This is a genomic window from Roseibium sp. AS2, from assembly GCF_038900065.1.
Lineage (GTDB): Bacteria > Pseudomonadota > Alphaproteobacteria > Rhizobiales > Stappiaceae > Roseibium.
Window position 1 is genome coordinate 1 of the sequence record NZ_JBBMQN010000010.1, and the last position, 57,671, is coordinate 57,671.

General features: G+C 62.6%; 38 protein-coding genes (1 of these 38 running past the window's edge). 19 read left to right on the plus strand and 19 right to left on the minus strand.

Annotation, left to right across the window (positions count from 1 at the left end; all coding sequences use genetic code 11):
- Positions 1-160: 160 nt before the first annotated feature.
- The 7 genes from WNZ15_RS23750 to WNZ15_RS23780 form a co-directional block, all read right to left on the minus strand.
- Entirely contained in the window at positions 161-928 is a 768-nt protein-coding gene (locus tag WNZ15_RS23750) for an SDR family oxidoreductase (protein ID WP_342895522.1), read from the minus strand.
- 34 nt (positions 929-962) lie between these two features.
- The gene (locus WNZ15_RS23755; protein ID WP_342895523.1) at positions 963-1,847 is read right to left on the minus strand and encodes a dihydropteroate synthase; all 885 of its coding nucleotides are present in this window, start codon (positions 1,845-1,847) and stop codon (positions 963-965) included.
- 124 nt (positions 1,848-1,971) lie between these two features.
- Positions 1,972-2,418, minus strand: coding sequence for a dihydroneopterin aldolase (locus tag WNZ15_RS23760; protein ID WP_342895524.1), 447 nt, complete (start codon positions 2,416-2,418; stop codon positions 1,972-1,974).
- Positions 2,419-2,516: 98 nt separating this feature from the next.
- On the minus strand, positions 2,517-3,692 hold the full coding sequence (uxuA, locus tag WNZ15_RS23765) for a mannonate dehydratase (protein WP_342895525.1): 1,176 nt from the start codon (positions 3,690-3,692) through the stop codon (positions 2,517-2,519).
- Positions 3,693-3,982: 290 nt separating this feature from the next.
- Positions 3,983-4,723, minus strand: a complete 741-nt coding sequence (locus tag WNZ15_RS23770) for an FCD domain-containing protein (RefSeq protein WP_342895526.1) — start codon at positions 4,721-4,723, stop codon at positions 3,983-3,985.
- Positions 4,720-6,540 (minus strand): glycoside hydrolase family 2 TIM barrel-domain containing protein, encoded by a 1,821-nt coding sequence (locus WNZ15_RS23775; RefSeq protein ID WP_342895527.1) that lies wholly within the window; start codon positions 6,538-6,540, stop codon positions 4,720-4,722. The genes WNZ15_RS23770 and WNZ15_RS23775 overlap by 4 nt, the downstream gene beginning before the upstream one ends.
- Positions 6,541-6,580: 40 nt before the next feature.
- Positions 6,581-7,561: a TRAP transporter substrate-binding protein gene (locus tag WNZ15_RS23780; RefSeq protein ID WP_342895528.1), complete on the minus strand. Its 981-nt coding sequence runs from the start codon at positions 7,559-7,561 to the stop codon at positions 6,581-6,583.
- 292 nt (positions 7,562-7,853) lie between these two features.
- Between WNZ15_RS23780 and WNZ15_RS23785 the strand changes: the two genes are divergently transcribed.
- Genes WNZ15_RS23785 through WNZ15_RS23795 form a run of 3 tightly spaced genes read left to right on the plus strand, consistent with a single transcriptional unit; the run spans position 7,854 to position 12,100 of the window.
- The gene (locus WNZ15_RS23785; protein WP_342895529.1) at positions 7,854-8,378 is read left to right on the plus strand and encodes a TRAP transporter small permease; all 525 of its coding nucleotides are present in this window, start codon (positions 7,854-7,856) and stop codon (positions 8,376-8,378) included.
- 18 nt (positions 8,379-8,396) lie between these two features.
- Positions 8,397-9,698 carry a TRAP transporter large permease subunit gene (locus WNZ15_RS23790; protein WP_342895530.1) on the plus strand — a complete coding sequence of 434 codons (1,302 nt, stop codon included), beginning with the start codon at positions 8,397-8,399 and terminating at the stop codon, positions 9,696-9,698.
- Positions 9,699-9,706: 8 nt separating this feature from the next.
- Positions 9,707-12,100, plus strand: a complete 2,394-nt coding sequence (locus WNZ15_RS23795; RefSeq protein WP_342895531.1) for a glycoside hydrolase family 31 protein — start codon at positions 9,707-9,709, stop codon at positions 12,098-12,100.
- Between the two features lie 113 nt (positions 12,101-12,213).
- Here the strand turns inward: WNZ15_RS23795 and WNZ15_RS23800 are convergent, their stop codons facing one another.
- From WNZ15_RS23800 to WNZ15_RS23845, 10 genes are all read right to left on the minus strand, one after another.
- Positions 12,214-13,020 (minus strand): pyrroline-5-carboxylate reductase dimerization domain-containing protein, encoded by an 807-nt coding sequence (locus WNZ15_RS23800; protein WP_342895532.1) that lies wholly within the window; start codon positions 13,018-13,020, stop codon positions 12,214-12,216.
- A gap of 308 nt (positions 13,021-13,328) precedes the next feature.
- Positions 13,329-14,354, minus strand: coding sequence for a proline racemase family protein (locus WNZ15_RS23805; RefSeq protein WP_342895533.1), 1,026 nt, complete (start codon positions 14,352-14,354; stop codon positions 13,329-13,331).
- Positions 14,355-14,363: 9 nt separating this feature from the next.
- Positions 14,364-15,467, minus strand: coding sequence for a cis-3-hydroxy-L-proline dehydratase (locus tag WNZ15_RS23810; RefSeq protein ID WP_342895534.1), 1,104 nt, complete (start codon positions 15,465-15,467; stop codon positions 14,364-14,366).
- Positions 15,464-16,741 carry an FAD-binding oxidoreductase gene (locus WNZ15_RS23815; protein WP_342895535.1) on the minus strand — a complete coding sequence of 426 codons (1,278 nt, stop codon included), beginning with the start codon at positions 16,739-16,741 and terminating at the stop codon, positions 15,464-15,466. Before WNZ15_RS23815 ends, WNZ15_RS23810 begins: the two co-directional genes overlap by 4 nt.
- A gap of 67 nt (positions 16,742-16,808) precedes the next feature.
- Positions 16,809-17,756, minus strand: a complete 948-nt coding sequence (locus WNZ15_RS23820; RefSeq protein ID WP_342895536.1) for a proline racemase family protein — start codon at positions 17,754-17,756, stop codon at positions 16,809-16,811.
- A complete protein-coding gene (locus WNZ15_RS23825; RefSeq protein ID WP_342895537.1) occupies positions 17,747-18,706 on the minus strand; it encodes a dihydrodipicolinate synthase family protein in 960 nt (319 codons plus the stop codon). Before WNZ15_RS23825 ends, WNZ15_RS23820 begins: the two co-directional genes overlap by 10 nt.
- Positions 18,707-18,898: 192 nt before the next feature.
- Positions 18,899-19,621 carry an amino acid ABC transporter ATP-binding protein gene (locus WNZ15_RS23830; protein WP_342895538.1) on the minus strand — a complete coding sequence of 241 codons (723 nt, stop codon included), beginning with the start codon at positions 19,619-19,621 and terminating at the stop codon, positions 18,899-18,901.
- Complete coding sequence (locus WNZ15_RS23835) at positions 19,618-20,280, minus strand: amino acid ABC transporter permease (RefSeq protein WP_342895539.1); 663 nt, start codon at positions 20,278-20,280, stop codon at positions 19,618-19,620. The genes WNZ15_RS23830 and WNZ15_RS23835 overlap by 4 nt, the downstream gene beginning before the upstream one ends.
- Positions 20,281-20,290: 10 nt before the next feature.
- Positions 20,291-20,953: an amino acid ABC transporter permease gene (locus WNZ15_RS23840; protein ID WP_342895540.1), complete on the minus strand. Its 663-nt coding sequence runs from the start codon at positions 20,951-20,953 to the stop codon at positions 20,291-20,293.
- 249 nt (positions 20,954-21,202) lie between these two features.
- A complete protein-coding gene (locus WNZ15_RS23845; RefSeq protein WP_342895541.1) occupies positions 21,203-22,003 on the minus strand; it encodes a transporter substrate-binding domain-containing protein in 801 nt (266 codons plus the stop codon).
- A 266-nt stretch (positions 22,004-22,269) separates the two neighbouring features.
- On the opposite strand from WNZ15_RS23845, the gene WNZ15_RS23850 reads away from it, so the two are divergent.
- Both WNZ15_RS23850 and WNZ15_RS23855 read left to right on the plus strand, forming a co-directional pair.
- Positions 22,270-22,941, plus strand: a complete 672-nt coding sequence (locus WNZ15_RS23850; protein WP_342895542.1) for a GntR family transcriptional regulator — start codon at positions 22,270-22,272, stop codon at positions 22,939-22,941.
- 95 nt (positions 22,942-23,036) lie between these two features.
- Positions 23,037-23,348 carry a hypothetical protein gene (locus WNZ15_RS23855; protein WP_342895543.1) on the plus strand — a complete coding sequence of 104 codons (312 nt, stop codon included), beginning with the start codon at positions 23,037-23,039 and terminating at the stop codon, positions 23,346-23,348.
- 88 nt (positions 23,349-23,436) lie between these two features.
- Here the strand turns inward: WNZ15_RS23855 and WNZ15_RS23860 are convergent, their stop codons facing one another.
- Positions 23,437-24,930 (minus strand): aldehyde dehydrogenase family protein, encoded by a 1,494-nt coding sequence (locus WNZ15_RS23860; protein ID WP_342895544.1) that lies wholly within the window; start codon positions 24,928-24,930, stop codon positions 23,437-23,439.
- Between the two features lie 2 nt (positions 24,931-24,932).
- Complete coding sequence (locus WNZ15_RS23865; RefSeq protein WP_342895545.1) at positions 24,933-26,039, minus strand: mandelate racemase/muconate lactonizing enzyme family protein; 1,107 nt, start codon at positions 26,037-26,039, stop codon at positions 24,933-24,935.
- A 150-nt stretch (positions 26,040-26,189) separates the two neighbouring features.
- Here WNZ15_RS23865 and WNZ15_RS23870 point away from each other — a divergent pair, with 150 nt between their 5' ends.
- From WNZ15_RS23870 to WNZ15_RS23935, 14 genes are all read left to right on the plus strand, one after another.
- Positions 26,190-27,677 carry a PLP-dependent aminotransferase family protein gene (locus tag WNZ15_RS23870; protein WP_342895546.1) on the plus strand — a complete coding sequence of 496 codons (1,488 nt, stop codon included), beginning with the start codon at positions 26,190-26,192 and terminating at the stop codon, positions 27,675-27,677.
- Between the two features lie 115 nt (positions 27,678-27,792).
- Positions 27,793-28,869, plus strand: coding sequence for an extracellular solute-binding protein (locus WNZ15_RS23875; protein WP_342895547.1), 1,077 nt, complete (start codon positions 27,793-27,795; stop codon positions 28,867-28,869).
- A 170-nt stretch (positions 28,870-29,039) separates the two neighbouring features.
- On the plus strand, positions 29,040-30,161 hold the full coding sequence (locus WNZ15_RS23880) for an ABC transporter ATP-binding protein (RefSeq protein ID WP_342895548.1): 1,122 nt from the start codon (positions 29,040-29,042) through the stop codon (positions 30,159-30,161).
- On the plus strand, positions 30,161-31,030 hold the full coding sequence (locus WNZ15_RS23885) for an ABC transporter permease (RefSeq protein WP_342895549.1): 870 nt from the start codon (positions 30,161-30,163) through the stop codon (positions 31,028-31,030). The genes WNZ15_RS23880 and WNZ15_RS23885 overlap by 1 nt, the downstream gene beginning before the upstream one ends.
- A 10-nt stretch (positions 31,031-31,040) precedes the next feature.
- Positions 31,041-31,892 (plus strand): ABC transporter permease, encoded by an 852-nt coding sequence (locus WNZ15_RS23890; protein ID WP_342895550.1) that lies wholly within the window; start codon positions 31,041-31,043, stop codon positions 31,890-31,892.
- Between the two features lie 21 nt (positions 31,893-31,913).
- On the plus strand, positions 31,914-33,536 hold the full coding sequence (locus tag WNZ15_RS23895; RefSeq protein ID WP_342895551.1) for a choline dehydrogenase: 1,623 nt from the start codon (positions 31,914-31,916) through the stop codon (positions 33,534-33,536).
- Positions 33,537-33,546: 10 nt separating this feature from the next.
- Positions 33,547-34,845, plus strand: a complete 1,299-nt coding sequence (locus tag WNZ15_RS23900; RefSeq protein WP_342895552.1) for an FAD-binding oxidoreductase — start codon at positions 33,547-33,549, stop codon at positions 34,843-34,845.
- Between the two features lie 297 nt (positions 34,846-35,142).
- Positions 35,143-36,042, plus strand: a complete 900-nt coding sequence (locus WNZ15_RS23905; protein WP_342895553.1) for a hypothetical protein — start codon at positions 35,143-35,145, stop codon at positions 36,040-36,042.
- A 305-nt stretch (positions 36,043-36,347) separates the two neighbouring features.
- A complete protein-coding gene (locus WNZ15_RS23910) occupies positions 36,348-37,067 on the plus strand; it encodes a hypothetical protein (RefSeq protein ID WP_342895554.1) in 720 nt (239 codons plus the stop codon).
- Between the two features lie 106 nt (positions 37,068-37,173).
- Positions 37,174-40,836, plus strand: a complete 3,663-nt coding sequence (locus WNZ15_RS23915) for a hypothetical protein (protein WP_342895555.1) — start codon at positions 37,174-37,176, stop codon at positions 40,834-40,836.
- On the plus strand, positions 40,833-52,640 hold the full coding sequence (locus WNZ15_RS23920; protein ID WP_342895556.1) for a hypothetical protein: 11,808 nt from the start codon (positions 40,833-40,835) through the stop codon (positions 52,638-52,640). The genes WNZ15_RS23915 and WNZ15_RS23920 overlap by 4 nt, the downstream gene beginning before the upstream one ends.
- Positions 52,641-52,936: 296 nt before the next feature.
- A complete protein-coding gene (locus WNZ15_RS23925) occupies positions 52,937-54,724 on the plus strand; it encodes a serine protease (RefSeq protein WP_342895557.1) in 1,788 nt (595 codons plus the stop codon).
- Positions 54,725-54,728: 4 nt separating this feature from the next.
- A complete protein-coding gene (locus tag WNZ15_RS23930; RefSeq protein ID WP_342895558.1) occupies positions 54,729-56,009 on the plus strand; it encodes a hypothetical protein in 1,281 nt (426 codons plus the stop codon).
- An 11-nt stretch (positions 56,010-56,020) separates the two neighbouring features.
- Positions 56,021-57,671, plus strand: partial view of a virulence factor SrfB gene (locus WNZ15_RS23935; RefSeq protein ID WP_342895559.1) — the 5' portion only. It continues 1,499 nt past the right edge of the window; 1,651 of the gene's 3,150 nt are visible here — the first part of the coding sequence; it begins with the start codon at positions 56,021-56,023; the stop codon falls past the right edge of the window.

A 57,671-nucleotide genomic window follows, 5' to 3' on the forward strand; every position in this document is an offset into this window, starting at 1 on the left:
GTCACAAAACCCTGCCGCCAGCGACGTTGCCGCCGTCGATGAACGCGTTATACGCAGCACCATCATCACCGTCAACACATCTTTCGAGTTTTTTTCATGAAATTTCGTCCACCTTCCCGATCGGTGGATATTAACCATTCGGCAACCCGTTGCGGTCCGCTCAGGACCCCTCGCCGATCGGCGAATTGCCGAAGCCCATCAGTTTCTGCCCGGCATCCACCACCAGCGTATGGCCCGTGATCTGGCGCGCATCCACCAGATACCGGACCGCCGCAACGATATCCTGCGGCCCCAGGCCCGGTCCGAGCGGCGTCAGCGCCTGCCGGCTTTCGAAATTCTCCCGGGTCTGGTCGCTCGGCAGAATAAGCCCCGGCGCGATGGCATTGACCCGGATGCCCCTGGGGCCGAGATCGAGCGCTGCCAGCCGCGTGGCCCCCTCCAGCGCGTGTTTGCCGCAGAAATAGCTGAACCGTTCCGGCGAAGCGGACTGCATCTGGGTGTCCAGCATGTTGATGATCGCCCCGCCTTCCGGCAACGGGTCCTGGCTGGCAAAGGCCTGCATCAGGAAAACGGGGGCCGCCGCGTTCACATTCATCAGGAACTGCCAGGTGTCCCTGGTGAGATCGGACAGGTTGTCCGTATCGAAAGCGGAGGCGGAGTTGACCAGAACCGAAACGGGACCGCCGAGAGCCTCGGCGGTCTCCGCGATCAGTTCCCCGGCAGTCTCCGGCTTGCTCAGGTCCTTTTGCAACACGACCGCCTTGCCGCCGGCGGCGACAATCTCGTCGTGAAGCGCCTGCGCGCCCTCGGCGGAGGAATTGTAGTGAAGCCCCATGGCACAGCCCGTGTCGGCCAGCCCCCTGGCGATCGCCTTGCCCAGCCGTTTGCCGGCCCCTGTCACAAGCGCGATCCTGTCTGTGGTGGCCATGTCCGCTCCTCCCCGGATTATCCTCGATCGGTTTTCAGGCAAAATCCTGCAGGTTCAGGACCGGCTGCACCCGCGGCACTTCATGGCTGCGCACCAGATTGGCCTTTGACAGGACCGCAAGGGTCGCCGCGCTGGTCTGGGCGACGCGCACCTCGTCGCGGAACAGATAGACCGCGCCGGTCAGCTGCACCGCCACCGGCCAGCCGAGTTCGCGCAGGCGGAAGGACTGCAGGATGCTGTCGGTCTGGTAGCGGATCCGGTCCGGCCCGTCAGGCAGATGCAGGGCAAAGCCGAACCCGGGATCGACCCACAGGCGCTCGATACCGGCCTCCGTCGCCAGGCGGATCCGGTCCCGGAAAAAGCTCAGCTGATGATCGAAGATGTCTTCCGCGGGCGGCAGACTGTCCTGCGACCGGGCGTTCTCGCCGGGCGTATAGCACAGCACCACCCCGGCCTTGTGCGCCGCGATTTTTTCATAAAAGGCCGGGTCGTCGACCCGGCCAGTCAGATTGATCACGGCTGCGCCGGCCTCAAGCAGGGCCACGCCGACTTCCGGGTGGTAGGTTTCGGCCGAGACCATGATGGTCTCGTCCGCCAGTGCCCGGACCACCGGGCGCATACGGTCGATCTGTCGTTCCGCGGCCACCCTGTCCGCAGCGTCTCCCGTCGACTCCGCGCCGATATCGACCATGGCCGCGCCTTCCAGCGTCATCCGGCGCCCGCGATAGAGCGCCGCCTCGAAGGTGTGGCACACCGTTTCGCGATAGCTGCTGTCCGGTGACAGGTTCAAGACCCCCATCTGGTAGGTCCGGTCCTCGAAGCGGCGCCCGAACCTTTCGAACTCGAAGGTCCGGACCGGCGTCTCGAGCGCTTCGCGGTATTTGAGCCAGAGCGGCAACAGGCGGTCTGCGGAAATCATCGGAGAGCAACACTCGTTGGCATGAACAGTCTCCGGGCAAATAGGCACCTTGCCGGGGGCGGCAAGGCTCCAGGTCCGGGCTCGTCGGAGAAGGCCGGCCCGCCGCAGGCACTTTCGGTGTCGATCATGACGTCGCGATCCGGCCGCACCTGCGGCTGATGCGGATGCCGACACCATCGGCTTCGGCGAATATCTCCGGCTTGGTCACCTTGACCGTGACACTCTCGGCCAGCGGATTGGACAGGACGAAGTCCGCCACCGCCTCGGCCCAGTCCTCGACCAGCTCGACATGTCCGCCGGCCGCCGCCTTGTCGCAGATGAAGGTGACGGTGTCCGCATAGGAAACATAGCGGCCGGTCTCCCGCACGATCCGGCGGTAGTCCGGCACCGTCCGGATCTCCACGTCGAAGCGCACCGCTTGCCGGCGGCCTTTCTCGCTGTCGAGCACGCCGATCTCGGCGGGCACCGCCAGCCCCTCGATCACGATCGTATCCCGACCGTCTTCGACGGAAGCGCCCGGCTCCCGCAGCGGAGCATCGGAAGGAGGTGTCGTATCTGGATGTGTCGGCATGGCTTTTCCGGGAAAGTGTCTGACATGTGCGAATGACAAGCCATGTCATTCCCCTTGCCCGGCCGTCAAGGGAAACCGGATCCGCAGATCGCTGACGGCTACTGCGCGCCGGCCGTGCCCAGCGCATCGACTGCGCAGGCGACGCCGCGCAGCTCGGCCAGGCCGCGCAGCCGGCCGATGGCCGGATATCCGGGCGTGGACGTGCCTGTCAGATCGTTCAGGATACGGTGACCGTGGTCCGGCCGCATCGGCAGGACCTTGCCCGCCTGCCGTTCCAGTCGCCTCACCGCGCGGATGACGGCGACCATGTCGAGGTCGCCGGCCAGATGGGCGTCCTCGTGAAAGCTGCGCGGATCGTCTTCCCGCCGGGTTGCCCGCAGATGCAGGAAATGAATGCGGTCTGCGAGCAGATCGACAAGAGCCGGAATGTCGTTGTCCGGATGCGCGCCGAGCGACCCTGTACACAGGGTAAAGCCGTGCGCCCTTGAGGCATGCATGGCGGCGATCCGTTCCAGGTCCGCCTGCGTGCTCACGATCCTGGGCAACCCGAACAGCGACCGCGGCGGATCGTCGGGATGCAGCGCCAGCACGCCGCCGGCCGCCTCGACCTCCGGCAGCACGAAGTCCAGAAAATTCTGCAAATTCCGGAAAAGGTCCTCGCGGCCGACATCGCGATAGGAACCGAGCCGTTCGCGGAAACTGTCCGGTGTGTAGCTTTCCTCCGACCCCGGCAGGCCGGCAAGGATATTGGCCGTCAGCCGGTCCCGCTCCGCGGGCGACATGGCCTGAAACCGGGCTCTTGCCGCCGCGATCTCGTCGGCGCTGTAACAGGCTTCCGCACCTTCGCGTTGCAGGATGAAGAGATCGAAGGCGGCATAGGCGGCATATTCGAACCGGAGCGCGGTCGCGCCATCCTCGAGTTCATAGGCCAGGTCGGTCCGCGTCCAGTCCAGCACCGGCATGAAATTGTAACAGATGGTCGCGACGCCCTGCCGGGCAAGGGCCACCGCGCTCCGCGCCCAGTTGCGGGCCTTGTGTTCCCAGCCCGGCGCTCCGGTCTTGATGTCCTCGTGGACGGGAATGCTCTCGGTGACAAGCCATTTCAGGCCCGCCGCCTCGATCATGTCCCGCCGCGCGGAAATATCCGCCTCCGGCCAGACAGCTCCGTTCGGGAGATCGTGCAGGGCGGTCACAATGCCGGTTGCGCCCGTCTGGCGGATATCCGTCAGCGAGATCGGATCCCGGGGCCCGAACCAGCGCCAGCTTTCGATCATGGTTTGCAGTCTTTCCTGGTACTAGGGTCTGTGTACAATTAGGTTTGTGTCGCGTCGCGAGCCCGATTTCGGTGTCCGAACAGGAGGAAAGTCCGCAGTGGTGCCGCCCACCGCAAAGGCTTTCCGACGCGGTCGGGACCGAAATCCGCCGCGTCTCGAAGAGATTTGGCGCACAACGCCCAGCGCAGCGTCGCACTGTCTTGAAAGGGGAACACCCTTCCTGCGACCTTGCTTCTTGACCTGCGCGTTGTGCATCCAAACCTCGACCAAATCCTAATTGTCCACAGACCCTAGGGCGCCGCGGCGGCCGGTCTGTAAAGATAACCGTCGAATTCCGGGTCGCCGACGTCGGAGAGTTCCAGCAGGGTCCGGCGGACGCTTTCAAGATGCTGCCACATGGCGGCCCGCGCCTTTTCCGAATTGCGGTGACGCAACGCTTCCAGGATCGCGGCATGGTCATCCAGCCATTTGGCCCGGTAGCTGAGATCGAAGATGCGGTCATGAAGCCGGGCCCACATGGGACTGTCTTCCCGTTTGGTCCACAGGTCCTCGACCTGGTCGACCAGCACGCTGTTCTGGGTCGCTTCCGCGATCTGCCGGTGGAACAGCCTGTCCGCCGTATAGTCTTCCTGCCCGTTTTCGATGGCCTTGCGTTCCAGCTCCAGCGTTTCACGCAGTTGCACGATATCGTTCTTGGTGATGGTCGTTGCCGCGAAGCCGGCGATGCTGCTTTCCAGAAGCTGCCGGGCCTGAAGCAGCTCGAACGGACCGAAATCGGCCTTGGGAATGTTCAGCGAGATTTTCTCGCCGGCCGCCACATAGCTGCCCGACCCCTTGCGCACATCGAGATAACCCTCGATTTCCAGCATGATGAAGGCTTCCCGGACCAGCGACCGGCTGATGCCCAGTTCAAGCGAAATCTGGCGCTCGGTCGGAAACTTGTCGCCGGGCTTGTAGCCCTTCTCGGTGATGCGCCGGGCAAGCAGTTCGGCAATTTCCTGATAGCGGCGCTTTGCGGCATCGCCGGTCATGAGGCCTCCCTCGCGGTCTCGCCTCCCGCCGCGATCTCATGATAGAAGCCGGCCAGGATATGGAACGCTTTTTTCTTCGTGGTCTTGTCGGCCGCGATCAGCCCCTTGTGGTTATAGCCGTTCTGGAAGATGTTTTGGCGCCGTTCGACCCGGAAATCGTACAGTATCCACGGCGACATGCCCTTGATGTAGCTCAGGCGGCGCAAGGTCGCTATCTGTTTGCGATAGACCTCGGCCATATAGTCTTCGCTGAACAGGCCCCGCGCCGGCCCTTTTTCGCCGATCACGCCGTCGGCGCCGGTTTCCGAAATCACCACAGGCCGATCCGGATCGGAGTTTTCGCCGATCGCGGCGAGATCCTCGAAGTTTTCCTCGTACCAGCCGTAATATTCGTTCAGGCCGATGACGTCGATATGGGCCGCGAGCCGGTCTTCTATCCGGTTCCTTGCATGGTTGACCAGGCAGGCCGCCGACGTCAGCCGGGTCGGATCGAGCGTCTTGCAGGTCTGCGCCAGCCCCTTCATGAACTCAAGCCGCGCATCCGTGTCCGGGTTTTCGTTGCCGACCGACCAGATGATCACGCTGGCCCTGTTGCGGTCGCGCTTGATCAGTTCCGCCAACTGGTTGTCCGCATCCCGGTAGGTGGCCGGATTGTCGAAATCGATCGCCCAGTAGACCGGGATCTCCTCCCAGAGCAGGAAGCCGAGTTCGTCGGCGATCCGGGCCGCCTGTTCGTGGTGCGGATAATGGGCAAGACGCAGATAGTTGCAGCCGAGGTCGCGCGCATGCTCGAAACGCCGGCGCAGATCCGCATCATTGGTGACCTTGCCAAGCGCCGCGTCGTCCTCGTGCACGGAAATACCGCGCAGGAACAGCGGCTCGCCGTTCAGGAGAATATCGGTGCCGCGGCGTTCGATCTGGCGGAAACCGACCCGGTCGGTGACCCGGTCTTCGCCGCAACTGACGGTGACATCGTAGAGCACCGGCGCTTCCGGGCTCCACAGGTCCGGCCGGACAGGGATATCCGCCTGCGCCTTGCTGGCCCCGTCGACGGCCATCTCCACGTTGATGCCAAGATCCGGAATCTCCAGCCGCGCGGCGCCGGCAACCGGCCCGTCGACCGTGACCTGCGCGCGCAAGGTCCCGTAGGTCCCGTCCGGCACCAGATGGATGAAAAAGTCCCGGATCAGGCTCTTCGGCGTCTCGAAGAAACAGACCTCGCGGTAGAGTCCGCCGTAATTGAACCAGTCGGTGTTGCGCATCGGCACCCGGTCGCGGGTGCGGGTGTTGTTGACGCAGGCCATGATCCAATTGCGGCCCGGCTTCAGCTTGCCGGTCAGGTCGACGCAGAACGGCGTCGAGGCGCCGTAGTGATTGCCGAGGAATTCGCCGTTCAGGAAGACCTTGCAGTCATAACTTGCCGCACCGAAGCGCAGGAACTGGCGCTTGTCCGGATCGACCGTGTCGACATCCAGCGGCCGCGTGTACCAGGCGCTGCCCTCGAAGAAATACCACTTCTCCTTGAGCATGGCCCAGTTGGAGGGCACCGGCACGGTCTCGCCCATGTAGGGATCATAGTCCCAGGGCTCCGCGCGGTCCTCCGGGGCCTCCGGCAGCATGGCGAACCATTTCTGCCGGAGGCCGGTGTCAAGAAGATCGACGCAAAAGGTCCAGTCGCCGTCGAGGCTGGTGACAGCCCGCCCGCCCATGAAAACCAGCCCGTCATGGTTCAGGGTCTGCGTGTTGAAGGGGACGTCGTAGTCCTCGTCATGCAGCGCCTGAAGCGCATTGTCGGCGAGATGGGAACGTTCGAGCATTTATGTAAGTCTCCGGACCTGATGCTTTTCGATCAACCGCTTACTGGGCAGCGGCCTTGATGCGCTTGATCAGGTCGGCAACGACCAGCGACTTCTGCGCGGCTTCCTCGTGCATGGGCAGAACAGCTTCGATGAACGGCCCCTTTTCCACTTCGATGAATTCCACGCCGAGTTCGCTTTTCGCGGTCTCGACAGCCTCGGCGCTCATGGCGTCCCACTGGGCGCGGTGGAAGTCCATGGACTCGCCGGCGGCCGTGCGAACGGCTTCCTTGTGCGCGTCGGACAGACCGTTCCAGCTCTCGGTGGAGATCATCACCACGGACGGGATCATGGTATGGCCGTCATCGGAAAAGAACTTGGAGACTTCGCCATGGCGGGCGGAGGTCAGGGCCATCGGGTTGTTTTCCGCGCCGTCGACCACACCCTGCTGCAGGGCGCTGTAGAGCTCACCCCAGGAGATCGGGGTCGGGTTGCCGCCGAGCAGCTCGACCATGCGGATCGCGGACGGGCTCGGCTGGACGCGGATCTTCATGCCTTCGAGATCCGCCGGCGAATGGATCGGCTTGTTGGCGTAGAACGAACGGGCGCCCTCGATATAGAAGGCAAGGCCGACGAAGCCTTTGTCGGCGGAAGCGGACAGGATGTCGGCGCCGATGTCGCCCTTGAGCACATCGTAATAATGGTCGGCGCTGACGAAGATGTAAGGCAGGTTGAGCGCGCCGTAGGATTCCTCGAAGGCTTCCAGTTCGGAGGCGTTGGAGCGTGCCATGTCCAGGGCACCGTTCTGCATCAGTTCCATGGACTCACGCTGCGTGCCGAGCTGGGCATTGGCGTAGATCCGGATCTTCAGGTCGCCATCGGTCAGCGCATCCACACGCTCGGCCATGAATTCCATGGACTTGTGCAGCGGATGGTCTTCCGGATTGTTGTGATTGAGACGCAGTGTCTTGGCATTGGCCGCAGAGCCAAGCGCAACCACACCAGCGGCCAGAACGGCCGCGAGTTTCACGAATTTCGACATGTTTTCCTCCCAAGAGCGGCCTCGACCGCGAGAAACCAGGAACCTGCCGGACTTTTCCGTCCGGCCATCGGATCATCCGCGATACGGTGAACTCACCTGAGTGCGGCATGACCCTGTTTCGCGGCCTTGTATCGCCGCGGATGGCAAATTGTTCGTCCAATTCTTCAAATCAGTCAACCTTTTTTACAAAATTGGTTGACCAATTTTTATTCCTGTCGCATGTCTAGTGTGACCGGACCCTGACCACAAGGCGCCACCCTTGGCGCGGAAGACCCGGTGCGGGAGGAAAATCGTGACACTTATCACCAGGGGCGTGGACCTTGTCCTGCGCCTTGTCATAACCATCGCCTTCACGGTGCTGGTGGCCTGCGTCGTCTGGCAGGTCGTCTCGCGCTATGTGTTGCAAAGCCCGAGCACGGTGACCGACGAGATGGCCCGTTTCCTGTTCATCTGGGTCGCCCTTCTTGGCGGAGCCTATACGCTCGGCCAGCGCCGTCACCTGGCCATCGACCTGTTGCCGGTGATCACCAGGGGGCTGGCCCGCCTGCTGGTCAATTGCGGCATCATTGCCGCGATCGCCCTGTTTGCCGCCGTCGTCATGGTCTATGGCGGTCTCGACCTTGTGAGCAGAACGCTGGAAACAGGCCAGGTCTCCCCGGCCCTGCGCCTGCCGATGGGACTGATCTACACGGCAATCCCATTTTCCGGCCTCTGCATGCTCTATTACTGCCTGACATTCCTGGCCGACCTTTTCCGCGAGGGCCGCGGCCCGAACGACCAGGCGACGGCTGCAAAGGCCGGCGGCCCGCTGGACTGACAAGGACACCCCACTTTCATGGATATTCAATCGGTCCTGGTTCTGTTCGGGACATTCGCCCTGCTCATGGTCCTCGGAGTGCCGATCGCCTTTTCGATCGGTCTGGCCGCGTTTGCCACCTTCCTGCTGTTCATGTCGTTCGACCAGTCGGTCTATATCGTCGCGCAGCAGGTGGCCTCCGGCCTTGACAGTTTCACCCTGCTCGCAATCCCGTTTTTCATTCTGGCGGGCAACATCATGAACCGGGGCGGCATCGCCATGCGCCTGATCGAGTTCGCAAAGGTGCTGGGCGGCCGTCTGCCCGGCGCGCTGGCCCACTGCAACGTGCTTGCCAACATGATGTTCGGCTCCATCTCAGGATCCGCCGTGGCCTCGGCAGCGGCCGTCGGCGGTGTCATGGCCCCCCTGCAGAAGAAGGAAGGCTACGATCCGGCCTTCAGTGCGGCCGTCAACATCGCCTCCTGCCCGACCGGCCTGCTGATCCCGCCGAGCGCCACATTCATCGTCTATTCCCTGATCACCAACGGCACCTCCGTCGCGGCCTTGTTCGTTGCCGGCTACGTACCCGGCATCCTGATGGGGCTGAGCCTGATGCTGGTGGCCGGTTTCATCGCCAAGCGGCGCGGGTATCCGGTTGCCGAGCGCCCGAGCAGAAAGGAAGTCCTCGACAAGTCGCTGGCGGCCATGCTGCCGCTCGGACTGATCGTGATCGTCATGGGCGGCATCATCGGCGGCGTCTTCACTGCCACGGAAGCCTCGGCTGTGGCCGTCGTTTACACCCTGTTCCTCGCGCTGGTCGTGTACCGCGAGGTCACCTGGCGCCATCTGCCGGGCATCATTCTGGAAAGTGCGGTAACGACCTCGATCGTGCTGCTGATGATCGGCTGTTCGATTGCCATGTCCAAGGCCATGGCTTTCGCCGACATTCCCTATTCCATCTCCGATATCCTGCTCGGCCTGTCCGAAAATCCGATCGTGCTGCTGCTGATCATCAATCTGGCACTGCTGGTGGTCGGGACCTTCATGGACATGACGCCGGCGCTTCTGATCTTCACGCCGATCTTTCTGCCCGTGGTGGAGGATCTCGGCATGGATCCGGTGCATTTCGGGGTGGTCATGACCTTCAACCTGTGTATCGGCATCTGCACGCCACCGGTCGGGTCGGCCCTGTTTGTCGGCTGTTCGGTCGCCGGAGTGAAAATTGGTGAAGTCATCCGGCCGATGCTCGGTTTCTACGCCGTGCTGGTCGCGCTGCTGCTCGTGGTCACCTATGTGCCGGAGCTGAGCCTGTTCCTGCCGCGCGTTCTTCTCGGGTACTAGGAAAATTCATGAAATCGCTGAAAGACTGGCAGTTCGCCGGCCGAACCGGCACGGGCTTCGCCGTGGATGTCGAAACCCGGCACCGGCTCGAAATCAGGGTGCTCGAACAGGATCTGATCCGGGTCAGCCTCCTGAAGGACGGTGCCTGGCGGCTCGACCGCACCTGGGCCATCGCGCCCGCCGCCGATGTCCCCTGGGAAGGCCGGCCCCGGGACGATCTCGACGGCTTCACCTGTCCGGAATTCGCGCTGGACACGCAGGAAACCCGCATCGTTCTTGAAACGGACTGTCTCCGTCTGACTGTCGAAACGCCGCTGGCTCTGGTCTGGGAAGCGCGCACCGCGCCCGATAGCCCTTATCGCGAGATCGCCCGTGACCGGCCCCAGGATGCCTATATGATCGGGCGGCGGGACCATCGAAAGCACCATTACATGCGCCGGTTCGACGGCGAGCGCAGCTACGGTCTCGGCGAGAAGACCGGACAGCTGGAGCGCTCCGGGCGCCGCTTCGAGATGCGCAATCTGGACGCCATGGGCTATGACGCCCGTTCGACCGATCCGCTCTACAAGCACGTTCCGTTCACCATCACCGATCGCGGCGAACTTGGCACATACGGTCTCTATTACGACACGCTCGCGCCGTGCTGGTTCGATCTGGGAAATGAAAAGGACAACTACCATCCGCCCTTCCGGTCGTTCCGCGCTGATGACGGCGACCTGGACTATTATTTCAGCTGGGCACCGACGGTCCTGGACATCACCCGGCGGCAGCACTGGCTGACCGGCGGCACCGCCTTCATGCCGCGCTGGGGTCTCGGTTATTCCGGCTCGACCATGGCATACACGGATTCCGACAACGCCCAGGAGCGTCTGATGGAATTCCTGGACAAACTCTCCGACGAGCAGATGCCCTGTGACAGTTTCCAGCTGTCCTCCGGCTATACCGCGATCGGGGCAAGGCGCTACGTATTCCACTGGAACACCGACCGGTTCCCGGACGCGGAAGCCATGACGAAGGCGTATCGCCAGGCCGGCATTCACCTGATTGCCAACATCAAGCCTGTCCTGCTGGACGACCATCCGCAGTACCGGGACGTGCAGCAGGCCGGATTGTTCATCCGCGACAGCGAAACCGGCTCCCCGGAACAATCCCCCTTCTGGGACGGCACCGGCTCGCATTTGGACTTCACCAATCCGGACACCGTGACCTGGTGGCAGACAAACCTGCACGACCAGCTCTTCGCCAAAGGCATTCACTGCACCTGGAACGACAACAACGAATACGAGGTCTGGGACGACGAGGCGGTTTGCACCGGGTTCGGTGATGCCATTGCGGTCAACCTGATCCGGCCGCTGCACAGCCAGCTCATGACGCGGGCCTCCTTTGATGCCCAGCGGGCCGACAAGCCGGACGAGCGGCCCTATCTGATCTCCCGCTGTGCCTGCCCCGGCACACAACGCTATGCCCAGACCTGGACCGGCGACAACTACACCTCCTGGGACACGCTGCGCTGGAACATACCGATGGGTCTCGGCCTCAGCCTGTCGGGTTTCTACAATATCGGCCACGATGTCGGCGGCTTCGCCGGCCCCCGCCCGGAACCGGAGCTGTTCCTGCGCTGGGTGCAGAACGGCATCTTCCATCCACGCTTCACCATCCATTCCTGGAATGACGACGGCACGGCCAACGAAGCCTGGATGTATCCGGAAATCACGCCGCTGGTGCGAGACGCCTTGAAGCTGCGCGCGCAGTTGATCCCCTACCTCTACGGTCTGCTCCACCAGGCGGTGACCGATGGCGAACCCATGCTGCGGCCGTTGTTTCTCGATCATCCGGATGACCCGGCCTGTCGCGCGACGGAGTTCGACTTTCTGCTCGGCAAGGACCTTCTGGTCGCAACAGTCGTGGAAGAAGGCGCCACCTGCAGGAAGGTCACGCTTCCTGCCAACGCCGAAGGCTGGTGGGCTTTTGACGGCAGCCGGTGGTATCCCGGCGGGCAGGTGATCGAGGTTCCCGTCTCTCTGGAGACGATCCCGCTGTTCGTGCGTGGCGGCGCGATCCTGCCGCTCGCGGCGGCCGGCCTGCGCTCGGACCCGGCCTCGGACACAGACCGGACCTGGCGCATCTATCCGCAACCCGATGGCACGCCCGACAGCGTCACGCAGTTCTATGACGACGACGGCACAAGCCCCGATGCGCTGACCGGGGACCATTGCCTGACACGGCTCGCGCTCGCCCGCAGTGACGGCGCTCTGCATCTGGACTGGCAACGGAGCGGACACTGGCAGCCGGCTTTCGAAACGGTATCTGTCTGGCTGGCGGAGCCGTCTCTGCTCATCGTCAATGGCGCCGCGCACACCCCTTCGGAGCCGATCCGCCTTCTGACCACGGCAAGGTCCTGAAACCTCTGCCCCAACTCACGCAGGCGATGTCCGACCGGCACGTCCTGGCCTTGCATCCGGATACCGGCGGACACGTTCAAATGAGATGGACAGCATCTGACCGGTTAACCGCGTCAGTCCTTTATGACCTTCAGGTCAGCCGGGTCCTGGTGGCGCTGCTGGCCTGAAATCTCTCCGCAACGCAGGGCGGCGGCCTCGACCGTGCGTTTGACGAGATCCTGAATGCCGTGCTCGTCCGCCATGAATTCCAGCATGCCAGCTTCCGTGGTACCGCCCTTGGAGGTGACCGCGACACGAAAGCCGGTGGCATCCGCCTCCGGCTCCGCAAGCATGCGTCCGGCCCCGGCGATCATCTTGATGGCCAACTCGTGTGAAAGATCTTCCGGCAGGCCGAGTTCGAGGCCCGCCGCGGCGAAGGCTTCGGCCATGGCGAAGACATAGGCCGGCCCCGCTCCGGAAAGCGCGGTGACGATTGGCAGCAGGTCTTCTTCCGGCATTTCGACAACCGTGCCGACGCACGTGATCAGCCTGACGAACAGCGCCTTCTGATCGTCACTCAACTTTCCGTTCGTGACATAGGCGGTGATCGCGGCGCCGACCGTCGCCGGCAGGTTCGGCATCGCCCGGACGACTGGGGTGCCTTTTGAAAAATGCGCTTCGAAAAGGGAAAGCGGCTTGCTGGCGGCGATCGACATGATTAGCGTGCCGCCGCCGCCATACGCTTCCAGAGACGGCAGGATCTTGTCGACATCCGGCGGCCGGGTTGCGATCACGATCCCGGCCGGCTGATCGGGAAAGGGCTCATTGAGATGGATGCCTTCGACGCGTGTCAACCAGTCGGCCGGTCTCGGATCGCGAACGAACAGCGACTCGGCCGCGATCCCGTCCGCGAGCCAGCGCGACAGAAGAGCCTTGCCCATAAAACCACACCCGACAAGGCAGATACCCCGGTCCACAAGGTTTGTCATACGTCCCCTGCATTCAATTGAGGATGATCTGTTGCGCCTGACCGGTCCGGCAGCCCAATTGCAGCCACCTCAGCCCGAATCTCTCACGCATTTACCATTATAGCGCAACAGTACACAGCGCCACTGGAAATCAGTAGCAAGAGTATTGAGGGCGGCGACGGTCCGCCAGAGGACTCGAAAGACACGATTGCCTGTCGTGTCCTTTGGCGGACTGCGCAAACTGCTTGGGAATATTGTTATCGGCCGGGGTCAGACGGGGATCAGGCACCCCAGGTGTCGCGGAGCCGGTAACCGCCGGGCCAGGGGTCGCCCGGGTCCAGCATGTGCTGGTGAATTCCCGTTATCCAGCCCCGGCCGGAAATTTCCGGAATGATGCCCGCGCCGTCGCCGACCGTCGCATCGGCAACGATCCGCCCGGTAAACGAGGAACCGATGATGGAAACCGCCTCGAAAGTGTCACCGACCTTCATCTGCCCCCTGGCCGCCATCAGCGCCATGCGCGCGGACACGGCTGTCCCAGTCGGTGAACGATCGATCTTGCCCGGTTGAATGGCAACCGCGGAGCGGCTGTGCAAGCCCGTGTCGTTCCGTGCCACGGGGCCGCAAAAGGCGCAGAATGAAATGTGATCCCAGCCCGGGTTTTCCGGATGGGAAAACCCGATCTGCGCATTGGCCGCGTTGGTGATCCTGACACCCAGGCGCGCAAGGTCCCCCGCCTCGTCCTCGGCAATGGCAAAGCCCAGCGCCTCCGCGTCGACCATGACGAAACTGTCACCGCCATAGGCGGTATCCACCGTCAGGGTCCCAAGTCCCTCCACCTCGAGCGGGACCGACATTTTGCCGGCAAAGCTTGCCACGTTCCGGACGAAGATCCGCTCTGCCTTGCCATTTCGGCACTCGGCCCGGACCCGGACCAGACCGCCCGGCGCCTCCAGCACCATGTCCGTGACCGGTTCGTTCATGGGCACGATACCGCTGTCGAGCAGCACCGTCGCCACGCAGATCGAGTTGGACCCGGACATGGGCGGCGTGTCCTCCGGTTCCATGATGATGAAAGCCGCGTCTGCGTCGGGATGTTTCGGCGGCACCAGCAGATTGACATGCCGGAACACGCCGCCACGCGGTTCGTTGAGCACGAAGTTGCGCAAGGCCCCGTCGCTGGCGATGAAGCTGCGCTGATCCCAAAGCGTGTCTCCGGGCGGCGGCGCGACCCCGCCGACGATGACATCGCCGACCTCGCCTTCCGCATGGCAGGAAATCACGTGAACGGTCTTGCTGCTGCGCATCGTGCTCTCTCAGGAATACCGGGCGACCGGGTCGCCCAAAGCGTCGAGGATAGGCGTTATGCCGAGGCCCGGACGCTCGGAAGCGGTCATCCGGCCATTAATCCGTTTTGGCGCGCCCTCGGCAATATCGACGGTGCCGTAGCTGTTGAAATCGGTCGCCGAGAACGTGAATTCGGCCGGCGTCGACCGGGCCAGATGGGCAATCGCCGCGGTGGTGATGTCACCTCCCCAGGTATCTTCGATGGTCATGGGAAGCCCGTGGGCGACGCACAGATCACGCATCAGCCTGGCCGCGGTCAGCCCGCCGACCTTGGAGATCTTGAGGTTGATACAGTCCATCGCATCTTCCGCGATGCCGCGCACCAGTGTGTTCGGTCCGTCGATCACTTCGTCCAGGATGAATGGCAGGCCGGTGCGGCGGCGGATGGAAACGCTCTCCTCATAGGTGAGGCAGGGCTGCTCGATATAGACGTCCAGATCGGAAACGGCGCCGACCACCCGGGCCGCCTCGTGCCGGGTCCAGCCGGTATTGGCGTCCGCGACCAGGAGGTCCGAGGCTTTCAGAACGGACCGTGTCGCGCGAATGCGCTCGATATCGTCATTGGCATCCCCGCCGACCTTGAGCTGGAACTTGGTGTAGCCCTCTGCGGCATAGCCTTCGATCTTCTTCGCCATGACCTCCGGGTCTTCCTGGCTGATCGCCCGGTAGAGCACCACATCGTCCTGGGCCGCGCCGCCGAGGAGAACATAGACCGGCAGTGACGTGGCCTTGCCGAGCAGATCCCAGCAGGCAATGTCGATCGGCGCCTTGGCATAAGGATGACCGCGCAAGGCCGCTCCCATCACCCGGTTGATCTCACCGATGTTCAGCGGATCCATGCCGATCAGATGGGGCGCCAGTTCCTGCAGCCCGGCGCGCACGCCGAGCGCGAAACTGGGTAGATAGGCGGATCCCAGCGGACAGCATTCCGCATACCCTTTCAGACCCTCATCCGTCTCGATCTCGACAACGGTGCTGTCGAACACCTCGACGAAGTTTCCGTTGGACCAGCTGTAGCGCCCTTCCTTGAGTGGAAGGTCGACCTGATAGACATTGATGGCCGAGATTTTCATGAAAGTTCTCCTTGAAAGCTGCCTTGGAAACGGCGCGCTGAAAAAGCGCTGATGTCGATGGGGGGCGGTGTTTCGCCGGAAAGGCTGGCCACCAGTTCCGCGGTTCCGGCGGATTGGGTCAGCCCCAGATGACCATGGCCGAAGGCATAGAGGATCCGGCGATCCCGCGGTGAGCGGTCGATGACGGGAAGGCTGTCCGGCAGAGACGGGCGGAACCCCATCCACCTGGTCCCGTTTTCCGTCTTCAGCTCGGTAAGAAAGCTTCGCGCTTTCTGAAGCAGGATGTCGGCACGTTTGTAATTGGGCGGCAGGTCGAGCCCGCCCAGTTCGACCGCACCGCCGACCCTGATGCCGCCGTTGATCTTGGTCACCACGAAACCGTGCCCTGAAAAGGTCAGATGCGTACGCAGATCCAGGGCGCCTTCGGGCAGCGTTGTATTGTAGCCGCGCTCTGTTTCCAGGGGGATCCGGTCGCCCAGCGTCCGGGCAAGACGGTGGGACCAGGCCCCTGCGGCAACCACGACATTGCGTGCCAGCATGGTGCCGGCCGAAGTTTCAATCCCGACACCGGCCTCGCCCGGCGTCAATGCCCTTGCGGCACAATCGGTCATCCGGCCGCCGCGTTCCAGGAACGCGGACCGCAGCTGCCCCAGCCAGCGGGCCGGATCACAGGTATTGACCCAGTCGGGCGTGAATCCGGCATGGGTGAAGCGGCGATCCAGACCGGGCTGGATTTCGGCGATGGCTTCGGGACTTTCGAGAAGGTCGAAGCGTATCGCGTGATCGCGCCGCAAGGCCCAGCCGGCAAGACTGGCGCGGTATTCATGTGCGCCCTCATAGAGTTGAAGCTGGCCCTCGGGCTGGATCAGGCCGGCGCCTCCGACATCGGCAACCTGCCGGTCCAGGGCGGCGCGCGACAGCTTCATCAAGGCGGCCTGCGCGGTCAGAGAGGCCTTGAAGCGGTCCGGCCGGCTGGCCCGCCAGAAGCGCAACATCCAGGGTGCGATCCGGATGGCATAGCCCGGCGGGATCGACAGGGGTCCCAGCGGATCGAGCAGCCATTTCGGCGCGCGGCGCATGATCCCCGGCGTCGCCAGCGGAACGATATCGGCAAAGGCAAAGGCACCGGCATTCATGTCCGATGTCCGCGCGGTCTCCCGTTCACGGTCCAGCACCATGACCTGCCGGCCCCGCGCCTGAAGGGCGAGCGCGCTGCCAAGGCCGATGATCCCGGCACCGATCACAACACTGTCGTGGACCTGTGTGTCCGTCATGAATGATCAAACCTGCAAAAAGGCGCGGGACGGCGGCCCCGCAAACTGGCTGACGTCTCGTCCTCGATTACGAGGACGTGTCCTGAAGGCGGATGCCCGCGCGATAGGGATCGGCGGCGTCGAACATCAAGGTGGCACGCGATGTCACGAAGGCCTGACCGGTGATGGTGGGGATGACGCCGCCGCCCGGACCGGGCTGGTAACTGATCTTGTAGGTGCTGCCGATCACGCTCTCCTGAACGTAGTCCTGGCCCGGCGCCAGCTTTCCGTCCGCCGCCAGGCAGGCCAGTTTCGCCGAACAGCCCGTGCCGCAGGGCGAGCGGTCGTAGGCGCCTCCCGGACACAGCACGAAATTGCGGCTGTCGGCCTCCGGATTTTCAGCCGGTCCGAACAGCTCGATATGGTCGATCCAGGCACCGTCCCTGCCCGTCACGTTCGCCGTCTCCAGTGCCGTGCGTATGGCAAGCGACAGATCGGTCAGCGGTCGGATATTGGCTCCGGTCAGCGCGACCGGGCTTTTTCCGACCAGGAAAAACCAGTTGCCGCCCCAGGCGACGTCGCCGGTCACCGGTCCGACCCCGTCGACCTCGACGGTGACGTCCTTGAGGTGCCGGTCGCTCTCGACATTGACCACCGACACCGTGTTGGCATCCAGAAGATCGATCCCGACCCTGCCCACCGGCGTGTCGAGACCGTGCCGGCCCGGCCCGATCCGTCCCAGATGGGCCAGCGTGACCCCGAGACCGATGGTGGCATGGCCGCACATGCCCAGGTTCCGAAGGTTGTTGAAGAAGATCACCCCGGCCGCACACCCGGGATCGTCCGGCGGCACCAGCAGCGCCCCGATGATCGCGTCGTGTCCGCGCGGCTCAAGCACCACGGACGCACAGAAATCGAGATGCTCCGCCTGCAGCCGCGCCGCCCGCTCGGCCAGCGTGCCCGATCCAAGGTCGGGACCGCCGTCAAGCACGACCCGGGTAGGTTCACCGGCCGTATGACTGTCGATTACGCGCATTCGCCAATCACGCCTCCCTGCTTCGACCAGTCCGCATACCAGGCCTTGAACAGGCTGTACTGAGCCTCGGCATAGTTGCGTTGCGCATCGCTCAGCGCGTCGGTCTCGTTGAAATGCAGGCGGTATTCGTCTTCCCCGTTCAGCACCATCAGGTGCTTGTAGTAAAGCACGAGATCCGGGCCCTCGTCGAAGCTGGAAAGCACGCCGAGCGCTTCTTCCAGTTCCTTGGCTCTCATGCGCGCTTCCGCGTGGCCTTCCGCCGCCTTCCTGCACAGCGCCACCAGATGCAGCACTTCCCTGGGCAGGGCATTGCCGATGCCGGTGATCGCACCCGTCGTGCCGCAATTGACGTAACCGTGATAGACGGCGGTGTCGACGCCGACCATCAGGGTCACCTGATCATCCTGGGACGTTATGTTTTCCGCCGCATAGCGCAGATCGTCGAAGCCGCCGAATTCCTTGAAGCCGATCAGGTTCGAAAACTCCGCGCGCAGGTCGAAGAACAGGTCTGCGCGGGTGGCGAAACCGTAATAGGGGCTGTTGTAGATCACTGCGGGCAGGCTCGGCGCGGCCTTGAGGATGGCGCTGAAATGATGCCTCTGCGCGATCACCGAACTGCCGCGCGACAGCACCCGCGGGATCACCATCAGCCCGTGCGCGCCGACCCTTTCGGCATGCGCCGAAAGGGCGACGGCGGCCTTCGTGTTGACGGCGCCAGTGCCCACGACCACCGGCACACTGGCCCGGACCAGACGCTCGACGCCTTCCATGCGCTCGCCGTCCGTCAGAAGCGGCCAGTCGCCCATGGACCCGCAATAGACGACCGCGGACATGCCCGCATCGATCAGTTCCCTGCCCTTCTTCACGAGAGCATCGAAATCCGGCGAGCGGTCGGCCTTGCACGGGGTCATCAGGGCAGGCATCGTGCCGGAAAAGATATTGGACGTCATTGTCTACTCCTTGAAGGGTCGGGCCCGCCGCCACGGATTGCGCTTGGCGGACATGAGCCCCTGGGTCGGCGGATGGCCAATCGGAATCCTGCGGATCTCCGACAGTTCATCTGCCTGTTAAGTGTTCGGTCAACCCGCTGCGTTCACGCGCCTGCAGGATGCTCCGGGCCGACGGCCGATTCTCGCGGCGGATCAGCGGACGTTTGCAAGAAACTTGCGGGTGTTTTCAGAGACCGGCTGACCGAAGATCTGATCCGGCGGACCGATCTCTTCCATCACACCGGACTGGAAGAACGCGACCCGGTCGGAGACGTCGCGGGCAAAGCCCATTTCGTGCGTGACGCAGATCATGGTCATGCCCTCGTCGGCCAGCAACCGCATGGTGTCGAGCACTTCGCCGACCAGTTCCGGATCGAGCGCCGAGGTTGCCTCGTCGAACAGCATGTAGGTCGGCTCCATGGCAAGCGCCCGGGCAATCGCGAGGCGTTGTTGCTGTCCGCCGGACAGGGCATTGGGAAAGACGTTGAGCTTGTCTTCCAGCCCGACATGTTTCAGTTGTTTTTCCGCAATCTGCAACGCCTCGGCTTTTGACTTGCCCTTGACGATCCGGGGAGACAGCGCGACGTTTTCAAGCGCTGTCAGATGCGGAAAGCTGTTCCATTGCTGGAACACCATGCCGAGTTTCTGGCGCAGCTTGTTGATGTCTGTGCCCTTGGCGTGGACATCGGTGCCGTCGACGATCACGGAGCCTTTGTCGATCGGCTCCAGAGCGTTGATGCAATAGAGCAGCGTCGACTTGCCGGAGCCCGACGCGCCGATGACGGAAAGCACCTCGCCCTTCTGAACGTCCAGATCGATGCCCTTGAGCACCTGCAGGGAACCGAAATATTTCTCAAGGCCGCGTATCTCGATCATTGAGCCCACCTCTTTTCAAGTTTTGCGGCATAGCGCGAGATCGGGAAGGACAGCGCGAAATAGAACGCGCCGGCAATGGAGAGGATCAGGAACGGGTCCTGGGTCCTTGTGATCAGGATCTGGCTGGCTTTCAGCAGTTCGACATACCCCAGCACGGACACCAGGGCGCTGTCCTTCATGACACCGAGCGCGACCCCGACCCAGGCCGGAAACACCGCCCGCCCACCGATGGGAAGCACGACATAACGCATGTCCTGCCAGTAGCTCATTCCCAGTGACCGGGCCGCCCGGCGCATCGGCTGCCCGACAGCCTCGATCCCGCCGCGGGCGACACTGGCGACAAGGGCGGCGGTGTAGATCGTCAGGATCACCACACCCGATCCGAACGGATCCAGGTTGAGACCGGCGATCGGGGCGAAATTGTAAAACAGCACCAGTTGAATGATCAGCGGCACGGAGCGGAAGACATCGAGCACCGGGGCCAGCAGGACGGTCGCCCAGACCCGGCCCTCGTAAAGCAGCCAGCCGAACACCGCGCCGAGCACCGTGCCGATGGAAATCGACAGGGCGGAGATCCACGTGGTTCTGAGGGCAGCTTCTCCCAGAAACCACAGATCGTTGATGTTGAAGCCGGAGAAGAAGTTGAGTGTCTGGTTCATATCGGTCTCCTCAGTATCGGAACAGGCGCATGGCCAGAAGCCGGGAAGCAAGGAGAATGAACTTCACGATCACATAATAGATCACGGCGGTCATGGCGAAATATTCAAAGATCCGGAACGTGCGGCTGGCGAAAAACTGGGTCTCGCCCGAGAGCTCGCGGAAACCGACCAGCATGCCGAGCGACGACATCAGGACCGCCCAGACAAGCTGATTGGTGAGCGGGTGATAGACGATCCGGAACACCTGCGGAATGATGATACGCGTATAGGCCTGAAACGCAGTCATGCCGAGTGAGCGCGCCGCACGCAGCTGGGTATCGGGCACTGCCTGAAACCCGCCGCGGAAATTTTCCGCAAGATAGCCGGCGCAATTGAAACTGAGGCCCGCGAGCACGATCGCGAACGGGGTCAGGTGCAGGCCGAAGGCCCCCAGACCGAAGCCGAAGAAAAACAGCTGGAACAGGGCCGGCGTGTTGCGCGCCAGCTCCACCCAGGCCGTCGCAAGCCAGTAGAGCGGCCCCTTCAGCTTCATCCGGATCAGCGCCAGGCACAAGCCGATGACGATACCGAGAACCATCGCAAGCGTGGCGACCTGAAGTGTCAGGAGCCCCGCTTCCAGCAGGTCCGGCAGATTTTTCAGGACCGGCCGCCAGTGGAAATTATAGTCGAACATTGATCTACCGATAGCTCCGGCTGGATCCTCCGGATCAGGGCAAGGCGGCGTGTTCGCATGGCAGGGCGTGACACCTTCCCTCGACGAGAGGGATGGGTGAGGAGAGATCCCCGGCGTATCTGCCAGATCCGCCCCCTCACCCGCCGTTTCACGCCGGCCGCTCACCGGGAGTGAGATGGCCTCGGGTCAAAGACGCCATTCGAACACACGCACAGCCCGTTTCCAGACGGAACGCTTCAGGTCCGCGACTTAGTACATCACACCCGGAATGCGCAGTTCGGGAGCTTCGCCGCCGACATATTTGCCCCACAGCTCCTGGTACCGGCCGGATCGCGCCTGATGGGTGACGAACAGGTTGAGGAAATTCAGCCAGGTCACGTCTTCGCGTTTGCCGACAACGGACGTGTAATCCGTGGTCCAGGGCATGCGCGGGCCGGCGTCGATGGTGTCATACTGATCGGCAATCGGCTTGACCGCCGTGTTTGTGGTGATACCGATATCGGCCTTGCCCTGGGCCACGGCCAGGAACACTTCATTTTCGGACTGGTAGCCCTGGTAGAGATCCTCCTCGCCCCATTCGGCGGCGATCTTCAGCCATTCCTGTTCCGGCACCGTGCCGATGGCCGCCGCGACACGCTTGCCGCGGATGTCTTCGAACGTCTTGATACCGCTATCGGAATTGACCACGCCCTGGGCATAGTAGATTGCGTAGGGAATGCTGAAACCGACCGTCCGTGCGCGTGCAAGACTGTCAGACGTTGCGCCGAAGACCACGTCGGCGCGCCCGGTGACGATCACCGGCAGGCGTTCGGCCCAGGTCAGCGGCAGAATGACCGGTTCGACTTCCAGGGCAGCCGCAAGGTCGTTGCAATAGTCGACGTCATAACCGGCAGGTTCGTTGTTTTCGTCCCGGTAGCCGATCGGCGGAAAATCGAGCACCACGCCGCAGCGCAGTTCACCCCGGTCGACAACATCGTCGAGCGTGTCGGCTGTTGCCGGAACCGCTGTGGCGATCGACACGGCGGCCGCGGCCAGAAATTTCTTGAACATGAGTTCCCCTCTTCCTTTTTTCGAAGATTTTTGGTCCCGGGACCTCTTCCGACCCGGGCCTGATTTTGCATGTCAAACTCCGGTCGTATCCTGACCGGTTGCGAAGCGTGCCCGGCGCCGGGGCGTCCTCCTTCCCCGGAAAATCGTCTGGCCCGATATTGATAAACCAGATTGGATCCAATATTCAATATGAAATATTCAAAATGAATTTCACTTCAAAGCAATGCGACCTTCCCCTAAAAGAAGGCCTCAGGGAGAAACGGCTTATGAAACTGAAATCGATGGATATTTCCGCGACCGCCTCGGCGTCTTCGATCGTCTTCGACGCGCTCCGGAAAGCCATTATCGAGGGCCAGATCGAGGAAGGCGAACCGCTCCGCCAGGACGAAATCGCCCGCTTGTTCAACACCAGCCGGATTCCGGTACGCGAGGCGATCTCGCGCCTCGAGGAACAGGGCCTGGTCAGGACCCGGCGCTACAAGGGCGCCGTGGTCGCCGGGCTGTCGGCGAAGGAGACCGCGGAGATCTTCGATCTGCGGGCCCTGGTCGAACCGGAAATCATCCGGGATGCGGTGCCGCGCATGTCGCGGCAGCTGCTGGCCGGGGCACGCGACAAATGCGCGGCCTTTTCCGCGGCCACGGATCCGATGGCCTATGGCGATCTCAACCGTGCCTTTCACGAAACGCTGTACAGCGCGAGCGACCTGAAGTTCTTCCAGGAAATCGCCGACAATGCCATCGACCGCGTCGAACGCCAGGTCCGTGCACAGCTTGTCATGTCCGACGGCATGGACCGCGCCGGCCGCGAGCACTTCGCCATTCTGGAAGCCTGCGAAATCGGTGACGCGGACCTCGCCTCGACGCTGACCCGCGAACACATCCGGGGCGCGAAGGAGTCCTTGCTGAAGCATTTGCCGGACCTGCCGACCGCAACGTGATCGCCGAAACTTTCGCCGGCTCCGGCACCCCCTGATTGAACTCCTTGGCCCTCGGGACGTTTTCCTGACGGAAGCGAACCAAGGAGGTCACCCAGGTGAACATTGCATCAGATCGCTCCGGCCCGTCCCGCGCCGTGCTCAAATCCGCCTTGATGGCGGCTGTCGTCCTGACTGCGACACCGGGTGTCGCCGCCCAGGAGCATGAAGACTGCACCGTCCGGCCGCGTCAGGATCACGGTGACAGTCGGTCTTCGGAAAACATGGAGACACAACCTCTGTCCGACTGCAAAGGCGTTCTAAGGCCCGGACCCGTCGGTGACGGAAAGTTTGTCGAACCGGCGCCGCAAGCAGGGCAAACACCCGTGATCGAACCTGACGAGGTGCCGGAGCAGCCGCTCCGGGACTGACGGCAACCGCGTAAAAAAGAGGCCGGTTCGGGGAACGCGAACCGGCCTTGCAGTGGGAGTCGGGACAGAATTTTCAGAGGACTTGCGCTCAGGTGATCCTTGCGGCGATGCTCTTGGTCTTGCAGTAGCTCTTCAGGCCTTCAAGGCCCTTCTCCCGGCCGAAGCCGGATTTCTTGTTGCCGCCGAACGGCACTTCGACACCGCCCGCGAAATATTCGTTGATATAGATCTGGCCGGCATCGATCCGCCGTGCGAGCTGATGGGCCCGGGCGAAATTCGACGTGTAGATGCCGGCGACCAGTCCGTACTGGCAGTCATTGGCCAGTTCCAGCGCATGATCGGCATCATCGGCCACCTGGACGGTCAGCACCGGCCCGAAGATTTCATCCTGAGCCAGCTCGTCGTCGGCGGCAACCGCATCGACGATGGTCGGCTCGAAGAACCAGCCCTTGCCCGTCGCCGGATCGTGGGTCACCGACCCGCCCGCAACGATGTTCGCACCGCGCTCCCGTGCCCGGTCGATGAAGCCGGCGACCTTGGCCAGATGGCCGGCGGAATTGACCGGGCCGACATCCGGTTTTTCAAGACCGTGCCCCAGTGTCAGGGCATTCACCCGAGCCGCCAGGTCTCCGACAAACTGCTCATGGATGCTCTTTTCGATCACGAGGCGCGAGCCTGCCGAACAGATCTGGCCGGCATTTTCGTAGATTGCCCCGAGCACGCCGGTCAGGGCCTGCTCCCGGTCGCAGTCGGCCAGCACCACCACAGGCGACTTTCCGCCGAGTTCCAGCACCACGCGGGTGATCTCTTCGGCCGCCGTTTTCATCACGGTCCGGCCGGTCTGAACCGACCCGGTGAAGGTGATGTGATCGACATCCGTGTGCGCGGTCAGCGGCGCCCCTGTTTCCCGGCCGGTTCCGGTCACCACGTTGCAGACACCATCCGGCAGACCGGCATCACTCAGGATCCTGGCCAGCAGCAGCGCGGTGAACGGGGTCTGTTCCGCCGGCTTGGCCACCACGGTGCAGCCGGCCGCCAGCGCCGGGGCGAAGCCGCGCGCCGCCGTCGAGATCGGAAAGTTCCACGGGATGATATGCGCCGTGACCCCGACCGGCTCGTGAATGGTGTAACCGATATGATCCGGCCCGAGTGGAAAGCTGTCGCCCTGCAGCTTGTCGCAGGCGCCCGCGTAATACTCGAAGGTCCGCGCCGCGCCACGCACGTCGCCAAGCGCCTCCTGCAGTGGCTTGCCGCTGTCGAGGGTTTCGGTGACGGCCAGAAGATCGAGATTGTCCAGGATCAGCGCTGACGCCTTCTGCAGGATCCGCGCCCGCTCCACAGGCGCCGTGTCCCGCCAGACGGTCTCGAACGCCGCGCGCGACGACATCACGGCCTGGTCGACGTCTTCGGCCGTCCCTGCGGTGAACCGGGCGAAAGCCATGCTCCTGCCCGGGTCGAAACTTTCCAGGGTCCGGTTGTGCGACGGCTGCGCGAACGCACCGTCGATGAAATGACCGAGCGGCAGGGCCTTGAGCGTGCCGGTTTCGGCGTATTCTTTCAAAAGGTCGATTGCTGAAGACATGCTCAGCCCTCCCTGGAACTGATCTTGTAGGCGGTTTTCGCCAGCCAGTCCGGGTTGATATCGACCCCCCAGCCGGGCGCGTCTGTGACTGTCACCTGGCCGTCAGTGACATCGTAGGGCGAGGCCCTGAACAGCCCGTACTGCCACGGATAGTAGTCTTCCTGCTCGATGGAGAATTCCAGATACTTGCCGGCATTCGGGATGGCCCGCAGCAGATGCATGGTGAACAGGGTCACCAGTGACAGATTGGCCGCATGCGGCGTGCAGGGAAGGCCGGCTTCATGGGCCATCCGCGCCACTTTCATGGTGCGCACCATGCCCCCCAGATAACACACGTCCGGCTGGATCACGTCGACGACACGCTGATCGATCATGCGTTTCCAGTCGACCAGAGAACAGTCCTGCTCACCGCCGGTGACGTCGATCTCCAGCGCGTCGGTCACCTCTTTGGTCTGGTCGTAATGCCAGTACGGGCAGGGCTCCTCATAGTGGGAAATGCCGTGATCCTGCAGGACCTTGCCGACCTCGATGGCCTTGGCCGACGAATAGCAGGAATTGGCGTCCACGAGCAGCGCCGTGTCGTCACCGAACGCCTTGCGCATCGTCGGCACGATTTCCTCCGTCCGCCCGGGCCATTCGTCCTGGTCGCGGCCGCATTCGGCCCCGATCCGGAACTTGAAAGCGTCGAAGCCGAAGAGGTCCTGCTGTCTTTTCAGCCGCTCCGCCTCGTCCTTCGGTGTGATGTCCCGTTTCATGGACGAGCCATAGGCCCGGATCTTGCCCGGCGTGCCGCCGAGCAGTTCGCAGACCGGCTTGCCTTCCAGCTTGCCGCGCAGGTCGAACAGCGCCGTATCCAGCCCGCCCATGGCCCGGCGCAGATAGGCCCCGGGGAACTTGTGCTCGCGGTCCGGTATGATGTCCATCAGGTGTTCGATGTCGAAGGCATCCTGGCCGAGCGCATAGGGCGCCACCTGCCGGTGCACAACTTCCGCGGTAATATCCGCAAAATAGGGTGCCACCTGCCCCCAGCCTGTCGCACCGCTGTCCGACGTGACCCGGACAAAACAGACAAATTCATCGGTAAACGTTTCAATTGATTGGATTTTCATCTTTTTTCCACGGACCCTGGTCGCGGCCCGTCCCGGCGGGTTTGTGATTGGCTAGAGGCCAACCTACCTGGAATTGGACTTGATATAAGATCCGTTTTGAGCAAACTCTCATACCAATTGGACCGAGAGCCAATTGGAACAGGAGTCTGAATGAAGCGCCATGCCGGTGCGGTGCTGTCCTCGATCAAGATCGACAAGACCGCCGACAGGAAAATTGCCATCCAGCTCTACATGGCCTTGCGCGACCTGCTTCTGACCGGAGCACTGACGCCCGGCGACCGGCTGCCCGCCACCCGCACGCTGGCGCAGGAGATCGGCGTGTCGCGGACCACCGTCATCGACGCCGTCGACCGGTTGATATCCGAAGGCCTTCTGGAAGCCAGGGTCGGCGCGGGCACCTATGTCGGCGAAGCCCTCAATGCCCGCCTGGCGCCAAAACCCCTGCGGGAGGCGAGCGATGTCGCCGCCGTCGTGCCGCGCCTGTCCCACGCCGCCCGGCACGCGATCCCCGATCTGGCGCCGCGCACGCGGCTGCCGCACAGGTCCGAGGCCTTTGTCACCGCGCTGCCGGCGCTCGACGCCTTTCCCATGGCCCAGTGGGCCAAGCTGTCCGCCCGCCACTGGCGCAAGGACCGCGACCACATCACCGGCTATGGCGAACCCTTCGGCTATATGCGGCTCCGCCGGGCGATCGCCCGCCAGCTCAATGCCTCGCGCGGCATCCGCTGCAACCCGGAGCAGATTTTCATCACAAACGGCGCCCAGCGCGCTTTCTCCCTGGTGGGCGGCTTGCTGGTCAATCCCGGCGAACCGATCTGGTTCGAAAACCCCGGTGCGATCGGCGCCCGCAATGCCTTTGTCGCGGTCGGCGCCAATCCGGTCTCCGTCGCCGTGGACGAAGAAGGGCTCTCGGTGGAGGACGGTCTTGCCAAGGCCCCCCATTTCCGTCTGGCCTTCGTCACCCCGTCGCACCAGCAGCCCCTCGGCCATGTCATGAGCCTGCCGCGGCGGCTGGCGCTCCTGAAAGCCGCCAACGACGCCGATGCGATCATCGTGGAGGACGACTACGACGGCGAATTCTATTACGGCGACCAGCCGCCCCCGACCCTGAAAAGCATCGATACCCACGGGCGGGTCATCTATGTCGGCACATTCTCAAAATCCCTGTTCCCTGCCCTCAGGCTCGGCTTCGTGCTGGTTCCGGAGGGCCTGATCGAGAGTTTCGAACAGGTCTGCCTGACCTGGCTCAGCGGGGTTCCGACGGTCACACAGGCCATTGTCGCCGAGTTCATGGACGAGGGCATGTTTGCGACCCACATCCGCACCATGCGCCAACTCTACAAGCATCGCCACGATACCCTGATGGCAGCGGCCGCCAGCCTTGCCGGCGATATCAATCTGCAGCCGACCAGCAGCGGCTTCCATGCAATCGGCCTGTTGTCCTCCCGCCTCGAAGAAGGCAAGATCGTCGACGGGGCCGCGGCCCACGGCATTACGGCGGCACCACTGACCCGCTACGCCGTAGCCCCCATCTCCCAACGCGGCATCGTGCTAGGATTTGGCAGTTGCGCGCAGGATGAGATCAGGAAAGGCATAGATGTTTTGAAGACCATTCTGCCGGACTGCAGCGCGAGCTGACTCGCGACACGTTTAAATTGGACTGCTAAATTATCTGCAATGGATATATTTGGCAGGCCAATTCAGACCTAGGCTTTCAGGCGGTTTGTTTACTGTGTGTGTTCAGGAGGACGTTATGCATTTGAAAACAAAACTGGCCGGCCTATTGGCCGCGACCATGCTCACAAGCGCAGGGACCGCCCAGGCGGAAACGCTGCGCTTGCTGACCTGGGGGTCCTACGCCCCCGACGCACTGGTTCAGAAATTCGAAGAAGAATATCCCGATATCGATGTTGAGGTCACCTTCTCCAACAACGAGGAAATGATCGCCAAGCTGCGGGCCACCGGCGGTGCCGGTTTCGACCTGGCACAGCCGAGCCACGACCGGATCTACGCGGCTCAACTGGAATATGACATCTACAAGCCGCTGGATCTTTCCAAGATCGATACCGGCGTGATGGAAGCCAAGCTGCTTGACGGCGTCAAGGCGAACACCACCATCGACGGCGGCGTCTATGCGGTGCCGCACCAGTGGGGCACGTCCGGCCTGATGGCCGACAAGACCAAGGCACCTGACCTGAAGAGCTGGGCGGACCTGTGCGACCCGGCCTACAAGGGCAAGACCTCGATGCGTCTGAAGCGCACGATCCTGCTCGGCACCGCCTACGCCATGGGCGAAGACCCGTTCGCGGCCTATGACGATCTGGAGAAATACCAGGGTATTCTCGACAAGGTCGCCGACAAGCTGATCGAGTGCAAGGCCAACATCAAGGCCTACTGGAAGGGCGGCGACGACCTGTCCGCCATGATGCTGTCGGGCGAAATCGTCGCTTCGGAAACCTGGGATTCCACAGCCTACAAGCTGTTCGACCAGAACCCGAACATCGTCTTCGTCCCGCCGAAGGAAGGCGCGCTTGCGTGGATCGATACCTTCGCGCTGCCGCGCAAGGCCAAGGCCGATGACGCCGCCTACAAGTGGATCAACTTCGTGCTGCGTCCGGAAAACGTCACGATGATGTCGGCAAGCACCGGTGCCATTGCCGCCGTCAAGGGCGGCAAGGACCTGCTGCCGGAAGACAAGAAGGCTGCCGTCAATGCCGCCTTCACCGATGCGGACATCGACAATCTGAAGTTCTTTGCCAACATTCCTCCCGGTGTCGAGGACATGGAAGGCAAGACACTGGAAAAGATCAAGGCAGCCACCGGCGGCTGATCCGGCGACACGCCGCCGGGGTCGCTTCGATCCCGGCGGCGCCTTGTCAAAAAAACTGCAAAATCCTTCCGGGGCCTGCAAACCCTCCGGGGCCTGAAAAAATCCTTCCGGGGGATGCCGCCTTCACGGCATCCCCCCACCTTACTGTCCCTTTGAGTTGGCGCGCATTCATGATTCAAGATACCCCGAGCTACGACCTGGAATGTCGCGGCATTGCCAAGACATTCGGCACCTTCAAGGCCGTGAAGGGCGTATCGTTCGAAATTCCGAGCGGCTCGTTCTTTTCCATTCTCGGGCCGTCCGGCTGCGGCAAGACCACGTTGATGCGCATGATCGCCGGCTTCGAGGAGCCCACCGGTGGCGACATCAGGATCAAGGGCAAGTCGGTGCTCGGCGTTCCGCCAAACAGGCGCAATGTCAAGATGGTGTTCCAGCACCTGGCGCTGTTCCCGATGATGAATGTCTACGAAAACATCGCTTACGGCCTGCGCTGCGCCGGGTTCGGCAAGGCCGAAATCAGACGCAAGGTTCATGATGTCCTGGACCGGATCGCCCTGCCCGATGTTGCCGGGCGCGAAATCCACCAGTTGTCCGGCGGCCAGAAGCAGCGCATCGCCATTGCCCGCTGCATGGTGCTCGACCCGGACGTCCTGCTGCTTGACGAGCCTCTCGGCGCGCTCGACCTGAAGCTGCGCGAGGCGATGAAGATCGAATTGAAGCTGCTGCAGCACCAGTTCAACACCACCTTCATCTATATCACCCACGACCAGTCGGAAGCCCTGGTGATGTCGGACCATGTCGCCATCATGAATCAGGGCAAGTTCGAACAGATCGGCGCGCCCCAGGAACTTTATCACCGTCCCGGAACCGCCTTTGTCGCCAGCTTCGTCGGCGACAGCAACCGCTGGTCCGGGACCGTCAAGGCCAGCGACGGCACCGGCGGCAAGGTGGAAACCGATCAGGGTCTGGCCATGAGTTTCAGCTCCGCGGGCAGCCAGACAGCCAGGGACGGCGATAAGGTCGACATATTCGTTCGTCCGGAGTTCATTCGAACGGTCCGGGCCGCTGAAGCCGGAACCGCACCGGCAGACGGCAACAGCCTCGACGGTGTCGTTGACAGCCTGCTTTTCAATGGCGCCAACAGCCGCGTGCTGGTGCGCACGAACAGCGGTGAACTGGTTGAATCCGATGTGACGATCACCGGAGACAACGATCTGAAACCCGGCGAGGACGTCCGTCTGGTCTGGTCCTCGAAACAGGCCATGTGCTTCGCCCGCCAGGAGACTGCGTGATGCGCAGCAGGGACATCAAGAGGCTGTCGCTCATCCTTCTGTTCGCGCCCTTCGCCCTCTGGATCATCCTTCTGATCCTCTTGCCGCATATCGGCATGGTGCTGCTGTCGCTGAAGGAAAAGGTGGCTCCGCGCGTCTATGAATACAGCTTCGCCAACTATCTGGAATTCATCAACGAACCGATCTACTGGAACACGCTGCTCAGAACCGGCTCCATGTCGCTGCTGGTCACGGCCCTGGCACTGCTGATCGGCTTCCCGATCGCCTATTACATCGCCAAGATCGCGGGCCCGCGCGCCCGGGGCGGCCTGTTCCTGCTCTGCCTCATTCCGCTGTGGGTCAGCGACCTGATCCGCTCCTTCGGCTGGATCCTGCTCCTGCGCGAAACCGGCATCATCTCGAATTTCCTGCTGTGGACCGGGCTGACCGGCCAGCCGATCGAGTTTCTCTACAACGACGCCGCCGTCATCGTCGGTCTCGTCTACACCGTGATCCTGTTCATGATCGTGCCGCTGGTGTCCACGCTCGACGGCATGGACAATGCCATGATCGAGGCCGGTTACAATCTCGGCGGCAACAGCTTCACCGTGCTGCGGCGGATCATCATTCCCTATGCCATGCCGGGCATCGTCGCCGGCTGCATCGTCACCTTCATGCTGACCGCGGGGTCCTACCTGACACCGATCCTGCTCGGCGGCAAGAATTCGAGCTGGTTCACGGAGCAGATCTACAACCAGTTCATCACCCGCTTCAACTGGGAGGGCGGCGCCGCCTTCGGCATGCTGCTGCTTGTGTTCACGTCCGCCGTCATCTGGCTCGGGCTCAGGCTCAGCGGCCAGACCCTCGCCAACACCGTCGCCAAGAGCTGAGGAGGCGAAGATGCAAAAGACCTCTCCCCTCCTGTTCGGCTACCGACTCTATGTGGCCGCGTTCTTTGTCTTCCTGGCCGCGCCGCTGATTTCGGCCGGAGCCTTCGCCTTCAACGACAGCCTGTTCCCGGCCCTGCCCTGGCAGGGGTTCACGCTGGACTGGTTCTTTTCCGACACCGAACCGAAACTCGGCATGTTCCACGACCGGCGCCTGCTTCAGGGTCTCTACTATTCCTTCGTGATCGCGATCTTCGTGGCGTCTCTGTCCGTCCTGGTCGGCACCACCAACGCCTTCCTGTTCGTGCGCGGCGAGTTTCCGGCCAAGAATTTCTTCTACATCCTGATGGTGCTGCCTCTGGTGATCCCCGGCGTGATCCTCGGCATATCCATCCTGGTGCTCGCCAGCGACACGGCGAACTTCATGGAAGACCGCTACGGCCTGGACCTGGAATTCCTCAGGCCCGGTCTCCTGCTGGTGGTGCTGGGACAGTTTTCCTTCATCACCACGATCACCTCGCTGGTAATCACCGCACGGCTGAAGAAATTCGACGCCACCATGGAGGAAGCCGCCTTCAACCTCGGGGCAACCCGGGCCCGTGTTCTGCGCACGGTCACACTGCCTTTCCTGCGTCCGGCCATGATCGCCGCCGGCATTGTCGGCTTCCTGGTTTCCTTCGAGAACTTCAACACCACGCTGTTTCTCGTCGGCTCGGAGGCACCGCTGACGATCACCATGTATGACCGCATGGCCAAGGTCGGCTCGACACCGGTTCTGAACGCGGTCTCCTTCGTTCTCATGGTCGGCTCCGGCCTGTTGGCGCTCCTGTCCATCCTTGTCCAGCGCGACAAGCCGGCGAACTAGATCGTAGGGGTAGGAGACACCATGACGGAGTTCGACTTTGTCATCGTCGGCGCCGGATCGGCCGGTGCCGTGCTCGCCGACCGTCTGTCAGAAGATGGCCGCTACACCGTCTGCCTGCTGGAAGCCGGCGGCTCGGACCTGAATGTCTGGATCTGGATGCCGATCGGCTACGGCAAGGCCTTCTACAATCGCAACATCAACTGGATGTACCGGACCGAGCCGGATCCCGGCCTCGGTAACCGCACGGGCTACTGGCCGCGCGGCAAGGTCCTGGGCGGCTCCAGTTCGATCAACGCGATGGTCTATATCCGTGGCCAGCATGCCGATTTCGACGACTGGAAAGCCCTTGGCAACACCGGCTGGGGCTGGCCGGACGTGCTGCCCTACTTCAAGCGCTCCGAAACCAACGAGGCCGGCGCCTGCGACTACCGGGGCGGCGACGGCCCGCTGCATGTGTCGAGCATGACAGACAGCGCCCATCCGCTGTGCGCACAGTTCCTGAAAGCCGGCGAGCAGGCCGGCTTCCGCGTCAATCCGGATTTCAACGGCGCCGACCAGGAGGGTGTCGGATACTACCAGATCACCGCCAGGGATGGCTTGCGCATGTCGACCGCACGGGCCTACCTCGCCCGGTCGCGCAAGCGCGGCAACGTCAGCATCCGGACCCGTGCCCACACCACCCGGCTGATCCTGGAAGACGGCAGGGCCACCGGCGTGGTCTACAGCCGGGGCGGATCGGAAAAGACCGTTCGCGCCCGGCGGGAAGTGATCCTGAGCGCTGGCGCCGTCAACTCGCCGCAGATCCTGATGCTGTCGGGCATCGGCGACGGCACGGCCCTGAAGGCCAAGGGCATTGCTCCGGTCCTGCACGCGCCCGCCGTCGGCCGCAACCTGCAGGACCACCTCGGTCTCGACTATCTCTATCGCTCGAAGCTGCCGACCCTGAACCAGCAGCTTCATCCCTGGTGGGGCAAGCTGGCGCAAGGACTGCGCTACGCCCTGACCCGTGGTGGCCCGCTGTCGCTCAGCCTCAACCAGGCCGGCGGGTTCCTGAAGAGCAATCCGCAATGCGCGCGGCCGAACATGCAGATCTATTTTTCGCCTGTCAGCTACACAAGGGCGCCCGAAGGCCAGCGTCCCCTGATGAATCCGGATCCTTTCCCCGGCTTCCTGCTTGGCTTGCAGCCGACCCGCCCGACCAGCCGCGGACATGTCGGCCTGCGCTCTGCCGATCCGTTCGACGCCCCGGAAATCCATCCCAATTCGCTCAGCACCGACCACGATCTCACCGAGATGATCGAGGGCTGCAAGCTGCTGCGCAAGATCGCGGCAAGTCCCGCGTTGCAGGCCGTCATCGAAGCGGAAATCGCGCCCGGCCCCTCTGTCCGGAGCGACGAGGACATGCTGGAAGACGTGCGCAGCCGCTGTTCAACGGTCTTTCATCCGGTCGGCACCTGCCGCATGGGTCCCGACCGTGCGGACAGCGTCGTCGATCCGAGGCTGAGGGTCCACGGTGTCGGCGGCCTGCGTGTCGTTGATGCCTCGATCTTTCCGACAGTGACCTCGGGCAACACCAACGCACCCGCGATCATGGTCGGGGAAAAGGGCGCCGATCTGATCCTTGAAGACACACGGGCCGCGTGAAGGAGAAGCGATGTCACGAGAACTGTTCGCCGACGGGTTCAAGACGACCCCCTACTGGCAGGACACGGCGCCAAAGGTGCCCCTCGACGAGGCGCCCCTGCCCGAGGAGATCGACACACTGATCATCGGCGCCGGTTACACCGGCCTGAACGCGGCCCTGGAAACGGCGCGCGAAGGACTGGGCACACTGGTGCTCGACGCCGAACAGCCCGGCTGGGGCTGCAGCCTGCGCAACGGCGGTCAGCTTTCGACCAGTCTCAAACCTTCCTTTGCCAAACTCACGCGCCGCTATGGCAAGGAGCTTGCCACCAGCCTGTGCGAGGAGGGCCAGGCCTCGCTCGACCACATGCATGCCCTGTCAAAGCAAGACGGCATCGACATGGGCCTGCGGGAAACCGGACGGTTTCACGGCGCCCACAAGCCCCGTCTCTACGAAACGCTCGCCCGGGAGTGCGCGGAAGGACATCCGGTCTGGAAAACGGACACCTTCATGGTTCCCAAAAGCGACATGGCATCGGAACTCGGTACGGACGCCTATCACGGCGGCATCGTCTATCCTCGTCACTGCAGCATCGACGTTTCCCGGTATCATCCGTCCCTGCTCGGCAAGGCCATCGGCGCCGGTGCGCTGGTGAAGGGTCTTTGCCGGGTTTTGTACATCGAGCGCCGGGCGACCGGCTTCCGGGTCCTGACCAGCGAAGGCTCGGTGAAGGCGGGCAAGGTGATCCTAGCCGCCAATGGCTACGCCGGGCCGCTGTCCCCCTGGCACCAGCGCCGGATCATCCCGATCGGGTCCTATGTCATTGCCACCGAGGAACTTCCGAAAGAAACCGTCGACCGGTTGTTTCCGACGGACCGGGTGCTCTCGGACACCCGCAAGCTGGTCTATTATTACCGCCTGTCCCCGGACCGCAAACGCATCCTCTTCGGCGGCCGGGTCTCCCTGAATGAAACCGACCCCCGCAACAGCGCGCTGAAACTTCACCGGGACATGACAGCCCTCTTCCCGGAACTGGCGCGCGTCAGGATCAGCCATGCCTGGATGGGGTTTGTCGGCTACACATTCGATGCCCTCGCCCATGCCGGTGAGGACAACGGGCTCTATTTCGCCGGCGGCTATTGCGGCTCTGGCGTCGGCATGGCCAGCTATCTGGGCATGCGCATCGGCCGCAAGGCGGCCGGCCGCGAGAAAGCCCCGTCGGCCTTTGAACGCATCCCCTTCCCGACACGTCCGCTCTATTCGGGCAAGCCCTGGTTCCTTGCCCCCTCGGTGCTGGTCTACCGCCTGCGCGACCGCTTCGGTGTCTGAAGTCATCTGCAATCCATCCGGTCACTAGATGGCTTGAAATGGCACCGGAGCGGCGGGCAACGTCAATCAGGTTCGCAGACCACCAAGCGCGCTTTCCGGACAGACTTGTGTCAATTTCAAGACACGAGCTCAAACAAGATTTATTGACCGAAATACAACAAAAAATTTTCCAACAAGAAAAACACCCGCAAAAGGTTTGCGATGATATCAATTCAACCTTTTTGACCTTATCGCCCCTTTGAGAGCGATTGGTCCTGGCGGGGGCCGGAATACCCCGATTGCAACCTGGCGGGCGCCATGGTTTCTGGTATCTCGCTTCTTTCCCCCGTTTCTGTAATATCGCCCTCACGATACAAAGGTCCGATTTGCTTTCAAACGGAACTGACGACTGGATTAAACAGGGTAGGTGCAGTGCGGATGGATGAGGGCATGACCGTGTCGGCACAGCAGGACGGCTTGAGAAAGCTGCGGACCGATATGCGGGCCGGAAGCACCGATGTCCTGAAGGCGGTGCAGCAGCAAACGGTCCTATCGCCTCAAGTCAGCATTGAGTATGTCACCGGACAACTGCTCGTTTTCAAATACGGGACGCCTAGCGGCAATCAACCGCATGACAACGAAAACGCCGTTCATTTTTGGCCCGTTTCCGCGAACAGCGTGCCTTTTGACGCGACACCTCAAACCAACGCGGGTATCCTGGGCAACACCTCTTCCGGTGACCAGTCGCTCGACGCCCGGATTACCATCGCCGCTTATGTCCTCGGCTATGCGGTGGGGCCCGATGCGACCGACAACATCTGGTCTCCCTATGTCAATGTCGTGGCCTCGGCCTACATTCCGGCGGCAGCCCGGAATGGCAGGGAAACGGACACACGCACCAGCAGCATCGAGGCGAAATATGTCGGCCAGAACACGGTGGCTTTCCACTACGCGTTCCTGGCGGGATTCAATCCGATGGCCGCGAATTCCTGGGTAGGGCTTTGGGAGGGCCAGGCCGCGACCTACACCACTCCCCCGTCCTGGTTTTCACCGATCATCCAGACGAATTCATCCGGCGACGCTGCGCTGGACGGGCTCCAGATAACCAAGGGAACCCCCTATACTCTCGGACTGTTCTCAAGCGGCTTTTCCGAGAAGAAAGACGCGTTGCGGCTGGACCGCCTCGCCAGCATGACGGTCTTTGAGCGCACGGCATGAGCAGCGGACTTATCCTCCCTCTTACTTCACTCCACATCTGAACAGCAACACGCAAATAGCTGGATTCTCTGCGCGAATACAGAAAAAAAGACCCACAGACCGTTCCGACCTTAGGTTAACTCCTAAAAAAATCATTAGGTAATTCTTGTGTCCGCAACTGATTAGTGTACGCTAAGGAAATACAAGCAATTTGCCTGCAAACCCGAGTTTCCACGACATGCGGGTTTGCATCGCTTGAGCCGTCTATCCCGTTGAGCGGTTCCGCGAGCCGGGTCGAGAAAATCATGTTTCTGGAGGAAAGATAAATGTCAGACGCCCCCGTCAGCAGACTGTTCGTAGGCCCGGCTCCGCAGACCGTCGTTGTCAACACGACCAATGTCAGTGCAAAACAGATCAGCGTCGCGTTCGACACGCCGAACGGCAACCAGCCGAATAGCTTCGGCAACTCCTTGTGGATCTGGCAGTCCGGAAACCAGGTGCCCTGGTCCTCTGCCGGAAAGTCCCAGCCGATTGGGAACAATTCACCCAGCGGCGACGCCTCGTTCGTGGATCTCGATGTGACGACGCTTTCTTATCTGATCGGCTATGCAGTCGGCCCGAAAGGCGACCAGAACTGGCTTTATCCGAACGTCGTCGCTTCCGTTTTCATTCCGGCACTTGGCGCGTCCGAGGCACAGGCTGATGAAGCCCAGCAGCAGGGCAATGTCTTCAGCCCGAGCGTGTCGAAGCAGACCTTCGGCGCAACGTCTCTGGTGACCAAGTTCGACATGCTGGCCGGCTTCAATCCGGAAAAGGCCCTGTCCTATGTCGGTGTCTGGGAAGGCCAGACCGCCTCCTATTCGCAGCCGCCGAAATGGTACGCACCGGTCACCGGTTCGAATTCATCGGGGACCGTGTCGTTCAACAATATCCAGATCCTGCGCGGCACGACCTATGCAATCGGCCTTTTCGCTTCCGGCTACGACGCGAACCCGTCGAATCTGAAACAGTCAGCTCTGGCCGCCACGAGCACGTTCACCGTTTGACGCCGGGCGGCGAACCCGCAGCTGCATTTACGACTTTGCCGGTTCCGGGGCTTCCCCGGAACACGGGAGGGTTTTGTCCGGAGCTCGCCTTTGGGGGGAGGCATCCATGGCCTATTTCACCCGCATACCAAACGGATTTCCATCCTATTACATAATGGCGGACAACTCCGGGTCCGTCGGCGCGGCCGCGTTCCTGCTGGGAGCGAGCGCCACGTCCGGCGACGACAGGCTGAGCATCGAACAGGCGCTCACCAACGCTTCTCTTGCCGGAATTTTCATCTTTTCACCGAAGCCGCTCGAAATCGGCGACGCTACGGCACAGGGAGCTTTCGCACGCAAGATCTGGTCTCTGGCCGCACGTGCGCCTGCCAGCCGGGGTTTCATCTGGATCAGCGACCCTGAGACCCTGACGGATCGGGATCTGGTCCCGTATCTGGGCCTGGCGAGCGACGGCAGCTCTTTGGCGTCAGGCCTCTCCAACGGCCTGATCGTGTCTGCCATGTCGATGTCGGTCGCGAGCGGCATGAAAGTGTCCCTCCTGGACGACACCACCGTGCAGCTTACGGGCAGCAGCAGCAGCGGCATTGGTTTTTCCGGTGACGACGCACCGAGGATGCTGGATGCCAGAACCGGTGAAATTCCCTTTGACGGTCCCTCGCGCGGATGTATCGGTTTCCTTCCCTATATCGAGCGCCGGTCGTTGAACGACGAATGGAATTGGGGATTTCATTTCATCAGCAAAGAAGAGCGCTCGGCAACGGGCGTATCCTCCGAATGGCTTCCATTGGCGGGAGTCGAGAACGGCAGCGACATGATCGGCTTTTCGGCCCGGTTCGACCTGGCCGACACGCTGAATACGGTCGTGCCGCTCAATGGCACGGCATCGGACGCACCCCGCTCCGGTTTCTGGTTCACCGGATCGAATATCGACAGGTCCCGCACGCTGCTGCGCTCGCACTACCGGACGGTCAGCGGGGACAAGGTGACCCTCTATCCGGTCGGCACGGACACGAACGGGCCGGGCCTCGCGACCGCAGGTTTCATCTTCTCGGTCGGCGAGCGTGTCTCAGAGACCACGGTCGATTTTCATGCCGGACCGTTCGGCGATTTCGTGATCGACACGCCGCCCGGACCGAACGGCACCACCGCCGAACTGCTGTGCGGCCTTTCCGGGGCCGAGTTTGTTTCGGTTCTGCCCGGACAATCGGCCGACACCGCCGCCCGCATGCGCTTTTTTCCCTACAAGCCCGCCTATACGGATGTCTTTCCGCCCATCGTCGCCTCGCCCACCGGGCCGCAGACCGACACACTGACGCTGCTCACAAGCGAATACACCACATCGTGGGTGGCCATCATGCCGCCGGCCGCGGGTCAGGCGAGCTACGCCGCACAGCCGGCCGGCGCCGCGCTCTTCGGCTACGATCCCTTTGTCTGGGCGAAGCAAAAGGATGTCCTTGGCCACGTCGACCCGGGCCAGAAACTGCCCTCGGACGGCAGCATCGCCTTTCCGATGGTGCCCTATGCCGGCTTTCAGCCGTCGAGCCTGCCGACCGGGTTCGATGAAGACAAGAGCCGCGATTTCGAAAGCATGATCGTAGGGCCCACGCGCCGCGGGGAAATCGGCCCTCCGACCGGCGACGCGGTGCTGTCCGCAAGGGCCCACGCTTCCGGCAAGGCCCATTTCAGCGGGCTTGCCGCGTCCGGCGCCCGCGATGGCGAGACCCGGTTCACGACCCCTTCGGGACTGATCGCCACGATCGACACGGCAGGCGGCAGCGCGGACTGGCTTGAAATTCTGCTGGGCCAGATCACCACACCCGAGGCCAGCACGATGGCCTTCGAGAAGCCGACCGAAGCGCTCCAGGGTGCTTTCCAGACCAATGACCTGTTCCTGGTGGTCGCCAACGACAAGCATCTGGTGCGCGACGGGGGCAGCTTCGAGAACACGCTCAATATCGGCGGCTGGACGCTCGGCGCAAACATCGGCCAGTCGCCGCAATACGGCGATTACGCCAACGTGATGATCGTCAAGGGCAGGCGCGGCAGGCTCTACGATCCCGATCTTCCCAAGGATCAGAACCTGGTCGCCAACCCGTCCAAATGGACGTCGGCGGGTGTGTTCGCAGCACCGACAACGCTCCAGCGCAGCGACACGCCGGATTTCGCGCAGCTGACCAATCTGTCGCAATGGCTGCAGGATTATTTCGAAGACGCCCTGGCCCAGCCGGACAAGGAGAGTTTCAGGGCCTTCAATGACATCGCCCGGGACGAGAACTGGACCGGGGTCATCGTCCTGCGCGCCAAGATCGTCAGTCCGCCGTCGGATCTGGCCGGCATCTCCGCGGGCGTTCGCGATGTGGACCGCTACTATGCCCACCATTTCGCCATCCGGATCAGCCAGATCAGGAGCGATCCGGATGGCGGGGGCATTTCCATCGACGGGCAGAGTTCGGTCTATGGGCTGATCTACTACGAAGACAGCGCCTATGTGCCCCCCAAGACCGGTGAACCGGTACAGCCGGTCGTGCCCCAGCCCGCCGCGGATTACGATTTCATCACGCTGACGCTGAAGGTCCTGTTCGAGAACACTTCGGTCAAGACCTTCTCCAGCTATACCCAGCTCACCATGAACCGGTTGTTCGGCAGCCTGGTGACCGATATGGGCACAGGCGGCAATCCCTACAACTCGGTCGTCCTTGCCGGGACCTTCCAGGACAACAACGACAAGCCGACCTACGGCATGAAGACCGCCGGCGACTTCATCTACAACATGACAAACAATGTTCTGGAGAAAGTCGAGATCATTTCGGCCGAAATGCTGACGATCGCGCCCGGCCCGCCGAGCACGCAGATATGGTTCTCCCTGAACGGCTTTCTCGGTTTCCACGTGATGAAAACGATCGAAAGCGAGCCGGTCGATTATTATTCGTTCGGCGGCGAGACCGGCAAGGAACAGCCGCGCACGGGACTGAGCTTTTCCAAGCTCGGGCTCGAGATGTCGTTCGATACACCGGATCCGGACGCACCGCCGGAAGTGGTCAGGAACCGGATCATCGACTTCAACAGCTCGCAGATCGGGTTCAACATTCAGGCCAGCACGCCGCGTCCCGGCAGTTTGTTCGAAGCGTTCTCGCTGGACCTTGAAGGCCTGGTCAGCGGGCCGTCCGACGGCGACAGCCCGGCAGCGCTCGGCTATCTCGATGTGGTCACGAATGCCCGGATGGGCGGCCTCGGCAAGACCTGGAACGGCCTGAAGTTCCGGCTGAACCTGGGATCGGCGGGAGAATTGGCGGGCAAACTGGGGCTGAACGCCTATCTCCTGCTGGCCTGGGCCCCCGACAGCACTGCGGGACCGGACGTCAACAACGTCATCAACTACCGCGCCACCACCGGGCTGCACATGCCGGGCACATCGAATGGCGCCCCTCTGATCAGCCTGCAGAATGTTCTGGCGATGTCCTACGGAACGATCCAGCTGCTGTACGAGGACAAGCCCGGCACCCTGCTGCACCCGGCAACCTTGCACCCTCTGGTCCCGCGAACCGCGCTTGCAGGGCCCGCCGACAGGCAGTTCATGCTGCTGCTGAACGAAATCGCCATCAAGTTCATGGGGCTCCTGAAACTGCCGCCCAATGGCAGCACCGCCTTCTACCTGTTCGGCGACGCCGATCCGGGTGCCAAAGACAAGACAGGACTGGGCTGGTACGCGGCCTACAACAACGAGCCGAAGAAGCAGGACGACGCCGAAACCGGGGGGACGAAGCCATGAACGTGCAGCCGAAACCGGGATTTGGTGTCTTTGCCGACGGCCGTTCGCTCGCCGATCTGATCAAGGATTTCGCGGCTTCCGCCGAAGCAACCAACACCAACCTGTCAGCCGAGGGGTTGACGAAACTGAAGACGTGGATCGGCGACAGCAAGCTCCGCTATTTCGTCTACAACGCCAAGGGTTTCGGCAACCAGGCCAATACGGTCAACCTGATGAAGCGCCTGCTTCAGCTCAGCTTCACGAACGATATCGAACTGATCTACGACACCACCGGACACGAGGCAATGACGGTGCTGGAGAAGCTCGCCGTTCTGCTGCCCGGCCTCGATCCCGCCAACCCCCAGCCCTATGAGTTGGCTCCCGGGACCGTGATCACGTTTTTCCCTTACACCGAGAACGGTGAACGGAAGGTGACCGGTCTGGAAGGAGAGCTGCCGCTTTGTATCAACGGCGGTTCGGAGATGAAAAGCGAGGCCGATCCGAATCTTGCCGACGTGTTCAAGGTCGATTTCTATCTCCAGGTCCAGCCCTACATGTGGGAGATCGTCAACCGGGTCGACAACCCGCGCAGCCTGCTGCTTGCCAAGGACGCGGATGAACCGATCGTGCTGCCGCAACAGGCAAGCCTGCAGGGGAAGCTTTATACCTACCGGGCGTTCGCCATGGCGCAACCAGCGGTGCCGAACTGGACCCAACTCCTCGAAATTCCTGAAAATCTGACCAACCGGAACAGCATTGCCGTCGGCAAGGTCCTCTCGGAAGCCGCGGTCGCGAAAAAGATCACCATGGCCCCGGCCTATGGTCTTTATGACAAGCCGTTCGGCAATCCGGTCACCGGAACCGCCACCAACATCGCCTTCCAGTACATTTCGGCAAATGCGCTCGCGCAATCGAGTGGTACGATCGGCAAGGCCCCGGTCGTGATAGCGATTCTGAGCAATCTCCAGGAAACAACCTGGCAGAGAATTGCGTCCTACTACCCGCTCGCCGGCCAGCCGCCGGTCAGGCCGGCCCCGCCGCCGTCCAAAAGCAGCGGCGGCAGCGACAGCGACAGCAGCGGAGACGACGACTTCGGCTACGGTTACGAATCCGAAGAGGACGAATTCGACGAGACCCTCTTCAACGTCCAGTCCTGGTGTTATCTGAACGGCCTGGTCCGGCCGGATGCGGATACTGGCAAGGAAGGCCGCATCCATATCGCGCCGACCATGGAACCGGCCGAGCTTGAGAGCCTGATCGCCACCCTGACGGATAAGGACGTTCTGGTCATCGGCGCCCCGCTGATGCCCCAGGATGCCTTCAACTATCTCTATTCGATAGCCGGTATCCCGTCCATGTTCGAAGGTCAGGGCACGGCCAATCTGGCTCTGAATCTGGGCAAACCGTTTTTCAAGCTCAACACCCAGAAAATCAATTCCTATCCGTCTGCCTTCGGCAATGGGTCGGAGGACCGTGCCGCCGTGATCAGCGCCAGGGCGGCAGAACTGGAGTCCCTGACCTACGACAATATTCAATTGGGCTATTACGATTTCAAAACCGGCTCGAAGAAAGGCGATCTAGTCGTTGCGCTGTCCGAAGTGATCGGCCAGATGACGCAAGGTGCCAAAGGCTTCAGCGAATACTTCGAGGAGATCGAACGGTTTTACGGTGCCAGCGCCAATGACAAGCTCCTGCAGGCGCTGGTCTTCCTGGTGACAACCCAGGTGGAGGATGCCGGCGGGGCACCTCACGCCTTGCGCCGGTTGGCCGTGGCGGCTCTGGAAGAGGGCGACACCCCGCTCGACAAACTCTACCAGCAGATCGAGAACGCGATCAGCAAGGGCGTTCTGTCGCTGATCCCGACGGTCATTCCGGACGGCCCCTTCGCCGAGTTTCTCACCGCAGTGATCGAGGGCAGCGATTTCAACATCGGTTCGCCGACCTCGCCCGTTCAGGTCACCTTCCCGGCTTCGCGCGACAAGATCACCGTGACCGGCCGGACACAGGACTTCCTGGGCATTCCGCTCAAGGCCACCGTCGTCTTCACGATGAACGAGAACGGCAAGGACATCGATGCCGCCTTCTCGCTCTCGGTGGGGGAAGTCTCCCTGGCCGGCGTGCAGTGGTTCAAGCTGGACTGCCTGAAGGTCGACGCGACCATCCCGGGCAACGACAACCGGATGCACGGCACGATCTCGTCGAAGATCGAGATCGGCGGCAACCCGGTGTCGTTCGATCTGGCGTTCCCGAGTTCGGCTGACGGCAAGGTTGTCATCGATGGCGATTTTTCGGTCAATCCGCCTTCGCTCGACGACCTGTTCAAGCTGCTCGGCGGTCTGAATTTCATGACCACGCTGCCGCCGCAGATCTCTTCTGTGGCCAATATCGAACTCAGGAAGCTGAAATTCGGTTACGATTTCAAGGCCAGCCAGATCAACAGCTTTCAGCTGACGCTGGAAAACAACAAGCCCTGGCCGCTGTTCGGCAAGCTGGAACTGAGCAAGCTGGCCTTCGACATCGGCCTGATCGAGCCGACAGGCGCGCGGCAGATCACCTGGAAGGCGTCGACGAATGTCGTGATCGGCTCTGCCGGTGGCAGCGTGGACGTCACCGTCAGCTACCCGAAACTGACCGTCACCGCGGGACTGAAAGACGGCGGCCCGCCCATTCCGGTCGGTGATCTCGTCACGTTTTTCCTGCCCGATAACTACACCATCAATCTGGCCGCCGTCGTCTCCAGCTTCGACATGACGGTCACTCCCGGCGAGAAGGGCGCGGCGACCATCTACAAGGTGAGCGGCGGGCTCACCATGGACGACACGGTCTGGAAACTCAGCCTGGGCATTGCGAGCTTCGCGCTGACCGACGTTTTCCTGATCGTCGAGGGCCAGCAGGGCGAGACCGAGAAACAGACGGCGGTGACCGGCGCGCTGACAGCCAACACAAAACTGGATTTCAAGACCGACTCCGGCGCCGACCTTGCCGTCCCGTTCACGATCACTGCGGCCTATCGCGAGAAGGGCGTCTGGTTCTTCAGCGGCAAGCAGGGCGACAAGCCGATCCGCGTCAAGCAGATCGTCCAGGCGTATCTGGGCGACAACTGGTGGGTCGACGGGCTGCCGAACCTGGATATTACCGATCTGGCCTTCAGCCTCCAGACCCCCGAGAAGGGCGCCGATCCCTCGAAGGCGTCCTCCTACATGGTCGGCGGTTCCATCCGCGTCTGGAACACGCCCCTGGGCGACAGTTTCGAGACCGTCATCACCGGACGCTTCGGGCGCGGCAAAGTCGATCAGACCACCCGGATGTTCGCAGCCATGGGCAGCCGGGCGCTGGTTCCTGTCCTGAACGACGCCGGAGCGCTCATCCCGCTGACCGGATTTGCGCGCAGAACCGAGCTGCTGACCGCCGACGACGGCAGCTACGGCATCGTGACCGCCGACATTGTCTGGAACAACATCGAGCTGCAGCTCTATTTCAACTATGCGCCCGACAAACGCCTCTACGGGTTCTACTGGAGCATTCTGCACGGCGAAATCGACAGTTCGACCAACACGGCGACGATGACCTTCACGGATTCCACCACGCTGGGGTCGATGGTCGAGATATTCATTTCCTGGCTGACGGGCTCGAAATTCGGCCTCGGCGCGCCGTGGAACCTTTTGAACAAGATCAAGCTGTCCAATTTCAAGCTGATCTGGAACTTCACCGACAAGACCGTCCAGTTCGACATCGAGATCGGCCCGATCGATCTGATCTTCGCGCGGATCGACAGTTTCGGTATCAAGTACGACCCCTCCGACAAGAGCGTGAATGTCACGCTCAAGGGCAGTTTTCCGTGGATGCAGTTCGTCTCCGCAGAGGAAGCCGGCGCCAATACCACCGATCAGCTTGGCTGGAATGCCGCCAATCCGAGCGAGACACCGGCGCCTCCCGGCGGCGGCAACAAATATCTGGACCTGCGCCTGCTCGCGGCGGGCCAGCATATCAAGGTCACTGGCCTGCAGGCGGTGAAATCCGTTCCCGAGGCCATCAAGATCCTGGGCGAGTTGCCGGTCCCCAAGGACGGGGAATTGCCGCAGATCGGCTTCGACCCGACGAACAACTGGATGTTCGGCACCGATTTCGGCATCCTGAAAGTCGAGAGCGCCAAGTCGAAAAGCGGCGAACTGACCGTCCTGGTGTCCGAAGAGGGCGGCGCAAAATACACGTTCACCCTGCAGATCGTGTTCACCGACCCCACGCTCTACGCATTGAGGATCGCCCTGGACAAGGACGCCCCGGCGGCCAAGATCTTCGCCGGTCTCGATTTCCAGATCATGTACCGCAAGCTCAGCGAAGGCCTGGGCGTGTTCTCCGCCGAAATCGTGCTGCCCACGATCATGCGCCGCATCGACGTCGGCGCGGTGACGATCACGCTGCCGACCTTCGGGGTCGAGATCTATACCAACGGCGATTTCAAGTTCGACATCGGCTTCCCGTGGAACGAGGATTTCTCGCGCTCGTTCTCGGTCGAGGCGATCATCCCGCCGGGAATCCCGGTCCTTGGATCGGGCGGATTCTACTTCGGCAAGCTTCCCGCGATCGCGGTCGACCAGTTGCCGAAGGCCACCAACGGGTTCTTCAACCCAAACATCGTTTTCGGCTTCGGGGCGCAGATGGGCCTCGGCAAGTCGATCGAATACGGGGTGCTCAAGGCCGGTTTCAGCATCACGGTCTTCGGCATCATCGAGGGCATTCTCGCCAAGTGGAACCCCTACGACAAGGTGTCGACCGGCGGCGGAGCCCTCGCGCTGTCCGGCGAATATTTCTTCTGGCTGCGCGGCACATTCGGCGTCCTGGGCCACGTCTACGGGTCCGTCGACTTCGTGGTGGTCAAGGCCTCCGTGGACATCCGGCTGAAGGTCTATGTCCAGATCACGCTCGCCGCCTACGAACCGATCCCGGTGACCGTGTCGGCCGAGGTCACGGCCAGTGCCAGCATCACCATCAATCTCGGGCTGTTCAAGATCCATCTGAGCTTCAGCTTCGCTCTGAAGATCACCGAAACCTTCGAAATCGGCTATCTGCAGAATCCCGCCGACGCACCCTGGCAGGTCGAAAAGAGCACCGATGGCGGACGCCTGCTGGCCCCGTTCGCCGAACGCATGAACATGCGCTCGCACAACGCCTTCGACGCGCGCGGGCTGCGACTGCTCGCAACGACCGTACCGGTCTGGTCGCGGCTGGACCCCCAGCCGGCGGAACAGCGCGCTCCGCTCACCGCCTATGCGGGCTTCGGCCTGACCGTCGCGGGGGACCGCGCCTTCGACAAGACCGGCGCGCCGAACCTGGCACTGCAGTTCCCGGCCTATATCGCCAGCCTCTTCATCGAGGGACCCGGCGCCGCCAGCCAAGACGATCCCGCCAACATGTTGCGGGCCGCCGGCGCCGCGGCGGACACGTCCTTCGACCTGCTCGCCAAGATGGTCGCCCGCTGGGCCATCGCCTCGATCCAGAAGCAGAACGTCACTGTCGACACGGTCGACGGCATTCAGGTCGATGACATGGACCTCGCCGGGCTGATCGAAGCGCTCGGCGATGGCAAGAGCAATCCGATGCCGATCACCTCGGCGGACGTTGAGACGTTCCTTGGCGGCCAGTTCAAGATGACCGTCAGCCTGCCGACCGACGACAACACGGTTCAGGCGGCCTATTTCCCGATGCCGATGGGCCTGGGTGTCAAGGCCCCCAAGATCGGCAACCAGGCCGCGCTCGACTACGCCTTCGGCGGCTACAACGCCGTCGATCCGGACTTCATCAGCTGGCTTCGGGACTATTTCGATCAGCTCGCCGTTCAGGTCCAGAAAGAAGAACACCCGATCGAGGACGCCGTCGTCCTCGGTACCGGCGATGTCTCGGTCGCCAGTTTCATCCAGGGCGACTATTTCGTGCTGGTCATGAGACAGATGCTGCAGGCCATGCGCGAAGGGCTGCGCGACTTCAAGTATCCGCTCGCCCCGGCCGCGCTGCCGAACGATATCGTGAGCTGGGTCAACACCACCGGTGAGCTTGAAAAGATTGGCCAGCCGTTCTCGCTCTACGATCTGTTCAAGGGCAACGAGACCGCTGCCCTGGCCGCAGGCAAGGTGATGAAGCTGCCCTTCGTGCAATTGACCCTGTCGGACGGGGACACTTTCACATCGCTGGCCGAGGGCAAGAGTTACAGTGCCACCGAACTTGCGAGCGAAAACGCCACCGTCGCCGGGATCCTGACCGCCGGCGTGCCGATCAGCTACAAGGGCGCAGAATACGTCACGTCCGGTTCCGAAACCCTGACGATCCTGGCCGGACGCATGAAAGCCACGCTGGCGGAAATGCTGGCGGGAACCGACATCCTGACACATGATGGCCTGCTGTTGCCGTTGAGCGCCCTGACCCTGCCGCCGCACGGCTACACGACCCAGTCCGGCGACACCCTGGGCAGTGTCACCGCCGGGCACGGATTGACGATCAACGATCTTGCCGGCGTTTCGCGCGGCAGCGTCCCCAATCCCGTGGGCACCGGGAACGGTGACGTGGCGGGTCTTTTCGAGGCGGGCACGAACACGGTGCTGAACCTGGTCTACCTGCCCCGCTTCCCGGTCAGCACCCTGCTGGCCGAGGTGCAGCGCACGGGAACCATCAGCCATCTGTCGGGTATGACCTCGCGCTATTACCTGCACGGACTGAGGCTGCCCACGGCAAAGATCACGCCGAAGGAACCGGGCATGTGGGTGACGGACAGCGGCGGCACCCTGACCTTGCCGGACTTTGCAGGTCTCTATGCCCTGACCGGCCAGCAGATCGGCGTCGAGGCCCTGCCGACGGCGCCGTTGTCTCTGAACCTGACGGTTCCGGGCACCGTGCCGTGGCTGTCGTTCGCGGGCGGTGCGACGCAGCTGTCCTTCGAGGTCACGCCGCCGGACGAAAAACTGCCCGACGGAAACGAGAACTATCAGCGGCTCAAGGCGGTCTCCGACTATTGCCGCAAGAACGTGCTGGCCGCCGGTCCCCGCAGTATCTCGGCCACGGCCAGGGCCGATCAGGAACCCGCGCGCTTCCCGCTGTCTTCGTCGATCCTCTGGCAGAGCCTGGCCGCGGTCCCGTTCCCGAACGGCCCCGTTCTGGACAATGCGGTTCCACGGATCTGGCCGCTGCCCAGCTCGATGGTCAGCCTGTCGTCTCTGGGCACCGATCAGAGCGGCCTGCTCACCCAGCCGAGCCCCGCCTTCGTTCTTCAAAAGGTCACGACCGACCAGGCCACCGGTCTGCCGGTGGATGCCGACATGCAGGTCTTCGGCTGGGCCTCGAGCATTCGCTTCGTGGTCAAGAAACTGCCCGGTGGCGCCGGGACCTCCGCGGCCCAGAAAGACACCTACGAGATCACCGGCGCCAGTGCCGACGACACCGTGATCTTGGAACGGATCGTGCAGTATGTCACCCAGGACAGCGCGTTCGCCTCCATGGCCGTCGGCTTCCAGAGCGCCAGCGAAAGCACCGGCGAAGTCTTGCGCGCCGAGGTCGGACCGGGCGTCAGCTTCGGGATTTCCCAGTCCAACCTGTCGACCACCACGCGGCCGCCAGCGGGTTTCATCGCCGAAGCTGTGGCCGAACCGGCTCCCGCCAACCTGCTCAACAAGCCGACGGATCTGATTCGCCTGCTGTGGGAAGCCAGCATCACCCGCAACGGCGGCTTCTTCCTCTATTACTACGACGATGCCAGCAAGTCGGGTCTCCCGGACGAAGCCTTCAACGACAAGGGCGAGGCGGAGCTGAACCTGATCGTCCAGTACCAGCCGACCGTGCGCCTGCAGCCGTGGATGAACGCCGTCACGACGGGCGATCCGATCGACACGTCCGCGACCAATGTGGTGGCCAGGACCGACAGCACCCGGCTCGACCATGCGATCGCCGGCGTCGACAGCCTGAGCGGCATCGTCAGACGGTACAATTCCACCCTGGTTTCGCTGGTCGAAACGACGGCAGCGGCCATGGGCCTGACGGCCGGGGCCGTCCTGAAGCTGAGCAATGCCGTCTATCAGGTTCCCTATGACGGCTCCGCACCCGGCGGCAACCTGGCTGACATCGCAAGCCATTTCGCGATGAAACCGCAGGACATCAGGGACGCCAATCCGCGCGTTCCACCGGCATACTGGACCGACGGGCTGCCCAATGGCACGGCGATCCGTCTGCCGGATGTGGACCGCACTGTCGGCACCTCGCCGGGAGGCACCTCCCTGCAATCCATCGCGAGCTTCTACGGCACGTCGCCGCTCGCACTGGCCGGCGCCAACGCGGCCCGTCCCGGCCTCCCGGCCACCGGCGGGCAGGTCTCGCTGATGACCGGCCCGCTGGCCCAGCACGGGTCTCAGGCCGCAGGCACGCAGCCGGTGACCGCGGTCCGCGACGGCTTGCCGGAGATCCCGGACAACCCGAAAGATCCGGGCTTCGCGTCCGGCTATCTCCTGAACGACTACACGCTGCTGGCCTACCGGGTCGAGGCGAACGCCGATTTCATCGCGTCCAACCTGGGCCTGCCGCTGTCGCAACAGGGCAAAACCACACACCCGACGAACGACAAGATCCGGTTCGCGCGCCAGATGACGCCCGACGACGATCTGATCTTCGAGACATCGGTGCCATATGTCGATCTCGCCAGGGACAAGCCGGTCGGAGACAATCCCTACGATGCCAACGGACGCCTGTTGCAACTGGCCTTCGGCTGGAACGACGTGTTCGGCAACAAGATGGTTTCCGACGTGGATCTGGACACCACCGCGGCGGGTAAACTGAACGGCACGCCCAGCCTCACCGGTTACACCGACCTGGTGATCGGCGTGGCGCAATGGCCCTCGACCAGCGCGCACTGGACCGTGGCCGACACCGAACCGGCGGGCGATGCGTTCGTCCTGTCGGTCCGGCTTTCATTCGACGCACAGCCCTATCTGCCGGACCTGAACGACAAGACCGACGGATGGAAAGCGAAGGCCCGTGCCGGACTGGAGACGGTCACGGCGATCCTCAACCAGATCGCGGATCCGAGCGGACTGAGCTTCAGCATCGACACGACCCTGCTGCCCGATCCGGTAATGGTTCCCGAGGCACAGATCCTGCCCGCCTCCAACACTGCGACACTGGCGGCCTGGCTGACGGCGATCAGGGCCTTCCTTTTGCGTCAGACCGGATCGGATCCCGCCGACAAGTTCGATGGCAAGGCCGACTTCGTGATCACGGTCCAGGACAAGAAGTCCCGGGTTCCCGCAACAGAGGTCTTCGAACTGGAACTGGGCCTGACGATCGCCCGGACAAACGGTGTCGCGGAAGGCGATTTCGCGGCCATTCCCGGCGTTCGCAGCGTCCGCAGCAAAATCGCGCCGCTCGCGGATGTCGGCTCGGCCGCGGACGGACTTCCGGGAGATGGAAACGTGCTGGCGAGTTTTGCCAAGGCGCTGGAGGACACGCTTTCGGTCCCCGGCAAGAACACGCTGAGCGTGGCCACCGGCACCAACCGCTACGCGCCCGGCGCAGGCGTGACACAGGCAGCCGTCTGGGCGGTCCGCCTGGGACAGAATGCTTCGGACACCGGCATCGGCTTCGCCGTGGCGGATCCATCGCAGCCTGAAATCTTCGCACCCGAGCCGGTGTCGAACACGCTGATCTCGCGCACGGTGCCCATTTATCCCTATACGTCTCTGGACGACTATCAACCGTCGACAAACACCTTCACCACCACACCTGGTTCCAAGGCGTTCTCCGGGATCGATGCGGATCGCTGGGTGAAGGAATTCTTCGCCTTTTTCGACACGTTGCTGTCGCCCGAATACTCCTCCTCGATCCTGGTGATCGACGCGTGCGCCCAAAACAAGCCCGCTGGCGTCACCAGTTTCCTCACTGCATTTGCCGACCAGAAGGAAACCCTGGCCGGCATTGCCTCCAACCTGATGGCCGAAGTCTACCAGGGCCAGCCCGGCACCCGTCTGGCCTCCGCGCGCGAGGCGCTGAGGCAGAGCCTGCTCGAACGCTTGTCGAACCTCTACACGACACGCGCCGCCGTCAGCTTCGGCGCTCAGGTCAAGGCGAACATCCCGCAAACTCCGGACGAGAAGACACCACAGCTTTACGGCAATCTGCAATGGGTGAGCGATCCTCAGAAACTCGCCAGCCTGGTGACCCTGACCTCCCCCAAGATGCCGCTTGCCGACGGTGACAACCAGCCGGTCACCTTCCTGCTGCAGTCGCCGCAGGTGCTCAAGGTCGACGGCACGGTCGTCGACGAGATCGAACTCGACCTTCGCTATGCCGGTGCGGCCCTGGAGCACCAGATCGCTCCGGTCCCCGGTGTCGAGGGAAACTATTACGCATCCAGCTGGCTGTCGCCGGTGGACAAGGCTTTCGCGCCGCTCGCCGGCGACCTCGGCACCTTCAAGGTACCGATCCTGCTGCGGGGCTTCCCGTCGACGCCGAGGATGGAAGCCCAGACGGGCGCCGCGACGCACCCTGCCTCCGAACACCTGTCCGACCTGACCCAGTGGACCTATGGCCTGACCTACAGCCTGGATTTCCATTATTCCCAGGACCGCGTCTACTCGGAGGTTCTCTACAACCTGATGGACAATGGCGCGGCGTTGCTGGCCTCGCTGACCGATGCCTTCCAGGGCCTGGCTCAATTCATCACCAGCCAGTCGGCGGTGGTCGAACTGATCAACGCGAATGTACCCCAGATCAGTGCCGCCACCTCCGACCAGAAGAAGATCGAGGATGCCGCACTCGCACTCGGTGCCTTTTACAAGATGGCCACCGACATTGCCGCCCAGGCGGCCGGCGTGACAGCCGGTCAAGCCATCGCGAAAGACGCCCTCGAAACCGCCAGCCTGAAAATGGTCTCCCGGCAAAGGGCGCTGGCTTCCGCCGACAGCTACGCATTCTACATCGAGGAAAGCGCGCAGACCTTCGAGTTCGACTCCACACCCGTCTCCGCCTGGATCGTCACGCTGACCTCCACGGACGGCGCGCCGCCACCGGAACTGACGGGCGATCCGGCAATCCGGATCGACGGGTACCAACAGATCCTCGTGCCCGCCTTGAGCGATGCCGCCAAGGGTATCTATGCCTATGGCTATCAGTCCGGTCCGGACGACGCCTGGGCTCAGGGCGCCGCCCTTCAGGGGATTGCCGCGCGCAAGGTCGTTCTGCCCGGTCTCCAGATCCTCGATCAGCAGGATGCCATCTCGATCGTCCATCTGACCCAGAACGAGGACGTCGGCGGCAAGATCAACCTGCCGTTCGTCTACAAGACGCCCTCTGTCTCCTTCGGCAATCCGTTCCACCCGACGATCTCGACCAGCCAGCCGGTCGACATCGCGAAGCTGGGATCGCCGGACGGGCTTCCCGTGCAGCGATCGCTCGACGCGCAATTGACCGCGCTTTTCACGGCGCTCTTTGCGAGCGGGTTCAAGGGCGAGGCGACCATCCAGTTCGATGTGGGCTATTCCTACGCGTTCACAGGCGGGCTCGACAAGATGGCCGTGAGCATCCCCGTCGCCGTGCTGCCTCCCATGACTGTCTCGGTACCGGGAACCGGTGCGGGCCAGAAGGCGCCGCCGATATCCGGCATGATCACGACCCTCAGTGCCGCGATCCAGGACTGGTCACAGGCTTATGCCCCGTCCGGTCAGGACGGGAAGCTGGGCTTCAACCTGACCATCATGTCGAACCTGACCAGGGAACCCATGCCGCTGTTGAATCTGATGACGCTTGAACTGCGCGTCGACGACATCGTGCCGCCGTTGCCGAACCTGATCTGACGCCCGCTGGAATTGCAGACCTGCGGCCGGCCGAACCCGGCGCGGGCCCAACAGGGTCCGGCGCCGGCAGCGGCGCGGTATCGGGCCCGAGGCGCTCCTGCGGCGCCTGTCCGGCCGGCTGGCCGGGCAGCATTGCGTTGGCGGAAACCGAAGGTCGACCGCCCGAGCCGATTGCCACGCAACCACAACCCTTGCCAAGACCTTCTACCTGTGGTTATCTCTCCATGACCGTTTGGTCTTTTTTATATATATTTTTTTGATTTTCAGTTTTTTTAATAAATTTACGAGGTTTCCCCGTGCGGTGGAACTATATCGCCAAACAATCCCTGTCGGATTTTTCAGAATCGACTTTCGACGAAAACAAGATCTATGACATTTATGACAGAGTCATTGACATCATCTCGTCTGAAGTGAACGAACAGACAGCTTCTTTCTTTGCAAGGCCGGAAGTGCTGCGGGGAAACGGACAGTCGACGACGACGGTTGCCTGGTATTCGGCCCAGGCGGGAGACGCCCGCCGATGGCGTGATCTCGATGACACGTCCAGGGACTTCGTCGCAGATCAGGTCCGCCTTATTCTGGCGGCCCTGCGGCCGCTGCTCACGCATCCGGAGATTGGCGAATACCTTCAGCGGTGGCTGAACCTCACGAACTTCCAGGACAATCTCTATGTCGTGTCCAACCGCCCGGTGATCGTAAACTGGGGCCTGGTGCCCACCGCCGCGGAGGAAGACCGCGAACTCCGGCGCGCGTTTTTCGCCGAGAACCTCGGCCAGTTTGCCGACTGGATCACATTCGTCCCTTTCCTGGAGACCGAACAGCTTGAGCTGAAAACGGCTCTTTCCGGTGCCGGCAGTGAACCGGCGCCGCGAACAGGCGCGGCCGCAATCGCCGGCGCCGCGGCGGCGGCCAGTGCGGGCCCGGCACCTGACGACAGCGCCATCCCCCTGAACGACACCTCCCGGGATCAGCGGTCCTTCTCCCAGGTGGCGTGCTGGCTGCCGCTGGCCGTTCTTTGCGGAGCCTCTTTGCTGCTTCTTCTGGTTCTGCTGTGGCCCGGTGTGCTGATCTACCCGGCCGCGCCGCAAGTGGCTGCAGGCGACCTTGCCGACGCGGAACAGGTTCTCCGGCGCCGGATCGCCGACCTGCAGGGCACGCTGTCGGCGGGCACCTGCAGTCTGACCGATGCCAGTACGGCCGATCTCATCCGCCCGGTCACCGCGGACGCGTCGCCGCAGGTGATCCGCCCGCAGCTTCGGCCTTTCACGCCGGGCCAGACCGCGGCGACGCAAATTCCGCCGTCGCCCCGCCAGGTCGAGGTTCCGCCGGCGGTCCCCGGCGCATCGCCTTCCACCCTGATCGAGAAACTCGACAGCGCCGCCGTGCTGGTGTTCTCGCGCAAGAGCAACTCGGTTGTGACCGGATCCGGCTTCTTCGTGAATGCCAGCGACATCGTGACCAACCGGCATGTGGTCGAAGGCACGTCATCCCAGTTCTACGTCGTCAACAAGGCGCTTGGCGTGCCGATGAAAGTCGATGTGGTCTCCCTGACCGCCAGGAAAACGGAAACCGGCTCGATCGACTTTGCGGTTCTGCGCCTGGTGGACCAGCCCCCGGAGCACGAGGTGCTCGCCCTTGGAGCGAACGTCCAGCGTGGCGCGAACGTGCTGGCCTACGGGTATCCTTCCTTCGTCATGGAAACCGACGCGACCTATCAGTGCCTGCTGGCCGGCAACCAGGATTGCGTGCCCGTCGGCTCCGTCACCACAGGCATCGTCACGGCGCTTCAGACCGGCGGCAACGGCCTGCCGCTCGCGCTTCATACGGCGACAATATCCGAAGGCAACAGCGGCGGCCCGCTGGCCGACTATTGCGGCAGGGTCGTCGGCGTCAACACATTCGGGCGGCGCAACGCAAAACGCCTGCAGCAACTCAACTTCGCGCAACGGGCACGGGCGCTGGCCGGTTTCCTGGATGCGAACGCCGTGCCTTTTTCCTCGGAAGACGCGGCCTGTTCGCTCGTGCGGGAAGCCCGGGCGGTGACCGATGGCGCAAACGGGCAATCGCCGGAAGCAGCGGAGTAGGCCCGTGCAGAGCACACGCATCCACCGCGCCACACGCAGCTCCATCTCGGCTCTCGGTCAGTTTGTTGCTGATTTTGACCTGCTCCAGACAGAGCTGGAGAAACTCAGGCCCGGCGCGAAATCCGTCATCGCCGAACCTGTCCTGAGCACGGATGGCGCAACCATCGACTGGTACGTCCCCGGCCGGGTAAGCGCCCGGCCTCTGGACAGCGCCACACCGGAAGAGCTTGAAAAGGCGGAAGACAGTCTGAGCGAGCTGCGCACGCTCGCCTTCGAACGCGCAGAGGAGCTGAAGCGCAGCACGGATCCGGACAGTCACCATCTGGCGGCCGCGCTGGGGGCAATGTTCACCGTGCCGTCCCGTGAATTCATGTTTCTGGTCGAAGGCCGCCCGGTTCTTGCCGGCTGGGCGTACCGCAAGGACGAGACCGAGGCCCATCGCGTCGGATTTCATGTGCTGGCGCCCGTTCCGGCCCCTGCCCCGGCATCCGGGTCCGCCCGGGAGCCAGGGACGGACACGGCCTCGTTCCAGGGATCTTCCGATGGTCTGAACCGGACGGAAGCCGTCACGCCTGTCCCGCCGCGCCGGCGGACCTGGCTGATGGCAGCCCTGCTTGCCCTTCTCCTGTTGTTTCTTGCAGTCATTCTCTGGCTGCTGTTCAGGGCCTGCGCCATCGCTCCGCTCGCACCCGTGGTGAACTGGTTCGGTCTTGAAACAGGCTGCGAAACGGAGATCGCCCGGATCTCCACGGTCCAGAGCCTGACACGCCAGCTTGAAGACCTCGAACGGCAGATCGCTCTCGACGTGAGCACCTGCGGCCCGGCGCAGGACACGGATCTCGACCGGCGTCTTGAAAATGCCCGGATCGATGTCTCCAGGGGAGAATTCGAAATCACGCTTCTGTGGACGGGCAAATCCGATCTCGACCTTGCCGTGACGTTCGAATGCGGCCCCGGCAATCCGAAGCAGATCACCTTCAAGGACGTCAACAAGACCATCTGCAACGGCGTCCTCGACAAGGATTTCAACCGGCAGGGCGGAAGCGATCCAAATGCCGAGGCCGCGGAACACGTCACCTGGGCAAGGCTGCAGGACCTGCCGCCCGGTCCGATGAAAATCTATGTCACCAGGTACACGACCAACGCCGATCCCCGTCCCGACGTGCCCTACGACCTGGTCATCCACCACAACGGCGATGTGACCCGGAAAATATCCGGACAGGCCAGCAGCCGGGGCCGCACGGCAACGGATCGCAGACGGCTGGTCCTGACGCTCGACAACTAGGAAGCAGAACGATGGCTGTCAAAGACGAGACGTCCAACTCAGATTTCATTCTCGTGCCGAATTCGGGCGTTCAGTTCGTCACGCTGAAGCTGAATATCGAGCGTCTGAATTCGTTCAGCCGCAAATTCATCGAACGATGCGGCCCGCTGGCACAGACCGGAGAGGGTGAACAGCAGCAACAGGCCCAATGGCAACTCCTCAAGGGCTGGAACAGCGAGGACCCGCAAGGGGAGCCCGAGCATGAACCGGCGGGCGACGATGTCGACTATGACATCAACAAGCTCAGGGCTCTGGAGCCCTTTCTGGAGAAATGGGTGCCCGTTCCCTATCTGCGGGTCAACAAGGCGGCCACCAGCCGCTCGGGCCAGACATATGACGACGGACCGACCAACTGGGTGCGGGTGCGTGTTGTTGAGGCTCCCGAAGATGCCGAGCACGCGGACGCGACCCATCTGGCGACATTCGCCTTCGATACGATGATCGACGATTACAGACCGGCGGCGGAGCTTGAAAACGCCGACGGATCCGCGCAGCCCTATGTTCCCTATACCGAACCGAGGGCCGCCGACATCGAGACGCCGCGCCGCTTCGCATTCGTCTCCGACATGGACACCGCCGTGCGTTTTCTGGCGGACTACAGAAAAGACCCGGCAACCGCCGAGATCCACGACTACCAGCGCTGGGTGGCGTCATGGCTCGAGGACCTGTTCACGAATTTCCTGAGAGCCAAGCAACGGCGCCAGACTTTGCGAGAAGACGATTTTCAGGGCAGGAAACTGGAGCACGTCGCGCGATGGATCACGTTTCTGGAACTGCTGACCACCACCGCCGCCCCCAGCGAAGCACGCTTCGTGGACACGCTGTCCGACCAGCCCCGTTTCAAGCCGGTGGATGTCGATCTGATTCTGGATGTCGGCAACAGCCGGACCTGCGGCATCCTCATCGAGGACCTGCCGAACCAGGATGACCTGGGCATCGAGGGTTGCCAGACCCTCGAAATTCGGAACATCGGACAGCCCCATCTGGTGTACCGGGAGCCGTTCGAGAGCCACGTGGAATTCGCGCAGGCTTCCTTCGGTCCGGAAAACCTGTCCAGGGATTCCGGGCGCACCCGCGCATTCTTCTGGCCAAGTCTCGTCCGGGTCGGTCCCGAGGCCCATCAACTGCGCAACAGGAACGGCAGCATGGACGACCTGTGCGGCATGTCCAGCCCGAAACGCTATTTGTGGGATGTCGCCGAAATGAACCAGGCCTGGCGTTTCCCCAGCGGCGACTACATTGACGGCACCCCGCCGTCGGTCGGATTGAAGATCCGCAAGCACGTGAATTCGTCCGGTGACATTCTGTCCGTGGTGACGTCGAAAAATCATCGCAAGATTTTCGAGAGCCTCTACCCCGACAGGAACCGGGCGGCGATCGAGAAACAGTCACGGGAATTCAGATACTCCCGGTCCGCAATGTATTCCTTCATGCTGGCCGAGGTCATCTGGCAGGCCTTCGTCATGATCAACAATCCTGCCGGGCGGCGCAGCCGCAGCCAGAGCGAGGTTCCGCGCCAGCTTCGCAACATCATCCTGACCCTGCCGACGGCGGTACCCACCCGCGAACAGCGCATCATGAAAATGCGTGCGGAGGCCGCCGTCAGCCTGATCTGGGACCTGC

Coding starts and splice junctions, on each gene's coding strand:
- WNZ15_RS23750 (WP_342895522.1), bottom strand. CDS start 928: ATGGCCACCACAGACAGGATCGCGCTTGTGACAGGGGCCGGCAAACGG.
- WNZ15_RS23755 (WP_342895523.1), bottom strand. CDS start 1,847: ATGATTTCCGCAGACCGCCTGTTGCCGCTCTGGCTCAAATACCGCGAA.
- WNZ15_RS23760 (WP_342895524.1), bottom strand. CDS start 2,418: ATGCCGACACATCCAGATACGACACCTCCTTCCGATGCTCCGCTGCGG.
- uxuA (WP_342895525.1), bottom strand. CDS start 3,692: ATGATCGAAAGCTGGCGCTGGTTCGGGCCCCGGGATCCGATCTCGCTG.
- WNZ15_RS23770 (WP_342895526.1), bottom strand. CDS start 4,723: ATGACCGGCGATGCCGCAAAGCGCCGCTATCAGGAAATTGCCGAACTG.
- WNZ15_RS23775 (WP_342895527.1), bottom strand. CDS start 6,540: ATGCTCGAACGTTCCCATCTCGCCGACAATGCGCTTCAGGCGCTGCAT.
- WNZ15_RS23780 (WP_342895528.1), bottom strand. CDS start 7,561: ATGTCGAAATTCGTGAAACTCGCGGCCGTTCTGGCCGCTGGTGTGGTT.
- WNZ15_RS23790 (WP_342895530.1), top strand. CDS start 8,397: ATGGATATTCAATCGGTCCTGGTTCTGTTCGGGACATTCGCCCTGCTC.
- WNZ15_RS23795 (WP_342895531.1), top strand. CDS start 9,707: ATGAAATCGCTGAAAGACTGGCAGTTCGCCGGCCGAACCGGCACGGGC.
- WNZ15_RS23800 (WP_342895532.1), bottom strand. CDS start 13,020: ATGGGCAAGGCTCTTCTGTCGCGCTGGCTCGCGGACGGGATCGCGGCC.
- WNZ15_RS23805 (WP_342895533.1), bottom strand. CDS start 14,354: ATGCGCAGCAGCAAGACCGTTCACGTGATTTCCTGCCATGCGGAAGGC.
- WNZ15_RS23810 (WP_342895534.1), bottom strand. CDS start 15,467: ATGAAAATCTCGGCCATCAATGTCTATCAGGTCGACCTTCCACTCAAG.
- WNZ15_RS23815 (WP_342895535.1), bottom strand. CDS start 16,741: ATGACGGACACACAGGTCCACGACAGTGTTGTGATCGGTGCCGGGATC.
- WNZ15_RS23820 (WP_342895536.1), bottom strand. CDS start 17,756: ATGCGCGTAATCGACAGTCATACGGCCGGTGAACCTACCCGGGTCGTG.
- WNZ15_RS23825 (WP_342895537.1), bottom strand. CDS start 18,706: ATGACGTCCAATATCTTTTCCGGCACGATGCCTGCCCTGATGACCCCG.
- WNZ15_RS23830 (WP_342895538.1), bottom strand. CDS start 19,621: ATGATCGAGATACGCGGCCTTGAGAAATATTTCGGTTCCCTGCAGGTG.
- WNZ15_RS23835 (WP_342895539.1), bottom strand. CDS start 20,280: ATGAACCAGACACTCAACTTCTTCTCCGGCTTCAACATCAACGATCTG.
- WNZ15_RS23840 (WP_342895540.1), bottom strand. CDS start 20,953: ATGTTCGACTATAATTTCCACTGGCGGCCGGTCCTGAAAAATCTGCCG.
- WNZ15_RS23845 (WP_342895541.1), bottom strand. CDS start 22,003: ATGTTCAAGAAATTTCTGGCCGCGGCCGCCGTGTCGATCGCCACAGCG.
- WNZ15_RS23850 (WP_342895542.1), top strand. CDS start 22,270: ATGAAACTGAAATCGATGGATATTTCCGCGACCGCCTCGGCGTCTTCG.
- WNZ15_RS23860 (WP_342895544.1), bottom strand. CDS start 24,930: ATGTCTTCAGCAATCGACCTTTTGAAAGAATACGCCGAAACCGGCACG.
- WNZ15_RS23865 (WP_342895545.1), bottom strand. CDS start 26,039: ATGAAAATCCAATCAATTGAAACGTTTACCGATGAATTTGTCTGTTTT.
- WNZ15_RS23870 (WP_342895546.1), top strand. CDS start 26,190: ATGAAGCGCCATGCCGGTGCGGTGCTGTCCTCGATCAAGATCGACAAG.
- WNZ15_RS23875 (WP_342895547.1), top strand. CDS start 27,793: ATGCATTTGAAAACAAAACTGGCCGGCCTATTGGCCGCGACCATGCTC.
- WNZ15_RS23880 (WP_342895548.1), top strand. CDS start 29,040: ATGATTCAAGATACCCCGAGCTACGACCTGGAATGTCGCGGCATTGCC.
- WNZ15_RS23885 (WP_342895549.1), top strand. CDS start 30,161: ATGCGCAGCAGGGACATCAAGAGGCTGTCGCTCATCCTTCTGTTCGCG.
- WNZ15_RS23890 (WP_342895550.1), top strand. CDS start 31,041: ATGCAAAAGACCTCTCCCCTCCTGTTCGGCTACCGACTCTATGTGGCC.
- WNZ15_RS23895 (WP_342895551.1), top strand. CDS start 31,914: ATGACGGAGTTCGACTTTGTCATCGTCGGCGCCGGATCGGCCGGTGCC.
- WNZ15_RS23900 (WP_342895552.1), top strand. CDS start 33,547: ATGTCACGAGAACTGTTCGCCGACGGGTTCAAGACGACCCCCTACTGG.
- WNZ15_RS23905 (WP_342895553.1), top strand. CDS start 35,143: ATGGTTTCTGGTATCTCGCTTCTTTCCCCCGTTTCTGTAATATCGCCC.
- WNZ15_RS23910 (WP_342895554.1), top strand. CDS start 36,348: ATGTCAGACGCCCCCGTCAGCAGACTGTTCGTAGGCCCGGCTCCGCAG.
- WNZ15_RS23915 (WP_342895555.1), top strand. CDS start 37,174: ATGGCCTATTTCACCCGCATACCAAACGGATTTCCATCCTATTACATA.
- WNZ15_RS23920 (WP_342895556.1), top strand. CDS start 40,833: ATGAACGTGCAGCCGAAACCGGGATTTGGTGTCTTTGCCGACGGCCGT.